Raw genomic sequence first — 57,671 nt, forward strand, 5'->3', positions numbered from 1 at the left:
TATGCTCGAGTGAGAAAAAATGGGCTCAGGTGAAGTTTCTACGCCAAGGCTGGATGGAGAATGATTTATCCAAATTGTTTTATGATATTTGTCCAAAGCATAACAGTTTTATTTTAAACTGACTATAATCAGTAGACAATAAAAAACGCCATCACAATCGTGACAGCGTTCTCTTTAATATAGATATCTACTTTTAAATTACAACGCCTTTAACTGCTCCATCTGCGCCGTCATCGCCGTCAACTGCCCTTCTAGCTCAGCCAGTTTTGCTTTCTCCGCATCGACGACTTCGGCTGGTGCTTTACTGACAAAGCCTTCATTACCTAGCTTACGGGCGATACCGTCGGCTTGCTTTTGTAGCTTTTCATGCGCTTTGCCGAGACGTGCCAGCTCAGCCGTTGGATCAATCAGACCTTTCATCGGTACAAGTACCCGTAGCTGACCGACCATACTTGATGACGATAGCGGTACTTCATCGCCTTCTTTGACGATCTCTAAGCTCTCGACTTTGGCCAGTGCTTTAAACTGGTTTTTGATACGTGATAGACGCGCTTCTTCATCGCTAGAGACGTTTTGTAGGAGCACTGGCAGACGTACGGCATTACCCAGCTTCATCTCACCACGGATGTTACGGACGCTCGCGATTAGCTCTTGTAGCCACGCCATATCCGCCTCCACTTGCTCACTGATCTGGCTATCATCGGTTTGTGGATAGCTCGCGACCACGATGCTGTCGGTGTTTTTACGACCCAGTAGCGGCGCGATGGTCTGCCAGATTTGCTCGGTCAGATACGGCATGATGGGATGGGTGAAGCGTAGCGCGGTCTCGAGTACGTGCAGGAGCACATAGCGGATTTGCGCTTTGCGCTCATCCGACACCGAGTCATCATTTAGGCTGGCTTTGGCAAGCTCAACATACCAGTCACAGTACTCGTTCCAGATAAACTCATAGATATCTTGACTGACCATATCGAGACGATACTGGGCGAAATGCTGATGGATGTCTTTGATGCTTGAGTTCAGACGACTCATGATCCATTTTTCTGGTAATTCCCATACATCAGGATTTGCGCTTTGGTCGATAGGCTTGGCACTGCCTTCGCTATCGACACAGTTCATCAGAACAAAACGGCTGGCGTTCCAGATTTTATTACAGAAGTTACGATAGCCCTCGACACGCTTGAGATCAAAGTTGATATCGCGACCGGTACTGGCTAATGACGTGAAGGTAAAGCGCAGCGCATCGGTGCCATAAGCGGGGATGCCTTCTGGGAACTCTTTACGGGTTTGCTTCTCAATCTTAGCCGCGTCTTTGGGATTCATCATATTGCTGGTGCGTTTTTCGACCAGCGCTTCTAGCTCAATACCATCGATCAAATCAATCGGATCTAAGACGTTGCCTTTTGATTTTGACATCTTTTGACCATTACTATCACGTACCAGACCATGCACATAGACGGTCTTAAACGGCACTTGCGGCGTGCCATCTTCGTTTTTCACAAAGTGCATGGTCATCATGATCATGCGGGCAACCCAAAAGAAGATAATATCAAAACCTGTCACGAGCACGCTGGTTGGGTGAAAGGTCTCTAGCACACGCGGATCAGCGTTCACATCTGCCCAGTCAAGCGTACTAAATGTCCAAAGACCAGAGCTAAACCACGTATCGAGTACGTCATCGTCTTGACGCAATGTCACGTCGTCGCTTAGGTTGTACTTAGTGCGTACTTCCGCTTCATCACGCGCCACATAGATCTCGCCAGTCGCGTCGTCATACCATGCAGGGATGCGATGACCCCACCATAGCTGACGGCTGATACACCAGTCTTGTAAGTCGGTCATCCATGCCATATACATGTTTTTGTACTGGGCCGGGACGAACTCAATGCTGCCGTCTTCTACCGCATCAATCGCAGGCTGGGCCAGTTTATTCACTGCCACATACCACTGATCGGTCAGCCATGGCTCAACGATGGTGCCGCCACGCTCTGCACGCGGCGCTTTTAGGGCATAGTCCTCGATGTCCTCTAGCCAGCCCTCCTCGCCTGCTTGCGCCACTAAAAATTTACGTGCCGTAAAACGCTCAAGCCCGGCATAGCTGTTACCTAAATGGTCGCTAGGGGTGGTCTCAAGCTTAGGCTCACGCGTTTGCAGATCGGGATAGACTTCCATCGCGGGTAAGATATTGGCGCGCTCATCGAGGATGTTAATCAACGGCAAGTTATGACGACGACCCAATTCATAATCGTTAAAATCATGCGCTGGGGTGATTTTAACGCAGCCTGTGCCAAAGTCTTTTTCGACATAGTCATCGGCAACGATAGGCACGACGCGACCTGTGATTGGCAACGTAATGGTTTTGCCAACCAAATGTGCATACCGCTCATCGCTAGGATTGACCGCCACTGCCGTATCACCAAGCAGTGTCTCAGGACGCGTGGTCGCGACTACCAGATAGTTTTTACCATCTTGGGTGGTCAAGTCTTTATCCGTGAAATGATAGCGGAAATGCCATAAGTTGCCTTTTTCATCGTGGTTTTCGACTTCTAGATCAGACAGCGCTGTTTGGAATTTTGGGTCCCAGTTCACGAGGCGCTTACCACGATAAATCAAACCATCATCGAACAGACGTACGAACACTTCTTTTACCGCATTGGACAGACCATCATCCATGGTAAAGCGCTCACGCGACCAATCAACTGAGCTGCCCAAACGACGAATTTGGCTCGTGATATTGCCGCCCGACTCTTCTTTCCACTCCCACACTTTATCGATGAAATCTTCGCGTGTCATATCACGGCGTTTTAACCCTTGCGCTTCAAGGCGACGCTCCACGACCATTTGCGTGGCAATACCCGCATGATCCGTACCCGGCTGCCAGAGGGTATTGTCACCATCCATACGGTGATAACGCGTGAGCGCATCCATGATGGCATTGTTGAACCCATGGCCCATATGCAGCGAGCCTGTGACGTTCGGTGGTGGCAGCGCGATAGAGAATGACTCGTCTTTATCAAAGCTTGGCTTAAAGTAACCGCTTTCTTCCCAGCCTTGATACATGCCGGCCTCGATCTCCGCAGGATTGTAAGCGTGCTCAAGTTGGCTTAAGGCAGCTTGAATGGAGTGGGTCAGGTTGGCCTTGGTATTAGGAGTGCTCATAGTAAAATTGTCTTTTGTTAATAATGAATGGGGTTAAACAAAAATTTGCATAATAGGCGAAATAATTAATACCGTGATTTTAACGCAGATAGCCAGATTTTGTTAGATGCTATGGCAATTTATCAGCGTGACCAAGCGGCATTAAACAATTAACAACCCCAATCGACTGAACACTCAACAAAATAAGTCGTCGCCATGCTATAAAATGTGAGTCACGCTATAGAATATAGTGGATGTCCTTCTACTAACAGCATTATCTGATAAACAGCGAGCTGACCGTGCCCCAAGATACCGAGCATAAAACCCACTCTCAGACTGACAGTGTCGACGACAAGCACGCCATTGACGATGCTAGCAATCATGAGTATAACGCTGACGTTATGCCACAAGATAAATCTGATTTCGATTATAGGGATAAAGAGGACAGGGATAAAAGCGATAGTGATGCTGGTGCTCTAGATGTTACCAACGTTCTAGAAGACACCGAAGCCACTGAGCATTTAGAAGATGAGGATTTCTCTGAGGAGATTAGCAAAGAAGACAAAGAAACCATCAAAAAGGTCGCCCACGATGACAATTTGAGTCAAGCAAAAAGCCATGCCAGTATATTGGTTGAGCAGGCAATGGACGCCAAAAAAACTTTTGGGCGCTCGCTGGGATCGCTATTTACCAGTGCCTTGACCGCAGGCTTAGAGATTGGCATCAGTTTTTTTATGATTTTATCCGCTTTTGCTCTACTCAGTGGCGTGCTGCCCAATCACTACGCGCTTGTGATTGCCTCGCTCCTTTATCCCATCGGTTTTATCATTGTGGTCATTGGTCAGTCGCTACTGTTTACCGAACAAACCTCTCTTTTGAGCCTACCTGTCCTCAACGGCATCGAACCCTTAAACAAGCTGCTACGTCTTTGGGGCATTGTTATCGCGGGTAACGTCGTTGGCGGTTGTTTATTTGCCGTTTTAATGATTGGTTTGGGCTTAAATATGCAGCTGTTTAGCGCGAGTGATATTGACGCTTATGCCGAGCACATTTTGGGGTTTCGATGGTGGGTCATATTTGGCAGTGCCATATTGGCCGGTTGGATGATGGGCGTCACCGCATGGCTTGTGACCTCAGCACGCGACACCCTAAGCCGCATTGTCTTAGTCACTGTTATCACTGGCAGTATCGGGTTTTTGGGTCTGCACCACAGTATCATTGGCAACATTGAGATATTTTCAGCTCTGTTATATGGCAACACGGTTAGCTTATGGCGCTATTTGCTATTTTTAGCAGTGATCTTGGTCGGTAATACGATAGGTGGCGTGGTGTTTGTCGCGGTACTCAAAAACCGCACCTTCTTATTTGACGTCGAAAAAGTAAAAGAACAAACCGCCAATGACAGAGCGGACGCCAGAACCCACGTACACGGCCGACGGCCTTAGGGTTTGATTGAGGTTATGACGTCCAAAGGCGCTGACCATAGAAGCACTTATCGCCCATAACAAGTTTAGACGTTATAAATTTATTATGGGCAATGTGGCGGGCCAAGATGACAGCTCGATCAATCGCGGTAATTACGCTAAGTGTGTGCCAACTTTATCTAAAGTCGACGTGCGGCCAAAACGCTACTCTCTACTTCAGACCTCTTTCGCTTATTATATTTAGCACTAAACACTCTGACTAAAATACCAGCCGTCAGGAACATGATTAACGTGTAAATAGCAGGCGTGACCGACATTGGATAACTGGACAATAGCGTCAACGCCATAAATATAGACAAGGTACTGTTTTGCAGACCCACTTCTAGCGTCACAGAAGTTCTTTGTGCCAGATTCAATCCGAACCACTTACTGGTGTAATAACCCAGCGCCATGGTTGAGACATTCAGTAACAAGGATACTGGCCCTACCTCGATAAAGGAGCCAACAATGATATCTCGTTGGACATAAACTAAAAACAAAACCAAAAACGCCAAAAATACCACACCAAACCTTGACACATACACTTGTGATTTTTCAGCGATCTTAGGAGCAAAGCGCTTGATAATCATGCCAATGCTGATCGGCACAATGGTCAATAATATCAAGGTAATCATGGTTTTTACGACTGGTAACTGAAATTCACTACCTGCCCCCATAAAATGAATCAAGGAGTAACTGAGCACCACAGGAATCGTAAAGACCGTAATGACACTAGCAATAGCCGTCATGGTAACCGACAGCGCAACATCGCCTTTGGCCAAATACGTGAACAAATTGGACGTTGTACCGCCTGGGCACAGGACAAGAAGCATCACCCCTACTGCATACTCTGGCGACAACGGCATAATATTGGCTAATAAAAAACCAATGATCGGTAACATGATTAGCTGATTGGTGAGACCTATACCAACCGCTTTGGGAAACTTTAGAACGCGTTTGAAGTCGTTCACAACAAGACTCAAGCCCATCCCCATCATGATAAAAAATAGAGAAATGGGAATGACGACTGAATTTACTAACGTGACTATCTCAAGACCTTCCATAACTACATCCATGTAGATAAGACCCGCTTTTGGGTCGGTTTATGACAATGCCGTGATGCGCTACCAGCCAATCCTGCTGATAGTTTGGATAAAAGCCATCGACGTCATTAGCGTTTTCGTACAACTCGTCTCTCATACCATCGAGTTTTTCATACTGTATTATTTTCAGACGAGACGTCTCTATACGTATCCTAAAAACACGAGTACAAGAAAAGTAAGTATATCGCTGTCAAAGTCTATTATTTGCTTTATTCAACTACTCATCAGTCAAATAAAGAAAGGATCTTTCACAATGGGTAACATAAGCGGGGATAGGCAGTTTAGATAGCCAGGGTTCTAGGTAGTAGATGAGGAGGGACCGTTGTCGTACTACTGGCTGTGTCGCTACTGATAACCGCCGTCCCATAAGCAATGGCTTCTACCATGCTGCCCAATTGATTGACATTGGTGACCTCAAGGCGTAAACCATAAATATGGTTATAACCTTTGGCTTTGGCATCAGTACGCATACGTACGATAGCCTCTCGGCGGGCACGATCTAGTAACGTCTCGTAGGTGGTCAGGTTTTTACCAAACAGACTGAGCACGCGCGCGACAATCATTTTAAAGTAATCTTGGCCGATGACCACGCTGCCCAGTACCAACTCGCCCTCACTATGAGCGGCAAGTGTGGGACGATAAAAACGCTCGCTTGACACCACAATATCACCAAGCGCTTGCTCTGCAACACGCAGCTGCGCTAAATGCTGACGCTCATGACGCGACCCAAAAAACCAACCAGCGGCGAACAATAAAATAAACGGCGCATAGTTGATGAGCATTTGAGTGAGGGAGTTATTCATGGCACGTCTCTTATCGTAAAAAGCATCAATGCTTTGAAGCTCGGTTCATTAACCAAAAGGATTGAAACGTGGCAAATCATCCGTCGGCACAGGTGCTGGATTTTGCATGGTGGGCTGTTGACCATCATTTGGCGGATTTTGATAGGATTGCTGTGACATAGGCACGGCTTTGACAGCGGTACCGTAGACAAACAACTCAGAGGCACCCTGAGCGATGCTAGATGTCGAAAAACGCAGACCAACGATGGCATCCGCACCCAACGCTTCGGCCTTAATAATCATACGGTCTATCGCCTCTTGGCGCGACTCTTCTAACAGCTCGGTATAAGCCGTCAACTCACCGCCGACGATGTTTTTTAGCCCAGCAAACAAGTCTTTGCCGACATGCTTTGAGCGCACGGTACTACCGTACACCACATCGAGGCGCTCGGTGATCTGATAGTTAGGCAAGTGCTCGAGGTTAGAGAGTTGCACAGTCATAGTACGACCTTATCGGTGACTTAATAGGATTATCATGAGCATCTAGCAGCATAGACAATAGTCAACCAAACGGCGACTAGAGGTCAGTGCTGCTGTAAAAGATACTAATCATTGGTATGGAACAATAAAAACAGCTCAGTTAAGTTGCCTTCGATACTATTGGCCATTTGCACCAATTTATCTTCATCGCGACGCATCTCAGCCAGCTCTGGATCTTCATCATCGATACCGCTCAACACAATCATAGGCAAGGTCAATACAGCCACATCTTCTGCGGTCTCTTCGTCCTCAAACCAGTCGCTTGCTTCATCGCCATACATCGCATCGACAAAGCCAATCGACCAAGCAACGATGTCTGACTCATCTGAAAAATCGACCGCCACTTCTTCGTTACCCGCGTCTTCACCAAACGGCAGCTCGATAGGCGTCTCGTTTTTTAGCTCCGCCATGATAGCGTCACGCCAGCGCTGGATACCGTCGATGACATTGTCTGGAATCTCACTGGTATGACCTTCAAATAAGGCATCCATCCAGTTTGGCAACGGGCGTCCGATCACTGTCGCGGTCAAAAAACCATGGGCCGCGACACTATCGAGCACAAACTGGCTCTCTTGATTGTCTAAATAGTCTAGTAGTTCATCGAAGCTTAGTTGATTACTCATGAGGTAGTGGTCCTTAATAGATGGATTGCGTCAGTCGCAATAAATGATTGGATGAATGCAGGATAGCGGAAAATCTGAGGATAAAGGTCGTTTGGATAAACACCCAAACCACCATTATAAAGTGAGAACATTGAATAGAGCGGGTTACTAGCAACTGTAAAAAGTGGCAAATAGGACACCATCAGCTTAGCGCAGCCAGATAAATATCCAGTAATAAAGCGCGTTAGTCGGCTTACATGACTTGGCTACCTTCACTGCCATCACAACTGAGTCTAACGCCTAAAGATCGTCTTCCCAGTCATCGCCATCTTCATCGAAGTTGTCTATATCATCTAGATCGTCTTTTAGCTCTTTGGCCAAACGCTTTTCTTCTAGCAAGTTGTCAATCAACCGACGCTTCTCTAGGCTACTTAAGCGTGTACGTACACTCGTTTCGGCCTCTTCCACCATCTTTGCATCATCATCGTCGACAAAATCATCATCAAAATCGTCGTCAATATCAGCGTCACTCATGAAAAACTCCTATCTTTTTTAGCAAGGGTATTAATAATACATCAATATATATATGCCTTATAAAGTCTCTGTTAAGCGTTGTCAATCCTTTTTATCACTATGGCCTATTTTGTATTCAGAGCCAACATAACGATACCAGTCCTACAGCAGACAATTGTGTATAAACCACTAAGCCCCAGTGTGGTTAAGTAGATGACTCGCCATCATTTTCTACCATTAATACGGCGTTACGGACATCCGCTAAACGCTGAATCATCGCATCATTACCACCATCAAATATGGCACATTCGCGCTCATAGACGGTTGTCGGACGCATGACGCTATGTACTTGTACATGGTGACTGATCTGCTTGGTACCTGCATTCGGTAGTAAGATCAGCATTTGCTCTTTTTTGCCGATACTGTGTAGCAGTTGCGTCATCGCCTCTGACTGCGCGTCATCACTGACCCCCGCTTTGGCAGGCAAGGCAAAACGTGACAGCTCAATATGCTTATCATGGATAATCTTGTTGAGCATTAAGTACAGTTTGCCAAGCATCACACCAGCGAGCGCAACTTTTGCATGGCTGTTGTCCGCTTTTAACAACACGCTTGCGCCATTATCTTCAAAACGTGGCTCATTCATCACGCTCACACCCAGCAATAGTGGCTGCTTGAGTAGCTCGGTCACCGCTTGATTCAACAGCTGTGTGCATAACGCCAGATAAGGCAAACGCTGAGCCGGTGCCAGACGCTCAAGCATATTGAACTCATCATGAAACACAATCTGCACTCTCACACTGTCAAACGAGCGGGTGGCAGACAGTCGAGAGGCGCTACTAGACTTATGAGCGCTACTATCTTTAGAGCTAGCATTAGCGCTGCTTATCTCATTTTGTCTGCTGGCTGACTGATGATCCGTGCGCTCTGCAGTTGCACTTTCAGTAGTGCTGGCGCTAGCGCCACCGGTATCACTCGCCCCGTTTTGATTTTGCTGGGTTTTTAAATATTGATTCACTTCACTGTGCACATCAAATTTGTGCATAGGGGTTGTCTCACTGTCTGTTGTGCTCTCAGTAGAACCGACCGTGTCTCTATCCGTTGAACGACGTTCAAAGTCACGATCATAGCTTCGCGGGTCAATCTGCATATACTGCTCGCGATGCAAGTCTTGAATGTCACGGCTTAGGGCATTGATCTGCTCTTTGGTTGGACGAGCAAGATAACCATAAATCAGCCAAAGTAATAAATGCAGTAGCATGGAACCGATGACAAACGGCCATTGCATGGCGATAATCTCGCCTTTGCTAATATCTTTTAGCGTCAACGACACACTGCCAATCACCGCATCGCCATTGGTGGCAATCTGTCGAATGGTATCCCCTTGCTGCATTGGCGCGTTGCCAACAGGTACCAAGACATCGTCGTTATTGTCTTTAATCAATATGCGTGTCACGTCTTGCTCACTAGTATAGCGATTGGCAATGACACTTAAGCTGACACGGTCTTTATTTTCTAAAGACAACCGTGCTTCATCAATCAGCTGGGCGACCATCTGCTCGCCTTTTAACGCACGACTTTTGCTCAGCTGCTGATCTGTGCTGATGACCAATAGCAGAGTCTGTAAACAAAAACTAACCAGAAGAATAATGGCAAACAACCCTTGCCGCGGCGCTAAATACGTCATGATATGTTAAACTTTTTTGGATAAAAGAAATTAAAAAACAAGGCTATCGCTCATTTTTTGGCTAAGTTAAAAAAATGGTACTGCGTACATCTTTACAAACCGTTACTCAAAGCAAGTGCTGTTGTCTAAGATGTTGTTACTTAACGTAAGCTGGCGCACTTTGGACTCGCTGTAACTGATAACACTATCAGAAATACAGTCACCTGTTACGCTCTACTATATCACCATAATAAACCTTATAGCGTGAGCAACTTTATAAATTTATCGTAATAATGGTATTCAATTTTAACGGTCTTTTAAGCCATAACAGCCGTTTTTGCACCACCATGATACTTTGTGTGTCATCTATAGGCGCTGCCCAGTAAAACTGGTATTATTCCTAATCTTATATGAGCATACAAGGGACAATTGAGCCATGCCAAACAATACATCTTATTCGTTACCAAAAGACAGCAAAGCATGGCAACAAGCCGTCGATTCTATTGCATCACTACTACCTGAAGGCACCAACTTACAAGATTTTGACGCGCTACAGTCTCTCCCTGTGTTTGCTCTCATTGTCGTACTACCTAACAAAATATCCACTCTTGATATCCATCAGTATGTACAGTCATGGGTCGATGAGCAGCCAAGCTGGCATTTGGTCACCGTCGCAGAAGATACCGATGCCAGTTTTGTCAATATCAGCGTTTCTGATACAGAGCCGATGGCAGGGAACGCGCAGCGTCTACCCTTTACCCAGTCGCAAGTATTCCGCTACTTGCTGGTTCCAGTGACTGATACGCTCATGCACCCCGGTAAAAAAACCGCTGCCGCGCACATCATTGATGACCAGCTGACGACGCGCTTGCGTCACGATTTAACTGAAGCGTATAAAAACGCTAATCATGCAAATAATACCGACCACCTAGATGTGGTTGATTGCCATATTTCGTCTGTCGGTCATATGCTCCGTACCCATAAGCTTGCCTGCTTTGATATGGATTCAACCTTAATTGAGCAAGAAGTCATCGTCGAGCTGGCCAAAACCGCAGGCATCGGTGAGGAGGTTGCCGCCATCACTGAAGCTGCCATGCGCGGTGAAATTGAGTTTGATGAGTCTTTTGCCAAACGGGTAGCGTTATTAAAAGGCATCTCAACCGAGGTGCTTGATGAGATATGTGGCCGCCTAACTCTATCCATGGGCGCTCGCACCACCATTAGCGCGCTAAAAGCCTTAGGCTATCATACGGTGCTCGTCTCAGGCGGATTTACCTATTTTGCTCGCTACATCGCTGAGCAGCTGGGCATTGACGAAGTTCATGCAAATGCCTTAGACATCGACGAAAATGAAGTCACAGGTCATGTCCAGCTGCCCATCGTCAATGGTGCCAAAAAAGCGGCTATCGTCGAACACACAGCTGAGCGTTTGGGTATCGCGATGTCACAAGTTGTCTGCGTTGGTGATGGTGCCAATGATTTACCGATGATGAGCATTGCCGATCTAGGCATCGCTTACCATGCGAAGCCCATCGTCCAAGCACGTGCCGATGCCGCGATCAACGTGACTGGGCTTGAAGGCACCCTTTACGCGCTTGGCTATCCAGCCTTAGCGCCGACACAGTAGTGACCACACTCTCAAAACAATACCAGAAGCTAGATTGATGTTTTTATCATTAATCTGGCTTTTATGCTTTTTTCATGCCATCAGCTTCATACAGCCATTTTTAGCGTCCCTGTTCTAGCGCGGCCATAAACGCGACATACCATTAACCCTCCACACTTATTAACCCTCCACACTTATTGTTAAATAATGAAGGATTGTCCATGACGGCACCACAATCACCACGGCCGAACGAGCCGTCAGCACCACCACTACTGGATAAGAATGCTCCTCCTAAACCCGCCGATACGCCTAAGCAATTAGTGGGGGTTTATATCAAAGGAATGTGCATGGGCGCAGCGGACATCGTGCCTGGTGTCTCTGGCGGTACCATTGCATTGATTGCTGGGATTTATGAGCGCTTGATTAATGCGCTTGGCAGCATTGGCCCAAATCTCTGGCAGACATTTCGTCAAGAAGCCGGTATCAAAGGGCTGCTTGCTGTTTGGCGAGCGGTCGATGCGACATTTTTACTGTTTTTGTTACTCGGTATTGCGAGCAGTTTTGCGACGTTAGCTGGCATTATTAAACACTTGCTGGACAATCAACCTCTGTATATCTGGTCGTTCTTTTTTGGGCTGGTCGTTGCCACGGTCTTTATCCTATTAAGTGAGATTAAACGCTGGAATGTAGGCCGGGTGGCATTGTTTGCCACTGGGCTTATCTTCGCTGTGGTCATCAGTAGTTTACCCTTACTCACCACCACACCCAGCTTGCCATATTTGTTTATAGCTGGGGCTATCGCGATTTGTGCCATGATATTGCCTGGTATATCAGGATCGTTTATTTTACTGTTGTTGGGTGCTTATGACGCGGTATTAGAAGCTGTGCATACCCTGAATTTTAGTATCATCTTTACTGTTATTGCGGGTATGGCCACTGGTCTGTTGTTGTTTACCCGTGCCCTTAAATGGTTGTTATCCCGCTACTATCAAGCCACGTTAGCGCTACTGACAGGCTTTATCGCAGGGTCTTTGGTCAAAGTGTGGCCGTGGAAAACGGATACCTTGGGCACGCTAAATAGCGAGGCGATAAACAACGTCATGCCTTGGCACTATCCTACTGGCGCCCATTGGCTAACCACGCTAGGGCTGATGCTACTGGGCGCATTTTTGGTGTCGCTGTTATCGTGGTGGGGCAACCGTCGCAACCCTGTTTAAGCGCTACCGTCAGTTCAGAATAAGCCTCTCTATAACTCTCTCTGTTTGCAAAACTAAGCGCCATCTTTGTGGTGCTTAGCCCAAAATCTACACGAGAAAAACTTCAAAACGCACTAAAAAATCAAACGTCAACGGTTGTCGCAAAGTCGCCTCTCCCCTCTTTAGCTTTGTTCCCCAAACTTTCATAATAGCCTCATTGGAATTCACCTTATGAATAGCGAGATGAATGATGTTACTCACTGTATTTTCTTTTATTGCCATAGACACATGGAGCAATGTTGAATTGCTTGGTTATAGCGTACTAGCGGGCTCGGTAGTGGCAATCGCTTTATCATCACAACGTTGGCTACTGTGGTATCTATTTGGTGGGATGGCGTATTGGCTAGGCGTGGAAGCCATCCAGAGCACCTTAGCAACTCGCCCTCTGCTGTCTGAGCTATCAGAGTGGCACCGCTATGTGGTCGCCATGGGTATTAGTTGGTTGCCTTTGACGGTTTGGGTACTATATCGGGCGCTACGTTATGAGGATGTGAGTCAATCAGTACAACAACAGCGCAAACTAGAAGCGGCGCGCTATATTGAGCACACCCCTGTTTATGATGACGACTATCAGCCACGCTTTTATTAAGCCTGCTCTAATAATATTAATGCCCACGAATGTTACAAGATACTTAACGCACTCTACGTAACTCCTAAAGAATTGAGCCTGACTCATCGTTTATAATCTACTTATATATTTGTGCCAAAAATTGTTATAAAGTACGCATTATTTTGCGTCTCATTCTTTAGGAGTTTCCTTATGTTTACTGTGCCTGTGTTAGATATCAAGTCCGACCCATTAGATGTGTTATTGGCTGTGATCGGCTACCGTTTGTCTATGCTTGCCGACAGCAATGACGAAGACGTTAAAGCGCTTTTTGCTGATCGCAAGGTCACCATCGAGCTTGCCAGCGACGAGTCTGATGTCGCGCGTTATTATCGCTTTGATAATGGCCAATTTAGCCAACACAGCGGTCATGCAGAAAAAGCCGACCTTACGATCAACTTTAAAGACTCTATGACTGGCGTCAAGCTTTTGACCAAAGGCGATCTGCCAGCCTTTATGACTGCGGTACAAGAGGGCAATTTGAGCATTGAAGGTGACTACAGTCTTATGATGTGGTTTAACAAGCTTGCGAAGCACATCGTGCCGACCATTCCAGAAGAGTACAAACCGTACATCCAAAAAGCCAAACCTTATGCTTATAAAGCTCAGCAGTTTGCCAACCACTGGATCGGAGTGGCGAAACACAAGTTGGGCAAGTAACTCTACTGTCATAACTTAGTGTTGCTATAACCTAGTATTTACCTGACTTATCATTCCTATAACTTACCAATGATGAGATCATGGCGTCGCAAGTGGTTACGGTTTATGGGCTTTATTGTGTTGATGCTAAATACTCTCTAGCAGGGTTCTGACTTTCTAAAAAGGTTGCGTTATACTATACCGCAACCTTTTTTATTGTCGCAAAAACGACCGTCGCTCCAAGTATTTAGATTAAATTGACACGATTAACTATTATTATAAAAGGATTTATACCATGGCAGGATTACTTAGCATTGCAGAACCGAATGCCAGTCGCCCCACTGACCCAATTGATAATCAAGATAGCATCAATAATGACTTGTTGGCCCGCCTTGCAACAGACGCTACTAAAAGCCTGCAAGCCACCAAACAGTATAACCGTGAAGACATCGCTGCGTTATTTGACTTACCTTTGATGGACTTATTGCTACAAGCGCAAACGGTTCATCGTCAGCACTTTGCTGCCAATGAAGTACAAATCAGCACCTTACTGTCCATCAAGACAGGCAACTGTCCTGAAGACTGTGGCTACTGCTCCCAGTCGGGTCATCACCGCGACACGACTAAGCTGCAAGCAGAAAAGCGCTTAGAAGTTGACAAAGTGATTGCCGCGGCCAAACGTGCCAAAGCCACTGGTTCATCGCGCTTTTGTATGGGCGCGGCTTGGAAGCATCCCAGCGCCAAAGACATGCCTTATGTGGTTGAGCTGATCAAAGAAGTCAAAGCATTAGGACTTGAGACCTGTATGACCCTTGGTATGCTCGATACCGCGCAAGCCACCCAATTGGCCGATGCAGGATTGGATTACTACAACCACAACCTAGACACATCACGCAGCTACTATGAGCAAGTGGTCAGCACCCGCAGCTACGATGAGCGTCTAGACACGCTCACCAACGTGCGCAACTCAGGCATCAATGTCTGTAGTGGCAATATCGTGGGCATGGGTGAGAGCCGTGACGACCGCATTGACTGGGTGCATGAGCTGCTCAAAATGCCAAAAGCGCCAGAGTCTATTCCGGTGAATTTGTTGGTGCCTATTGCAGGTACGCCGATTGGCGATCGAGTGATTGAAGAGGGTCAGCTATCGGTGCTTGAGTGGATACGTACCATCGCTGTGACGCGGATCTGCTGCCCAACCAGTTATGTACGTCTGTCTGCTGGACGCGAAAGCTTGTCTGATTCTGAGCAGGCTTTGGCCTTTATGGCTGGTGCCAACTCGTTCTTTTATGGCGATAAACTACTGACCACAGGCAATGCCAGCCAGTCAAGCGATAACAGACTGATGCGTGAGCTTGGCTTAACCGCACAATTTGCGGCTCCCAGACCACCGAAGCAAGTGCCTGTCATGGATGCGATGAGTGGTCATCAATCACAAGTTGTGTTGGCAGAGTAGTTTTTTAACGCTACCATTATTGGATCATCTGCGCTAAGCTTGCCAGCACGATTTACCGCCCCAATCTACTTGGGCATATAGAAGAGGACTGTCATGCCAGACTATTTTAACTGGATTAAAGCGGCGCACATTATCTCGATGGTCTGCTGGTTTGCCGCGATATTTTATTTGCCGCGTCTGTTTGTTTATCATGCGATGAGCGACGATAGCGTCAGTCATGAGCGCTTTATCATTATGGAGCGCAAGTTGTATCGCGGTATTATGACACCATCGATGATAGCGACATGGGTCTTTGGTCTGTGGATGCTGATTATTGGCTGGGAGGTTTATAAAACTCAGGGCTGGTTGCACGTTAAGCTGCTATTAGTGATACTGCTGTCTGGCTATCACGGTGCCTGCGGCTTTTATCGTAAAAAGCTGATGGATAACCCGCATTATAAAACCCATAAATTTTGGCGTTGGTTTAATGAAGTGCCAGTCTTTGCCTTAGTCATTATTGTAATTTTGGTCGTGGTAAAACCGTTTTAACTCTACTGTACACACAAAAAAGCGTCCATCACTCATACACGTGGTAGACGCTTTTTTTATGCATTCACTGTCCCTAGTAGACTACGCGAGTTGACGAGCGAATTGACGAGCGAATTGACGAGTAAATCAATAGTAGCAATACAGCTCTAAACACTAGGACGCATGATCTGATAGACATTGCTCAGATCATAAACACGATAACGCGCTGGTTCGCGGCGGTTTTCACCAGCGTAGCTGAGTATGAGTGCTTGCTTAGCACGCTCATCGACCCAGCCCACGAACAGTCCACTATGCTCCACACCATTGTAGCCATGGTTGATATAGTAAAGCCAATCACCGACTTCAATCTCGCCGCTACTGGCATAAGGGCCTTGTCCGTAAGTGCCTTTATGAACGGTATCACGGCTTACCCCTGCCCGATTGAACACGGCATTCAGATAATCCCAGCAGCCGCCTCGAATAATGGTACGCTCATTGAGCGCCATTTTACGGGCCGTACTGACGACCTCGCGTGCAGCCATGCTACTTTGCGTCTCAGCATTACTTAGCAGCGGTAAGTACTCGCTATCGACGTTGTCATAACTCCCCGATAAAAACGCTGGTAGTACCGAAGGCGTTTGCCGCTGTACCACAGGATAACGATAAGCAGTGTTTGACGTGGCCTGATTACCATCGTTATTCATACTAGAATAATGGTTACTATGAGAATAACTGCCGCTGTCTCTTTGCTGAATGTCTACAGAGTTTTGAGGTGAGCGAGCACGTTGAATGGTAGAGTGCGTACTAACCCTAACAGAGGGCACCGCTGAATAAGACGGTGTATAGCGAGCACTGATATTTTGCTGAGCGGACTTTTGGGCAATGAGTGCACTCATGCTATCTGCATGGGCCTGTCCTACTATGCCACAGGTGAGTAACAATAAACTGCACGACGCTGTAATACGCAGCATGGGCAAACGCGACATGACTAACTCCTTGTCAATAAGAGACAAATGACAACAAAAACAAACGTAGCAATGGGGGTTTTTCAATCCTACTTATAAACCATTTAGACACGGATCTGCAAGCCCTATTCACCTCAAACAGCCGATAATAGGTATAAAAACACCGACCAATGGTTAAAGCAAAGCAGAAATTTAGGCGGGATAAAAATAAAATCAAACAGACAGCGTTACATTATCATGAGATAAAATAAGCGTTTATAAAAGGACATCAATGAACAAGCCAACCGCTAAGAGCGGCTCTCATCATTGCTCATTTTGATGTTTACATGGCGTTTTGTCAGCGCTTGTCCTTCTAGGATGGCTTTAGTAGCGGTTGCTTCTTGGAGACTCTCAAAGCCACTAATAGAGTATTTGCGGACATCATGACGATCGACGATCTGTAATTCATCACCGATGAGCACGACTTTGTCCTCATCAGCTATATGAATGTGCTCACGCTTACCTTGATCGTCATGCACCAGCTCACCTGCACGCACCCACAACGTACCACTACTAATCATACCGCTCATGGCTTTTTTGTGCTTTTGGCGCTGCTTGTTGAAAACAAAACTACCAATGATCAGAAGCGCGAGCGCACCAATCGCCAAACGCTCAGACAATAAGCTCATGGCCAAAGCCACCGCAACTGCCCCTACGAGTAACGCAAACCCAAACCAAAACATGCCGTTGTCCGCCGTTTGCGGCTGACCCTCTAAGGTGATTTTGGCGCCATCATCAGTCAGCTTAAGCATGCATTACTACCTATTGCAGGATGTTCGGGTAATTGTCTATTAAAAAACTGCCTATCAAGCGCTAACAGGCAGTTATTGAAACCAATCATCAAGACAGTGGGTTGAAGATAAAAACTAAGTTACCAGCCAAGCGCGGTTTGCTGCATTTTAATCAATTCTGCAATACCTTTTTCGGCCATCGCCAGCATGTCGTCTGCTTGCGCACGGGTAAATGGCTTTTCTTCTGCTGTACCTTGCAGCTCAATGAACTCACCTTTTTGTGTCATAACGACGTTCAAATCGGTATCACAGCTGGCATCTTCTTCGTAGTTCAGATCCAGATACGCTTCTCCATCTTTCATACCGACAGAAACGGCCGCAACCAAACCAATCAATGGATCGGCTTTTAGTTTTTTGGTTTTCTGAATGCTTTCTAATGCATCAATCAGCGCAATCGCCGCTCCAGTCACACTAGCGGTACGAGTACCCCCATCAGCTTGTAGCACATCACAATCAAGATAAATGGTGTTTTCACCCAGCTTACTCAAGTCAATCATAGCGCGTAAGCTACGGCCAATTAAGCGCTGAATTTCTTGCGTACGACCTGACTGCTTACCGCGTGCCGCTTCACGCTGATTTCGGGTGTTGGTCGCACGTGGCAGCATGCCATATTCAGCAGTGATCCAGCCTTTACCTTTGCCTTTTAGCCAGCGCGGTACACCAGATTCGACACTAGCCGTACACAGTACTTTGGTATCGCCAAAGCTCACTAATACTGACCCCTCGGCATGCTTAGTATAATGGCGCTCAAAGCTGATCGAGCGAAGTTGGTCAAGCTCACGATTGTCAATACGCATAAAAATTCCTAGTACGATGTTTTAAAAGCAGTGTCATAAAAATAAGAGGTCTATTGCTACTCGGCTGAGCAATGTGTGTTTGGCAAAACACCAGACTTAAATATTGAGATATCCTAACGTGACAGCGGCGCAATAGCAAGATTCGCTTAAGCTATGACGCCACTGCACTTAGGCCAAAAGCTGTCTTGATCAACAACAATCGCCGTAAAAACTACTCTAACCCTTCCATCTTACGCAACTCTTTACGCAAGATTTTACCAACGTTTGATTTTGGTAATTCGTCCACAAACTGGATATGGCGTGGACGCTTGTAACCCGTCAATTGCTTTTTGCCAAAATCGAGCAACTCTTGCTCTGTCACTTCGCCTTTTTTGACCACAAACAGTTTTGGCTCTTCACCGCGGTCATCATTTGGCACACCAATGGCGCCGCATTCCGTGATTGCTGGATGCTCGCTCATGGCTTCTTCGATCTCATTGGGATAGACATTGAAACCTGACACCAAAATCATGTCTTTTTTACGATCAACAATTTTAATGAAGCCTTTTTCATCCATGATACCGATGTCACCCGTTTTTAGGTAACCATTAGCCGTGAAGGTGTCGGCCGTTTCTTCTGGACGATTTTGATATCCCATCATGACCTGTGGACCTTTGACGCATATCTCGCCACGATCACCGAGCGCGACTTCGTTTTCGTCATCATCGATCAAGATCATATCCGTGCTCGAAGCAGGAATACCAATCTTATTGGTAAACTCTGCAATGGTCATGGGGTTAAAAGCGGCCACAGGAGACGTCTCCGACAGACCATACCCTTCTACAATAGGTAGTCCCGTAATTTTGTGCCACTCTTTAGCCACGCTTGGTAATACGGACATACCACCGCCAATCGAGGCTTTTAGGTTAGAGAAATCTAAGTCTGCAAAGCTTTCTTTATGTACCAAACCATTAAACAAAGTATTCACGGCAGGGATAAAAGAGGGTTTGTATTTACCCATCTCTTTAATCAAACCGTCAAGATCGCGTGGGTTTGGGATAAGCAAACCGGCATAACCTTGATACATGCCATACATGCCGCACACCATAAAGGAGAACACGTGATATAGCGGTAACGCTGTCAAGATAACGTCGCTGGCATCGACATCCTCTTCAAACGCACTGTTCATTAAGGCGCTAATCTGTAGCATATTGGCGACTAGATTGCCATGCGACAACATCGCGCCTTTAGCCACACCAGTCGTACCGCCCGTATATTGCAATAAAGCCACATCGCTTAGATTCATATCAGGGCGCTTGTACTTGCTGGCTGATACCGCACTTAACGCCTGCTTGAAACTCACGCTATTTGGCAAGCTATAAGCAGGTATCATTTTTTTGATATGGCGAGCGACTAGGTTAACCACTGTCCCTTTGACCATCCCTAGCATGTCGCCTATCTTACAAACGACAACATGCTGCACCTGCCCTTTGTCTTCCGCTTCTTGATAGGTCTTCGCAAAATTTTCGACGATAAACAAGGCTTTAGCCCCACTATCATGCAGCTGATGCGACAGCTCTCGGCTGGTATATAGAGGGTTGACGTTGACCAATACCATACCTGCGCGGATGATGCCCAAAGCCACCACGGGGTATTGCAAGATATTGGGCATCATCACGCCAACTTTATCGCCTTTGACCAATCCCAATGACTGTAAATAGCTGGCAATCTGGCGGCTATACAAGTCGAGTTGCTTAAAGCTAATCGTCGCACCCATACAGATATAAGCCGTTTTTTGTCCATAACGGCTAAAGTTACGCTCAAACACATCAAGTAAAGAGGTATTGTCGTCCGGCATATCGATAGTAGCGTCAATGCCATAGCGCTCATACGCACTTAGCCACGGTCTATCGCTAGGTATCGTTGGCATGGTAGGAAAGGCATTGTCTTGATAAACGTTGCTTTCATGAACATTGTTAGTCGCATTGCCTTTATTGCTAGTCGCAGTTTTACCGTTTGCTGTCTCTTTATTGATACTGTCGGTCATAATTTTCCCTAAAGGTTACCGTTAAGAACGTAGAATAATCTAATGAAAACACCATTATTTTTTGTGAATGGTCAATGACAGCATAAGCTTGTGAATAAGAAACGTGGTAACACGATAAGGTTTGTTATTCATAAGCTTTGTCAATCAAAGCACCATATTAAGTCCATGATAAAGCTCGAAATGACTCAGCTGCACTGAATCAAGCGTTGCCTTTATCATCATCGTTTTACCAAACATATAGAGCAAAATTGCCGTCTTTTTATAGACAAATAAAAAAATACGTCGGTGAGCACTATAGCAGTTTTGCTAAAAATTCTCTATCTATACTGGTAGTACCGCCACGTCAAAAAAAACCGTACAGACGAAAAAATGACAAGGTAGCCTATCAGCGACCTTATCATTTTTGGTTATTACGGCATTGGTTATCATGACGTTTTATGAGTACCTACTACTTAGCAGGACTCATCATCAAACATCTACATATGAGGGTTAGTGAATCAGCCGTGGTTTTTTTCTTCAAGCGCTCGCAAATCTTTACGTAGTATCTTACCAACATTAGATTTTGGCAGCTCATCAATGAATTCAACATGACGAGGACGTTTATAGCCAGTTAGGTTTTCTTTACCATAAGCGATAACCTCTTCAGCTGTTAAGCTCTCGTCACTACGGACGACGTAAATTTTCGGTACTTCGCCACTCTTTTCATCATCGACACCGATGACACCACATTCCAAAATCTTTGGATGGTCTGACATGGCGTCTTCTACTTCGTTCGGATATACGTTAAAGCCCGATACCAATATCATGTCTTTTTTACGATCAACAATTTTGAAATAACCGTCTTCATCCATCACGCCAATGTCGCCTGTACGGAAATAACCATCAGAGGTCATGACTTCGGCAGTGGCGTCATCACGCTTCCAATAGCCTTTCATTACCTGCGGGCCACGGACACAAATCTCACCGCGCTCCCCAAGATCCACTTCATTGCCTTCTTCGTCCAAAATAGCCATATCAGTGGCAGGCATTGGCAGGCCAATGTTTCCTGAAAACTCGCCCGTACCGTGTGGGTTCGCTGACGCAACTGGCGAAGTCTCTGACAGTCCATACCCCTGAACGATGACATTCCCCGTGACTTTTTCCCATTTAGTCGCCGTGTCTTTGAGTACCGCCATACCGCCGCCCATCGACATCTCAAGCTTGCTATGATCCAGCCCTTGGAACTCCTCATTATTAGCAAGTGCAGTAAATAACGTGTTTACCGCTGGGAAAAACGCTGGTGGATAATCTTTGTAGGCTTTAATCAAGCTTGGTAAATCACGCGGGTTTGGCACCAGCAGACCGATACAACCACGGTATAAGCCATACATACCGCAGACGGTAAACGAGAAAATATGATAGAGTGGCAAGGCCGTCATAATGACGGGTTGCTCATTTTGTTTCTCAAACTTATCAAAAGCATTGCCCAGATAAGTGTCACACTGGATTAAGTTTGCCACTAAGTTGCCATGCGTGAGCATCGCGCCTTTGGCCACACCTGTCGTACCACCCGTATATTGAAGAACAGCCACATCATCCAGCCCAATGTTATTGGGACGCTTGTAGTTTTCAGCAGAGAAGCGGTTTAGGGCTTTTTTAAATTTAACGCTGCCTTTGATATGGTAATCAGGCACCATCTTTTTGACATGTCGAACCACGGCATTGACGATGAAGCCTTTGATTGGGCTCATTAGATCGCCCATTGACGTCACTATCACATGATCGACCAAATCTTTACCGATATCTTCATAAGTTTTGGCAAAGTTTTCAAGCAGAATCAGGGCTTTGCTATCAGAGTCTTCTAACTGATGCGCAAGCTCCTTGGTGGTATAAAGAGGATTGACGTTGACCAACGTCATGCCAGCACGTAACACACCCAATACAGCAACAGGCAGCTGTAAAATATTGGGCATCATCACCGCCACTTTGTCGCCCTTTTGGAGTCCAAGTGACTGTAGATAGGCCGCAACTTGTTTACTATAACGATCTAATTCTTCGTACGAGAGCTTAACATCCATACAGGCAAAGGCGGTCTTGCCTGCATGATTGATGAAGTTTTGTTCTAGTATATCGATCAATGACGTGTCAGCAGGCGGCATCTCAATATCGTACTGAATACCAAGCTTTTCGTAAGTTTTGACCCAGACCTTATCATTGCGACGAGTGAGGTTACCGTGATTTTCCATAATCTTTTTTCTCCTAGTAAATAGTACGCTATCGTCAACCCATGCAAATCACAGTGTGATAAAAATACGAAGAATCAGTGGTTGGCCTCTCCCCATAGCGATAAGCCAAATCGTGATGTAATCGTATGATGACGAGCAAACAATATAGCGGTAAATAGCCCTTTGTTAATTAACATACACACTTTATACAGACTACTCAATACAAAAGATTGCTACTTGAGTGCGCAAACTGGCTTGACGGTCAATAAAATAATAAATATCAATAACTTAACCATAATTATAGGTAAAATAACCAGTGGTTTTTTGCGAACATTTATCTATAAACACTCATTCATTTAGCTTGATATACAATTACTGCGCTTGCTCGCCGCTGATCAAGGCATTCACCACTCACTACATACTCAGATTATCAGTAGACAGAATGACAAAAGACCATTCAATGAACCATTGCTGAACTGACGTTGTAAAAGTACCAACCAATCCTCTCTAGGCACGTCACGCGCTGTCGTCTATTCTGACTTATACCTTTTTAATTCTGCCAATATCCTTTACGATAGCACTATTCTATTTGCTCGATTGAACCAATTATTGACACCTATTAAAACTCATAAGTGAATCCTATTTTATGTCCGATGTTATTGATCCTACAATTGCCCCAATCATCCCTAATGAACCGATGGATACCCGCTCAGTGGCAGAGTTCACCGAGCAAGCCTATCTCAATTATGCCATGTACGTCATCATGGATCGGGCCTTGCCCAATATCGCTGACGGGCTAAAACCAGTACAGCGCCGTATCGTTTATGCCATGAGCGAGCTGGGACTAAAATCCTCAGCCAAGGCAAAAAAGTCGGCGCGCACGGTCGGTGATGTGCTGGGTAAATATCACCCCCACGGTGACAGTGCTTGTTATGAGGCGATGGTACTCATGGCACAGCCGTTTAGCTATCGCTATCCGCTCATCACCGGTCAAGGCAACTGGGGTAGTCCTGACGACCCAAAATCCTTTGCCGCCATGCGCTATACCGAAGCCAAAATGTCCGCTTATGCCAATACCTTGCTCGCTGAACTCGGACAAGGGACGGTTGATTGGCAAGATAATTTCGATGGCACCATGCAGGAGCCAACCACCCTACCTGCACGCCTGCCCAATATATTATTAAATGGGACCACGGGCATTGCAGTTGGTATGGCAACCGATATTCCGCCGCATAACTTAAATGAAGTGGTACGCGCGGCCATTCGTTTGCTCAAAACCCCTGAGCTGTCCGTTAAGCAATTAACTCAGTCGATACCAGCGCCTGATTTACCAACGCCTGCCGAGATCATCACCAGTAAAAAAGACTTGCAGGCCATGTATGAAAGCGGTCGTGGCAGCTATAAGATGCGCGCCACGTTTCATGTCGATAGCAAAGAAAAAAACCTCGTCATCATTGATGCGCTGCCCTACCAAGTCTCGGGCAACAAGATTCAAGAGCAAATTGCCAAGCTCATGACCGACAAAAAACTGCCGTGGATTACCGATATTCACGACGAATCAGACCACGAAAACGCCTGCCGTATCGTGCTTGAGCTGAGATCAGCGCGCGTCGATGTCGATCGTGTCATGAGCCATTTGTTTGCCAGCACTGACCTTGAGAGTAATTACCGCGTCAATATGAATATGATTGGCCTAAACGGTAAACCGCAAGTCAAAAACCTCAAAGAAATCTTAGAAGAATGGCTCATCTGTCGCCGCTCTGTGGTCACGCGCCGTTTGCAGTATCGTCTTGATAAAATCGATAAGCGTTTGCATGTTCTTGCAGGTTTGCTGATTGCTTATCTCAATATCGATGAAGTGATTCGCATTATTCGTGAAGATGACGATCCAAAGTTGTCGTTGATGCAAGACTATGATCTTACCGACATTCAAGCCAATGCGATTTTGGACATTCGTCTGCGTCAGCTGGCAAAGTTAGAAGAGATTGAGCTGAGACGTGAGCAAGATGAGCTGGCTGCCGAACGTGCCGTTATTCAGGAGTATTTGGACAATCCAGAGAGCCTTAACAATCTGATGATTGATGAGCTGACGGCCGACATGAAAGAACACGGCAACGAGCGCGTATCGCCATTGGCAGAACGCGCGGAAGCACAAGCGCTCAAAGAGTCCGACCTGGTACCGAGTGAGCCTGTGACCGCCATCCTATCAAAAGCCGGCTGGATTCGTGCGGCCAAAGGGCATGACGTCGATGCACCTGGCATGAGCTATCGCTCAGGCGATGCTTACCAAGCACATGTGCGCGGTAAATCCAATGAGAAAATCTACGTGCTCGACAGTACCGGGCGCAGTTATAGTATTGATGCACATAACCTCGCCTCTGCCCGTGGTCAAGGTGATCCGCTGACCAGTGTGTTAAAGCCGCCAGCAGGCGCCAGTTTTGAGCAGTTGTTAACCGGTAATGATGATCAACGCATCATCCTCACCAGCTCAGCAGGTTATGGCTTTATCAATACGCTGGGCAATTTAGACAGCAATCAAAAAGCGGGGAAAAAAATCATCAATTTAGCCGCTGACAGCCGCTTACTGCCCGTGGCGCGTATCGATGCGCCAGTGGATATAACTGCCAATAATAGTGACAATACTGACAGTGAAAACAGCAACGCACGCGTGGCACCTGACCAGATCGCTGTCGTGACCAATGCGGGCTACTTATTGATATTTGCTCTTGATGATTTGCCTGAACAAGCGCGCGGTAAAGGCAACAAACTGATTAAGCTAAAAGATGGCGAAGAGGTACTGGCTATCACGCCACTGAGTCAGCAGGACAGCTTAGTGGTTACCGCAGGCAAACGCCATGTGACGCTAAAACCAAACGACTTGGCCAACTATACGGGCACCCGTGGTAATCGTGGCGGCCAATTGCCAAGAGGCTTTCAGAATGTGACCTCGGTTGAGGTTGGGTAGTGAAAGTACGACCGTAATTGATAACACAAAAAGTAATTTTCAAAAACCTCCCATAGTAGCTAGCTCTACCGTGGGAGGTTTTATCATTGCGCTGATAACGCGTTCTTTTGCATTAAACTAAGTGCTATCCAACGTTTACAAACACTCTTTGCCTCAAAAGTTTTCTTCTTTGTTTAGCACGTTACCTGTTCACAGCTCTATTGACTATTTCTCTGATACTTGGCTATTTCTCTGATATATAGTACAAATTTGGCTCGCCCCACCCCCTAATTCAATCCCAAAATAGGGATCACCAAGTCCTCTTCATCGGTCAGATGTTGCGAGAGTAGAACACTCACGTCAACTAAGGTCTGATGCAATTGTCCACCTAGCGCCTTATCTTCCGCCTCACTTGTCGCAAGCTGACTGTTTAGTCCTTGCAACTCATTAAGTAGCGAATCTAAATGCACATGGTCACGATCTAACACCTCAAACCCCGACTTTAACTGCGGATACATACGAATGAACTGTGGGAAGTACCCCTTATCCTCAATGCTATGGTGCTGATGCAACTTAAAAATATACTGATGAATCCGCGGTGAGAGTTGTGCGCGGTACTCTGAGCACTCAATGTCACCCGAATGATAGGCGTCACTGATGTGGGTAAGAATACGCTGACGCTTACGAATATCGGCGTGAATATTTAACCATCCCGATGTTTTATAAACATAATCCGCGCTGTACCACTGATTAGGCGGCAGCTTCTCATACAAAAACAGCCAATCTGCCTCAAGCCGGCTGTCAGGGTGCCGCGGCGTTGGCCCAGACACTTCCCCATCCGCTCTGTCTTGATGATTTGATTTTTGAGTAGAAGCCGTCATGGTTTGTCCTTATAGGTTGTGTTACTGATTCAATGTCTTGGATGGGCGCTTGGGTGATGGTCAATCAAGTGCCTCTAACCACACTCTCAGCATAGAAAATAACGTAATATATTCATTAGAAAAGCTAAAAATAATTGGCTACACATGTAGGATATATATAGTTAAAAAACAGAATATCAACCAAAATATCAACCATGTGTTTAGTTACGTATTAAGATTCTACTCATAGCCAGCGGTAACACCTTACTGACCAGCACGTTACACAACCTAGTCAAAAAACCCATTATTTTTCGCTGATGAGCCTGTAGGATAAAACGAATAATAACAACCGACAAAGCCGCTTAACCATTATCGAGTAGGCCTTGATAACCCTTGATGTAGTCGATTTGATTTAAAAATAATACAATAGACTGCAACGTCGCAGTAAGCAAAGAACAGGTATACCAGTCGCACGCTTTTTTTGCCTCATTCTGGTATTTTTAACTGACGGTAATAGGATCTAAAACATAAAGGACAATCATGTTTATTGTTGATAAAGCGGCTACAGCCGGTATGAAACACAAACTGCCCATACCCAAAATCATCTTTTTTGACATCGATGATACCCTGAGCCGGGGCGGTATGATCGCCGAGCATAACAAAGCGACTCTTGAGCAGCTAGCCAAGACGGATATCAAGCTGGTGATTTCGACTGGACGCTCTAAAGCCATCATACCTGATGATATTTTAGCGCTACTTGATGTGGGTGTCTTAGACGCTATTATTTGTATGAATGGGCAATACAGCTTCGATAAAAACGGACGCATCAGCCACTACCCTTTGTCTGCTGAACAGACGGAAAAAATTGTCCATCTTTGCCAACAGAGCGCGTTGATTCATAAGTTTGACTCCGCCACTCATATAGCATGGTCAGACGAAAACGAGCGCTTACGCGATTACAATGCTAGAACGCCAAACTCTATCGTCGATCCGGTCTATTATCAATCAACCCCTGTGTATCAGTGTTCTGTATTTTTTAACAATCAAATTGATAAAATGCAAGACGTGAACTTTGACCACTACGGTTTAAAGCTGGTGCATTGGCATCATATCGGCGCAGATATATTGCCTGTGGATGCCTCCAAAGCACGAGGCATCAAAGACGTGTGTGAGTACTACGCGGTAGATGTCAACGAGTGTATGGCGTTTGGCGATGGTATGAATGATCTAGAGATGTTTGATTTGGTCGGCTATGCGGTGGCGATGGGGGATGCTCAGCCTGATTTGATAGCACGAGCAGATTTTGTCACTGGAACGATTGAAGAGCGCGGGATACAAGCGGTGCTTGAGCAATTTCATGTCACACCCTGACAACTTGGGTCGGGTGAGTTTGCAAATAAGGACGCATAAACTACTCTCTCAGCCCCTACCTTTAGCGGCGCTTTGCTAGCAGACCATAAACCCAGCTACCAACTTTATAAAACCCTACGATGATAAGGATAAGTACCAACGCTGCCAGTGTATGAGCCAACCAAACTGGTACGTGGCTCAACCAACCAATCGTAAACGCCAACCCTAAATAGGTCTCAACAGGCCAATTGACGATAGACGCATGTGAGCCTGCGTTGAACAGTATCATAAAAGCGACTATGCCGATCACCGCGGTAATAAATCCAGCACGTTTGTGGTTGTTCATCTTTTCTCTCTTCTATATTCAGTGACGTGTTTTGTGCATGAGGGTGGTTATCATTGATTCGTTAACTCATAGCGCGTTTAGACGTAAATACTAAGGCATCGTCAAACCACCATCGACAGCGATGGACTGTCCCGTGATAGCCGCGCTTAGATCAGAGGCCATTAGCAGAACTGAATTGGCAAAGTCATCCACTGAGGTTGCTTGACGCAGCGGGGTGGTCGTCGCAATGTAGTCGAAAACCGCTTCGGTCGTTAAACGGCTGGCATCCGTCGTTTTTAACAGGCCACCTGCCAGCAAGTTGACCCGAATACCATACTGCCCAAGCTCAGCCGCTAGGTTACGAGTCAAGCCAATCAAGGCAGATTTGGCCGTCGTATAGTCATAATAAGTGACCACAGGGTTGTAGACCAGATTGGTTGAAATGTTGAGGATCTTGCCTGTCTTTTGCGCTTTCATCTGGGGCAGGACTGCCTGCACGGCATTGACCGCACCCTTTACGATGCCATCTATTTGTTGGGTAAAATGCGACCACTGAACGGTTTCAATACTGGTATAGTCCGCACTAGGATTAAATTGGTAGCTTGGCAACGCATTATTGACCAGTATATCAATACGACCATAGCGCGCCGTCACCTCATTTGCCATACCTTGCATCTGCTCAAGCTCTGTCACATCGGCTTGATAAGCAAATGCCTGCCCACCTGCCGCGACGATATCTGCAACTACTGTGTCAGCCGCTTCTTGACTATTGAGATAATTGACGCACACACTTGCGCCCGCTCCTGCCATCTTCTGAGCGATTTGTGCGCCAAGTCCACGACTGGCACCAGTGACAATAACCACTTTATTCAGCAAAAAAGCCGGTATCACCGCGTTGGTCTGAGTCATGATGGGTCATCCATTATTATGTTATGGTTAGTAAAGAGCATAGCGCCACCTAAATCTGCACTTATCATAGCATGATTGTCTGCTGTCATTGCCGCGTCCTAGGCTCGCTATAAATAGGGCCGTATGTACCTGTGGGATTGGTCATTCAATCATTGGAACCAAAGCGCTGAGCAACGGATCAAGGCGGCTTAACGACTGTTAGGCACGCCCCTTTAAATTTTTGACCACAATGACCATAATAGTGTGACCATTTTATCAAACGTTTATTACCTGTCAGTCTTTACTGATGGTTATCGATTTGCATCACCTCATCTAGGAGAGATATTTTGACCCATTTATCATCGTCCCACCTACCCGCACGCACGGCGGCCTCTGTCGGTCGTCTGATGCCAAAAGCCCTGTTGGCAATGACGGTTGGCTTGGCACTTGCTAGCTGTAGCAACTCTGACAACGCTGCGGCTGATGGTAGTGCCGCCACGAGCGATGTGACGCTTAATTTATATAACTGGTCAGAATACATGCCACAAGAGATTCTGGATGGTTTTGAAGAAGAGACTGGCATTAATGTGAATTACACCACTTTTGATTCTAATGAAGCCATGTACGCTAAGCTCAAGCTGCTCGATGAGTCTAGTCAGTATGACCTTGCGATCCCATCGACTTATTATGTCGAAAAGATGGCCAAAGAAGGGCTGCTACAAGAATTGGATAAATCGAAACTGAGTAACTTTAAAAATCTGGATACGTCATTTACCAACACCAAAGTTGACCCAGAAAATAAATACTCTATCCCTTATATGTGGGGCAGCACAGGACTGGCCATTAATGGCGATACTGTGGATCCTGCGACGGTCAACAGCTGGAATGACCTATGGGATCCTAAGTATAAAGGTCAGGTAATGCTCACCAATGATGTGCGCGAAGTGTTTGGTATGGCACTACTGACACTTGGCTATTCAGGCAATAGTAGCGATCCTGACGAGATCAAAGCGGCTTACGAGAAGCTCACCACTTTGATGCCAAATGTGAAAACCTTTAACTCCGATGCGACACGTATGCCTTATATTGAAGGCGAAACTGCACTGGGTATGACGTGGAATGGCGAAGCGGTCATGGCCAATGATGAAGGTTTGACCAGCTTGGTGTATAAATACCCATCTGAGGGCGCGATACTATGGATGGATAACTTTGTCATTCCAAAAAATGCAAAACAGGTCGATGCGGCGCACAAATTTATCGACTACTTACTACGTCCTGAAAATGCCAAAATCGTCAGTGAAGAGATTGGTTATGCCTCACCAAACATGGCAGCACGTGAGCTGATGGACGAAGATGTGCGTAATAATGCCACTATTTATCCTAGTAAAGACGTGCTAGCCAACGCTGAGTTCCAAGAAGATGTGGGCGATGAAGCACTACAAGTGTACCAGCAGTATTGGGATAAGCTAAAAACGGGGCGCTAGTGACTTCTTTAATGACTACTTTTTAGCGATAACTATGCCGCTAACAACGAAAAACGCTGACGTTAAAGGGTCAGCGTTTTTTTATTTAAGTTCCACTATAATCAGTTGAAAATAAAATCGATACGTTAATATCATCGTGCTAATGAGATACATTTTTCTTGCTTGCTGTTCGCAGGCGTGACAGAGGCTACAAAAAATTTATCCCATTCACTCTGTATCGGTTTTAAATAGAATCGACTGTATATTATAAATGTAAGTCAGTCTCGCCGCCTTGCTGTTTTATCCGGCGCTGCTCACGACGCTGATAGCTCAGGCCAGACGCTGCATACCAGTGCGGTTTGGTGGTTTGCAGTAAGTCACTCAACTGCTGTAATTGGGTTTGCAAGGTTTGCGTCAACCAAAAATATCCCTGCCACTCAAACGCCAAGTGCTGTACGCTTGGATACTCTGAGACGGCAATACGAGTAATGGGGCGAAACATCTCATCGCTTGGACTACGCAGTACTGCTGCCATATGCTGCATGGCTTGGGTCAGCTCATGCTGATAATGTATCAATAAAGTGTGATTTTCATCATCGATGTCGATATTGGCCAAGCGCGGCGCTGCACTCAATAGCAAGTCAATCGTTCCGATAATATTCCGGTGAGTACGCTGGATTGTCTCCAATGTCTCTTTTTTAATCCCTGACTCACTGGCTGTCGCAGCGATATGTGGACGCACGGCCAGCAAGCGTTTATTGATCTGTTGTAGCGCTGTGACTAACGTCTTGTTAACCGGTACTCCATCGACTGAAAACGCCACTGGGTTCGGCGGTTGAGCCAAATCTTGCGTCATCCCGTCCGCCGTGTCAATGTGGTTGCCCACGCTAGCATAGAGACTACTACAGGCATCGAGGTTACTACTCAATAAAAAACGCCACATCAGGGTCGACTTTAATGGCAAGACCAGTGTCACTGCCACGGCGACCCCCGTCCCAAGTAAAATATTTAGAGCGCGGTAAATCCCATCTTGTCCAATACTACTATGGCCCAAATCTGAGACAATCATCAACATCGTGATCCCAGTCAGCAGCCCCGTGTATCCCAGTTGCCTGACCGCCAGATAGCCAATGATGCCACTGATCAGTCCAATGAGCGCATAATCTACCCACAACCATGCACCCACGTTTTGACTGAACCACAACACACCAAGAGCGGCACCAATGCCCAACAAGGTGCCCATTACCCGCTCTTTAGCCTTGGTATAGATCGCGCCTTGGTATTGTAATAGTCCCAAAATAATAAAAACCGTAATGGTCGTCCACTCCCCATGGGGAAGGTTTGTGACCTTATTGACTAACAAGGCAAGTATCACAGCCACACCCAACCGTGTCGCATGCAAGATATCCGCGTGTTGATAACGAACATAAGGCTCAACAAACGGTGCGGTAAATCGTTGCCACATAGTTAATTTCACGTCGGGCTACTCTTTTTAGTTGATGGTCGGATAAGGGGTAGGAATGAGGCGCTAAGTATTCACATGCTAGCAGTAGCGCCTTCATTTACAAAGCAATTGTCAAAAAAAACGCCTTTTGCCTATTAAAAGACAAAAGACGTTCGAGCTCAAAGCCTACTTATGAATAATAAAACTATGAATAATGAAACGCAGAGAGGTTTGATGGCACTTCTAAAGTGTACTGCTAAATTATACTTCTAAGAAGTCCAATATCCCTTCAGCCGCTTGCCGACCTTCCCAAATCGCTGTCACGACCAGATCCGACCCGCGTACCATGTCACCGCCTGCAAAAATCTTCGGGTTTTTGGTCTGAAACTTATAAGGCTGATCTTCAAGTGCCAGTACAAGACCATTGAGACTCATTTCGACCTGCTGACCCTCAAACCAATCCGCCGGACTTGGTCTAAAACCAAAGGCCATAATCACCGCATCACAAGGGATAATTTCTTCTGAATTTGGAATGGGCTCAGGGCGTTGACGACCTCGGTTATCGGGCGTGCCCAATTGAGTCGTCACGACTTTTACGCCTTTGACTTTACCGTTTAAGCCAATGATTTCAGTTGGTTGACGGTTGAATAAAAACTCAACCCCTTCCTCACGAGCATTGACCACTTCACGGCGCGAGCCTGGCATGTTCTCTTCGTCGCGGCGATAGGCACAGACCACTTGCTCAGCACCTTGACGAATACTGGTACGGTTACAGTCCATCGCTGTATCACCGCCGCCTAGTACCACCACTCTTTTGCCTTTGAAGTCGATATACTCTTCGGGATTCTTTTCCCAATCATTACAACGATTGACATTGGCAATCAGATAATCTAGCGCATCATAAACGCCTTCGAGCTCTTCACCAGCAAACCCACCGCGCATATAAGTGTACGTGCCCATACCCATAAACACCGCATCATAATCGCTGAGCAGCTCATCAATACTAATATCTGTACCAATCTCTGTTTCCAGACGAAACTCAATACCCATGCCTTCAAAGATGACACGGCGATTGCGCATCACGTCTTTTTCCATTTTAAATTCTGGAATACCAAAGGTAAGTAAGCCCCCAATTTCAGGACGCTTATCAAAAACGACTGGTTTGACACCATTTCTGACTAAGATATCTGCACAGCCTAGGCCTGCGGGTCCTGCACCGATGATAGCGACTTTTTTATCCGTCCAAACCACATCAGACATATCCGGACGCCAGCCGAGAGCAAAGGCAGTATCATTGATGTATTTTTCTACATTGCCAATGGTGACGGCCCCAAAGCCATCATTTAACGTACAAGCCCCTTCACATAAGCGATCTTGTGGACAGACGCGTCCGCAAACCTCAGGCAAGGTATTGGTACGGTGACACAATTCAGCCGCTTGAAATATCTGCCCTTCGGTGGCCAGTTTTAACCAATTAGGAATGTAGTTATGTACGGGACACTTCCATTCACAGTAAGGATTACCGCATTCAAGACAACGGTGCGACTGCTGCGCCACTGCTTCACTCTCAAACGGTGTGTAAATTTCGACAAATTCCGTTGAGCGCGTTGCGATGTCTTTTTTGATCGGCTCAAGCCGTGGTACATCTAAAAACTGAAAACTATTTTCTATGCGTTTTGCCATGGTGCTATCTCTTTTATATAAGGCTCTTTTACAGTGGGCGGTGACAGCCAGCGATGCTCAATGAACACAAGGCATGTCGGCTGTTGCTGTCACTTACCTGCTTAAAACCTGTGAGTTACAACGTATCTAAAAACCTATTATTGGGTAACCTACTCAAAGCTGCTATCAATCAACGATGACCAATCAGCTATTGTGGGTCTGCCATAGTAGTTTTAAGAAGGCTTGCAATGTTCGCAGCTTTTGGTTTCACCAAATAAACCTTACGAACGTAGTGTTCAAAGTCAGCCAGTATCGTCTGGCCCCACGCACTACCGGTTTTATCTATGTGAGTTTCGATCACACGTTGCAAATAGATGCGATGTTCTTCTGTTTGCTCGCTTGAAATACGATTCAGATCGATCAGTTCATGATTACAGCGATCAAAGAAGTCGCCTTCCATATCGAGTACATAAGCGAAACCACCGGTCATACCTGCCCCAAAGTTGAGACCTGTACGTCCAAGAATCGTGACGATACCGCCCGTCATATACTCACAGCAGTGGTCGCCTGTGCCTTCGATGACCGCGTGCGCCCCCGAGTTACGAACCCCAAAGCGCTCGCCTGCCGTACCAGCGGCATACAACTTGCCACCAGTGGCGCCATATAGACAAGTGTTACCGATAATGGCCGTGTTTTGTGCGGTAAAGCTTGAGTTTTTCGGTGGATAAATGACGATCTCCCCGCCTGCCATGCCTTTACCGACATAGTCATTGGCATCGCCTTCAAGCTCAATGTTCAAGCCGCCCGCATTCCAGACGCCTAAGCTTTGTCCTGCGGTGCCTGTCAGACGCAACTTAATTGGCATATCGCTCATACCCAGATTACCCCATAGCTGCGCGATTTCGCCAGAAATACGAGCGCCGATAGAGCGATCACAGTTACCCACATCATAGCTGTACTCACCGCCTGTGCCTTGGCGGATATTCAATAGCATATCGCTAATCATCTGCTCGGCGAGCAAGCCTTTGTCAAATGGCTCATTGCGCTCTACCTGACATGTTTGCGCTTTACCAGCACTGGCCGGATGACTAAACAGCAATGGGGTTAGATCAAGGTGGCGCTGCTTGTCAGTCGTCCCTTCTAATACGTCGAGCAAATCAGTACGTCCGACTAGCTCCTCCATACTACGTACGCCCAGTACTGCAAGCCACTCGCGTGTTTCGGTCGCCACAAACTTAAAGAAGTTAATCAACATCTCAGCTTCACCAATAAAGTGCTCATCGCGCAATCTGGCTTTCTGAGTGGCAACGCCTGTTGGACAATTATTCAAATGGCAAATACGTAGGTATTTACAACCAACCGCAATCATCGGTGTGGTACCAAAGCCGAAGCTTTCTGCCCCAAGGATAGCGGCTTTTACGACATCAAGACCCGTTTTTAGGCCACCATCGGTCTGCACTCGTACTTTATCACGTAGTCCATTAACACGTAGCGACTGGTGAGTCTCAGCAAGCCCCAACTCCCACGGTGAGCCTGCGTGATGAATAGAAGATAGCGGCGACGCTGCTGTACCACCATCATAACCTGAGATGGTGATTAGGTCAGCGTAGGCTTTTGCCACGCCCGTGGCGATTGTTCCAACCCCTGGACGAGAGACCAGCTTGACCGACACCAAGGCATCTGGATTGACTTGTTTTAAATCAAAAATCAGCTGCGCCAAATCCTCGATAGAATAAATATCATGATGCGGTGGTGGAGAAATCAGCGTCACCCCCGGTACAGAGTATCGCAAGCGAGCAATCAAGGCATTGACTTTACCACCCGGTAGCTGGCCACCTTCACCCGGTTTAGCACCTTGCGCCACTTTAATCTGCATCACTTCTGCTGAGCGCAGATACGCAGGAGTCACGCCAAAACGGCCTGAGGCTACCTGTTTGATTTTTGAGTTGCGCAGCGTGCCATAACGCACCGGATCTTCCCCGCCCTCACCAGAGTTTGAGCGTCCGCCAATGGTGTTCATAGCCATAGCAATGGCTTCATGGGCCTCAGGAGATAGGGCACCAAGCGACATGCCAGCAGAGTCAAAACGGGTCAAAATTTTGGAGATATCTTCGACCTCATTGACATCGATACTGTTGTCCGTCTTTAACTGCAATAAGTCGCGCAAGGTAGCAACTGGACGGCTATTGACCAGATCTGCATAATGACGATAATTGACGTAATCGCCCGTTCGTACCGCCGTATGTAAGCTGTTGATTACGTCTGGATTAAAGGCATGATACTCTTTGTTAAAGACAAACTTGAGCAACCCACCTTGATCAAGTGGTGCGCGGCGTTTAAAGGCATTAGCAGCCAGTTGTGCTTGATCCGCTGCCAAATCTGCAAAGGTTGCGCCTTTAATACGACTTTGCACGCCTTTAAAGCACAAGCTGACGACTTCTTCTGAGAGGCCAACGGCTTCAAACAACTGGGCACCGCGATAAGAAACCACGGTAGAGATGCCCATTTTTGATAAGATTTTTAGCAGGCCTTTATCCAAGCCTTTACGGAAATTTACCCGTGCTTGAATCGGATCACCAAGCAGCTCGCCCGTTGCGACCAAGTCATCGATGACATCGTAGGCTAAGTATGGATAAACGCAGGTCGCACCAAAGCCAATCAATACGGCTACTTGATGCGAATCACGAGCAAGACCTGTCTCAATGATGAGATTGGCATCGGTACGAATACCTTGGGCAATGAGGTAATGATGTACGGCACCCGTCACCATAATAGCGTTGGCCGGCACTTTATCTACATCAATGGCCTTATCAGACAACACAATCAGTGTATTGCCCGCTCGAATGCTACTCGCCACTTGCTCACAGATGGCAGTAATGGCATCAGACAATTCTAGCGTACGATCATAGTTCAAGTCGATACGATCCATCTTGAACGCAGGATCCTCTAAAGTCTCAAGCTGCTGCATCTTGCTGGCTGATAACACCGGTGACGATAGAATAATACGATGGGCATCTCTTGCAGACGGCGCAAACACATTGGTTTCAGCACCTAAGCACGTCTGTAGCGACATCACAATAGATTCACGCAGTGGGTCAATCGGTGGATTGGTCACCTGTGCAAACTGCTGGCGGAAAAAGTCACCAACATGACGAATTTGCTGCGATAGTACTGCCATCGGCGTGTCATCCCCCATCGATCCGACTGGCTCTTGACCATTTTCGGCATTGGGACGAATGATTTCAGTGCGCTCTTCATTGGTGATGTGATACATTTTTTGCAAGGCTTTTAGCTTGTCACCGCGGCAAGACTGTGCCGCCAATGTTTCTTCTAAACGCTCATCATCACGAACACGAGTGGCTTCTTCACGTAACCATTTACGATACGGATGGGCTTCTTTAAGTAAGGTTGCAATTGCCTTAGTATCTAAGATTTGACCGGTCAACGTATCAATGACCAGCATCTGACCAGGACCAACGCGGCCTTTTGCCAATACGTCTGTCGGCGAGTAATCCCAAACGCCAACCTCAGAGGCGACCGTGATATACCCATTTTTGGTGGTCACCCACCGCGACGGACGCAGACCATTTCGGTCGAGCATACAAACGGCATAGCGCCCATCTTGAATCACCAAACCTGCTGGGCCGTCCCACGCTTCCATATGCTGCGAGTAAAACTCATAAAACGCGCGCAAGTCCATGTCCATGCTATCGACATTCTGCCAAGCGGGTGGCACTAGAATCGACATCGCATGGAACAAATTCATACCGCCTGACATCAGCACTTCAAGCATGTTATCCAAGCTTGATGAGTCAGAACCCGTGCGATTTACCAAAGGCGTCAACTCATTCAAATTGGGCAATTTTTCTGATTTTAGTTTTGGCGTACGTGCTTCCGACCAGTTGCGGTTACCTGTGATGGTATTCAACTCGCCATTGTGGGCAAGATAACGGAATGGTTGTGCCAACGGCCAGCGTGGCAAGGTATTGGTTGAGAAGCGTTGATGGAACACCACGATATGCGACGCCAAACGCTCATCTTGTAGATCTAAAAAGAACGCTGGCAAGTCTGATGGCATCACCAAACCTTTATAAATAATCGTCTGGCAACTCAATGAGCAAACATAAAACAGCTCATCATCGACCAAACGTTGCTCCGCTTTTTTACGGGCGACAAACAATTTACGGTTAAAATCGTCCGCTGCCAGCTCATTGTCATTGGGGGCATTGACAAACACTTGCTTAAAATCTGGTAGTGTCTCACGACCAATCTCACCAACAATACTTAAATCAAGCGGCACATCGCGCCAACCTGCAACCTCTAGTCCTTGTGCCTCGATCTCCTCGCTTAGTACTTGCTGGCTATGCTTGGCCTTAGCCTCGTCTAAATTGACGAACACCATACCCACTGCAAAATTCTCGGTAAGTGTGAACTGCTGCTCAGCTGCGATTTTTTTAAAAAACTCAGTAGGCGTTGCCAGTAATAAACCACAACCGTCACCAGTTCTACCGTCAGCCGCAACACCGCCGCGGTGAGTCATACAACTGAGGCTATGAATAGCAGTTTTTACCAAATCATGGCTGGCCTCACCCTCAATGTGAGCAATCAAACCAAAACCGCAATTATCAGAAAAGTCATCTGGCGTGGCCAGGTGGGTTTGCGAGGAAATCATTGACATAGCTGGTCCTTTTAAGTAAACGGGTAACTTAGGTAACCAATGCGGCACATAAGCTGACACCCGTAGGCAGAACGGGCTGGTAATTAATATTCGTATATCCGAATTAATAAATGGTGTGACGCTCATAGCCATCATGCTTTGAGAGTAAGGTAAAATCCTTGACCCTCCTAGTCAGTAGATGATGTCTTAACAGGTAATTAGTGTATTAACAGATAGTAAGTAGTAGCCCGTGGCAATGGGGCGAAACACGTCCCTATATGCCAGTTACTTAATCATCAATAACGTAACGTCGTTATTATGAGTGTCGCTTGTCATTGTGTTATGCCTAGCGTTTCAAGCTGATTGGCTGGGCATCGAACAACAGTACATTTGATTAATTTTGAATATCTGACGCTCTGTATTCAAGCGCTTTATTAACCCTAAAAAGAGTGACAATAAGAGAGGTTGCGCCACTTGCAGTAGCTTCGCTATGCATGACAAGCAGCTGCGCTTGAGACAACAAATTTTAGTAACATATCTTATGAATAAGAGCGTCTTACTAAATGATTGTTAGATAAATAGTTTTTTACGATAACTATACAGAACGTCGCCCACAGTTATATTAGTTAATGATGGGCAAAAAATCTAGTCTTTTCTCTCGATTCATCGACCATATTTTGTAAGAGAACTTATTACTATTGGTTATAGGATGACTCAAAATCGTAGTTACTCTCTAACGTAAAGTAATAATTGCAAGGCTTGGTTACCCTAACTCAGGTAGCTGTGTTATCCCTGCACACTTATTATAGCGTTGATCACCCATTAATAAACTCGCATAAAAAAACCCACCAACTGTTTTTGTTAGTGGGTTTTATCTTTTATCATCATCGCGACGTTGTCACTGCTGTGAACTACTAGCTAGCCACTAGTTACTTTTATCTTCTATCAGGGTTTTTATGCTATCGCTACTCGTCTTAGGAGAGCTATTCGCTTTAGAGGCGTTGGTGTTATCACTTTTGCTGACAGAATTTGTATTATTCGTATTACTTGGCGGCTTAGGCGTTGGCACTACTGGGGGTTTTTTCGTGCTGTTACTATCAGTCGCGGATGCCGCTGGTTTTTTGGTGTCCTGCGCAGGTTTTTTCACACTGTCTTTGTCTTTAGACGTCTTATCAGCTGGCGCTTGTCCTTCATAACCGACGATACGCTCTTCACTCACGAATAAAGTAGCAGAAGTATCAGCTGACTGGCGAATACTTTCCTCATTATTGTCATTTTCGGCGTCTTGGCTACTACGATTTTCATTGTTGCTTGCTGCTTGGTTACTATCACCGCTGCTAGCATTTTGCGTTTGCTGACGCACGGGGACTTCGCGTTTAGCTGGGTTCAAATTCACGGAACGTGTGCGTTTTGTGCTTAAGTCTTTTACTGGATCAGGGCGTTCATAGTTATCGATAATACTGACATAGCGATTGACCTCTTCTGGTAACACCCGCACGTTATCAGGCAACTTAAAGTCTATGAGTTTTGCGGCGCCGACAGCCTCTTGTGGACTGCTCATGATCCCATAAGTCAGCATATAACGTACTTGATTTGCATCATCGAGATATCGGAAGTAAGCAAATTTATCACGGTCCTCGCGGCCTTCTAGGTAACTGACAATCACCTCGTTTTCAGTGACATTCATCACCTGCACCGTCCATTTGCCTTTATTGGCCAGCAAATAACGCTTGTCTTTAAACTCATCAGGATAGTTGCGCAAGTCACGAACCGTCGCATCAAAACTGATGGGCTGCACATCGGTATCAAGCTCATGTAGCGACTCAATTTTTAAGGGCTGTTCAAGCTCATTACTTAATGTCTCCGGTGCTGATATCGGGGCATTTTCGATCTTGGCACCCAGCGCTGGCGTTTGACTAAGCATCCAGACTAGCGCCGTCACTACCCCCAACAGCAAGGTCATTATCAGCCAAATCAGTGCTTGCCGGCGATATGATTGGCGAGCGGTACGAGTCGTCGATCTTGAGGCTGCCATGGAAATGTCCTTGGTGAGAATATGTTCAACCGCACACGTCAATGCGTGTTTGAGTAAAATGACGGCTAACCAGTATAATAGGTATGTTTATAGTCAGTGAGCAATGAGGAGCCATGAAATGTTGAGGCGTTATGCTCTCGGTGGTGACAATACGTCAGTTAGTAGTTTGGCATCAAAATCATTGGTCAATACGGCCTTACCTAGTGATTTTAACAAAATAAGGCGGATTTGTCCGTGTTTCACTTTTTTATCATGACCCATCAAATCTAAAGCAGTTTGCACCTCGATAGACGGCGGTGTGATAGGCAAATTGGCCAAGGTTAACACACGTTTAACTCGGGCAACTTCCTCGGCCGTTAACCAGCCCATTTTTTGCGACAGTTCGGCGGCTTGTACCATCCCAGCAGCGACTGCTTCACCATGCAGCCAGTTACCGTAGCCTTGGTGCGTCTCAATCACATGCCCAAAAGTATGCCCAAAGTTTAACAACGCCCGCACGCCTGACTCTCTCTCGTCCTGTGCGACGATATCGGCCTTATACTGACAGCAGCGCTTTACTGCATCGCCAAGTATGGCCAAATCCAATGCCATCATCGCAGGCAAATTGTTTTCAAGCCACGTCAAAAATGCTTCGTCCATGATAAGCGCGTATTTAATAACTTCAGCAAGTCCTGCCGACAGCTCACGCGCGGGCAGTGTTTTGAGCGTGCTCATGTCCGCAAGCACCATTTGCGGCTGCCAAAAAGCGCCAATCATGTTTTTGCCTTGCGCATGATTGATGCCCGTCTTGCCACCAACGCTCGAATCCACTTGCGACAGTAGCGTGGTTGGAATCTGGATAAAACTCACCCCCCGCATAAAACTGGCCGCCGCAAAACCTGTCATGTCCCCAACCACGCCGCCACCCAACGCAATCAGTGTGACATCACGATTGAAATGCGCCGCCATCAAGGCATCGTAGATTTGGTTGATACTGGTCTGGTTCTTATATTGCTCACCATCAGGGAGGACGCAAACCTTGACGGTAAATTGCTCTGCCAGCTCTTCTGTTAAAGCATTTAAGTATAAAGCCGCAACGGTGTCATTGGTGACAATCAACACTTGGCGACCGCTGATATAGGGTGCGACTTGCTTTGCCATGCTGTTATTTTCTGTCGCCGTTTTTTCAGTAATGACAATTGGATAGTCATGACTTTGCGTATGAACGGTTAATCCATCATGAAACAGTGGCTTGGCCATGAGCACTCCCTAAGCATTTTAATGAGATAAAAGTAGCTGACTGTAATTAATAACTCGGTTTATCTTTGCCTCTTATCACTCTTTTTTAGAGCCTACTGCGCTAGAGATATTAAAGGACGCTAGCTGCTGTAAGAGTTGGTTGACCATATGCCGCGGGTACGTGTGCCCAGTTGGCATTATGATATGCGCAACTTGACGATATAATGGATCGCGTGTGCTATACAGGTCTTGCAGTATTTGTCTGGGATTAGGCTGCTGTAACAATGGTCGTGATTTGTCTTTGGCCGTACGAGCCATTTGCACATCGACTGGTGCATTCAAATAAACCACAATGCCGCGTTGATTTAAAAACGCGCGGTTTTCAGCACTCATCACGGCGCCGCCACCGGTGGCTAAGACAATGTGGGGTTTCTGAGTGAGCTCATCAATGGCTCGCGTCTCACGCTCCCGAAACCCAGCCTCACCTTCTTTAGCGAATATCCAAGCAATATCGGCACCTGTTTGTGACTCAATATACCAATCGCTGTCTACGAAGGTGCGTCCTAACTGCTTGGCAAGCAATTTGCCGATCGTCGTCTTCCCTGCTCCCATCGGTCCTACTAAAAACACCGACGGTAATTCCTCCACCATAACACTCACTCAGCTAAATTAGGTATGATACAACGTCATTGATATTCTGGCTAGTAATGCGCTGTGATTATTGTTCGCAAACTTTAAAAATTTATACATAAAAAAAGCAAGCGTTTCGGCTTGCTTTTTTGGACAAAAAACAATCAAAGACGGCTTAATCCAAGCGACTGATACCATCGTTGATTAATTTTGGTGTGACAAATATCAACAGCTCTTCTTTATTGTTACTGCGCACATCACGACGGAACGCACGACCAATATACGGCAAATCTCCTAAAAAAGGCACCTTATCGACGCCGTTATTGGTACGGTTTTTAAAGACACCGCCCAGTACAACCGTTTGACCGTCTTCAACAATAACGTTGGTTGAAATAGAGTCCTCAGCGATGGCGACCTGATTGTTAATAATAGTTGGTGTGCCGTTTGTAATGACCAGTTGCAAACCAATCTTACCATCAGGCGTGATGTTTGGTGTGGCTTCTAGGCTGAGTGCCGCCTCTTTAAAACTGGTCGTCGTGGCGCCACTGGCGGATGCCTCTTGGTAAGGAATCTGGGTACCAGAAGACACTTTCGCTGTTTGCTTATCTGCGGTCAAAATCTTTGGCGTAGAGATCACTTCACCGCGGTTGTCGGCTTGCAATGCTGACAGCTCAAGATCGAGCATCACATCAGACATACTGAGCAAACCAAAAGCGATACTACCCGCTGGGTTGGCCACCCCTAAATCCACGTTTAGATTGTCAGGACGGGTAATATCATAAGAAGGGTAAGAAACCGTTTGGCCATTGACCGTTGTCGTTTCTATGTCAAAGTCTTTTAGATCCGCCAATGTTTGATTACTACCACCAACCAATAGATTACGATTATTGGCCGCACCATTTGACAAGATACCCCAACGCACCCCAATCTCTTTACTAAAACTATCAGTGGCACTAACAATACGTGCTTCAATCATTACCTGACGGACTGGAATGTCGATTTTACTGATTAATTTGTGGATATTCTCAATACTTTTAGCCACATCTTTAATGATTAACGTATTGGTGCGCTCATCGACCGTGACCGTTCCACGATTGGATAACAGCGTATTATTGTCGTCAACGCGATTGGCAATACCACTATTACCACCGCTAGACGCGCCACTACCTTGAGAAATAAGAGTCAGTACATCTTGGGCTTTTGCATAACTTAAGCGAATGTACTCAGTGCGTAGGGGGGCAAAAGACTCAACTGCTTGCTGTGCCTCAAGCTCACGTGCTTCTTGTTCAGCAAGCTCAGTCGCGGGCGCCACCAAGATGACATTCCCATTTTCACGTTTCCCTAGGTTTTTACTTTTCAAAATAATGTCAAGTGCTTGATCCCATGGGACATTGATCAGGCGCAAAGTGATATTACCAGACACCGAATCACTAGCAACAATATTCATCTCGGTAAACTGCGCTAAGATATCTAAAACGCTACGAATCTCAACGTCTTGGAACTCCATAGACAGTCGCTCACCGCTATACACTTTTTCTTCAAGCGTCGGCTCGCGTAGCAGTTCAGGCTTATTGATACTGATGTTTAACTGATTGCCCGATTGGTAAGCTTGATACTCGTAATCATCGACCATATTGATAGTGATGACACCGTTTTGGCCTTGGTTCTTGGTATCAATACTACTAACAAGACCACTATTAATGTTTAATCGACGTAGTAAATTTCTTGGAACCGTACTGCCTATCAAACGTACAACCAGCTTATTACCTTGACGTTGTACATCCACAGGAATGGCTTCGTTGGCAAGGGCGATACTGACATTGCCACCACCATTATTCCCGGCCGCAAAATTGACCGCGCTTAGACCGTCATAACTGTACTGCTTACTCACTTGTGACGCGGCAAGCTGCGGATTGAGTAGAGGATTGACTCTAACCACCATCGTATCGGCTGGTACGGTCTTTTTTTCTACTGCCCGACTGGTGGTGCGGACGGCAGCCACAGGCGCCACACTGGTCTCAACGATTGGTGTGACAACAGCTGTGGTCGTCAGGTCATCACTGTCGTTGAGCACGTCTTGAATAGGGTCACTGGTCACGACTGGACGATTGGGATCCGTAATGGTCAGCAACAAATCATTGCCCTCAATCGCTGTCGTATAATTGCCTGACTGCTTGAGGCCAATGATAAGACGCGTGGTACTGTCACTACTTAACGTCGTAACATCATTGACCACGCCAACATTATACTCATTGAAACGACTGGCCAACCCGTTTTGCACTTGTTCGAAATCTAGCACCAAACGGCTAGGATCATCCAGCTGATAAGCCGCCGGTAATACTGGTAAGCCTGCAAAGCCCAAACGCAGTTGCGTCACCGCAGGCGCTGTTTGTACCACAGTGACGTTGTTAATACGCTGTACAGCATGGGCACTGTTACTCACTGCTACCATGCTGATTGCCAATGCTGAAATGGCAAAAGCAGAGGACACGCGGTTGCTCATCATCATTACCTTGTTATTGCGTACTGTCATTACTTATTCCTCAAAAAATCTGCCGACTTAGCTTATGGGGGATACCAGCGACTGGGGTTTTTCAATGAACCCTGCGCGGCTGTCTGGCACAATTTCAATCAAATTAATCTGGGTCGGCGTGATTTCAACAATACGGCCGTCATTTAATCCAAGATAATCACCTACTTTAACACTAGCAACCGAGCCATCAGGACGTTGTATCAGCGCATAGCGCTGTCCCTCGGGGGATACCACCACACCACGAAAAACCAGTTGCGATAGCTCATACTGCTCAAGCGGTTCTTTTACCCTAGTAATATCAGGGCGCACACCGTCAATTGAGGTGGTCGGGCCTTCTACATTGACCAAACTTGGTGGCAAAAATGGACTACGCTGCGCACTAGCACTGTAAACGAAGTCTTCTACCAGCTCCGCCTTGGGCGGCGGCTCAATAGGCTGTGCAGGCTGATTGCGTATGTCAGTCATTGCTTGCTCTGCCATGGCAATACGGTCAGTACAACCCGTCATTGATAACACAGTAACGCTTAACACCAGTAGGATGGGCAATTTTTGGCTACTCATTAGTTGCCTCCTGCATTATCAGTCGCAGCGCCAGTTTCATCCTCAGGCGCCGCTTCTTTTGAGCGATACGTTTTGGTTTGTAGCACCAGATTAAGCTCTGGTAAGACGTCCAGTGTTGGCTGCGGATTACTCACCTCAAAGTCGTGCATGGTAATAATTCGTGGCAGGGCCGCAAGACCACTGATAAAGCTGCCAAATTGATGATATTCACCTAAAGCTGCAATGCGAATAGGCTGCTCAATAAAGAACTCGTTCTCAATCTCAGGTTCGACGGAAATGTCTTGAAAACGGATGTTACTGCCCACCCCTGTCATATTGATCCCTTCTACCAACTCTGACACACGGGTATCTTTTGGTAGCTGATCGAGTAAGGTGTTGAATTCCGTCTCCATTTGGATAACTTGTGCTTGATACGCTTTTAAGTGGCGCGCGCGTGACTCTTTTTCACGGTAGCTCTCAAGCAAGGTCTGCTGCTGACTTTCGGCAGCGCTGATCTCATCAATCTTGCTGCTAATCGGTAGCGCCCACGCTAGTGCCGCTATAAAGACAATGATAAGCCCAATAACGGTTATTTTTACTGGGAGTGGCCAGCTGCCATAGTTTTCGGAATCTAAAGACTCAAAACTGCGCCGAAACTCATTTAGATCAAACTGCTTCTTTGGTGTCACCGCCGTTTTTCTGGTTTTGATCAGGCTTTTTTTGCGGCTAAGCTTCATAGCTCACCTCCCAGCTCAGCATCAGCAGATGTGGCTGTCTCTGACTGCACTTTCGTCGTTACCACAAACTGTACATAACTGTCTTCAGGATAAACAGGGCGCGGCGCCTCGCCAGCAGTAACCGTATTATTAAGCGCTGGTGCTGTTTCATACGCACTGATATTTTGTTGAATGTTACTCACCGCAGAGTTGCCCATCCACTTACTGTTATCAAGATTGCGAATCAAGCTTGAGACTACATTTGGGTTGTCTGCCAGACCCGTCAAAGTGAGCGTATCGCCTTCACGTTTGAGGTTATTGAGGTACAATGCTGGGGGAATGGCTTTAGCAAGATCATCCCACAGACGTACTGGTACAGGGCGTCGACCCTGCAAGTCTTGGATCACCTGCATACGTGAGATAATGTCTTCACGGCGCTGCTCCAGACTATCAATCTCAGTGAGCGCTGTGTCTAAACGAGCATTTTCTTGTTCGATCAATGCGTTGGCATCGAGCTGCTCATCAAGCTCATTGTTAAAGTAGCTCCACGAAGCAAAGGCGACCAACAGAGTGAGCAAAGTCACCGCGACCACTAATGTTATAAATTCTTTGTTGCGACGTTCGCGCTCTTCTTGTCGCCAAGGTAAAAGGTTAATACGAGCCATTAGTCAAAGCTCCTTAACGCAAGACCGCACGCCGCCATCAAGCTTGGTGCCTCAATAGCCAGTTGTTCATTGTCGATATCTGGCGCAATGGTCATATTGACAAACGGATTGGCGATACTGACCGTCACACCAAGTTTTTGTTGTGCCATGCCTGCCAGACCAGCGATAGAGCTACTGCCACCAGCCAGTACCACATGATCGATACTACTGTACTGGCTTGAGGAGAAATAAAACTGTAGTGAACGAGTGATTTGTTGAATGGTATTTTCGATAAATGGGGTTAGTACATCAATATAGTAATCATCAGGTAAGGTGCGCTCACGCTTACTGATATCTGCCTCTTCAGCCGTGAGCCCATAACGGTTTTGAATCGCCTCTGTCAATTGTACGCCACCAAATAATTGCTCGCGACTATAGATAAACTCGCCATTCTTAGCAACATACAAAGTCGTTTGATTATGGCCGATATCTACCAAGGCCACCAATTCTGGATTATTTGGTAAGTTATCAACCATCAGTCCAAACGCACGCTCAATCGCATGGGATTCAATATCCATCACTTTGGTTTGCATACCACCGAAGGTTAAAGCATCGACACGTTGATCGACATTTTCTGAGCGCGAGGCCGCAAGTAATACTTGTACCATCTCATCACTTAACAAAGACGGACCTAACACCTCAAAATCCAAATTCACGTCTTCTAAAGGATAAGGCACGTATTGATCGGCATCCAAACGTATTTGGGCTTCACGCTCAACATCGCTTAACGCCGCGTCCATATCAATAATCTTAGTAATTACTGCGGATCCTGACACTGCCGTGGCGGCCTGACTACCCGTCGCCTGACAGCGCCTAGCCAAAGTCGCAATCACATTGCCAACCGCTTCAGTGTCTACTAAAAGCTTATCGACGACCACTCCTTCCGGAAGTCCTTCTATACCATAAGATTTTAAGTGAAACATGCCCTGTTGGCGCTGTATATCAACCAACTTTACTGAGGTGGCACAAATATCCACGCCAATCAAATGTTGACTTTTGGAAGTAAATAGCCTCACAAGCTCTATACCTTATATTAAGTGTACACTTTGATAGTTATTTGTAATAATTGAACACAATACTTTACTTAATAGATAGATTCAAGCGTTTAAATTGGCTGTTAAGGCTAACTTACACATTTATTATGACCTCTTATTTTGTTCAAGGTATAATGCCTTACCTGTTGCAAATTTTAATTGATAAGCCTTACTATGACCAAAAAAATTGCTACCGCACGTCTCATTCATTTTTTAGTGGGGCTTTTTATCGCCTGCTTAGCGTTAGCAGTGGTTTTAGCGCTTGCTGTGCCTATCGGTTTTTACGGTATGGCAATGTATTTATCCCCTACTTTGCCTAGCACACAAGAAATTAAGACAGCAAATTTTGAGATGCCATTACAGGTTTATAGTAGTGACGATAAATTAATCGGTCAATATGGCAATCGCTTATCGCTTCCCGTTACCTTTGATGAGATTCCTGAAGATCTCACCCATGCTTTTTTAGCGGCAGAAGACGCCTCTTTTTTTCAGCACAGTGGTATTAGTATTAAGGGACTTGGCCGTGCGGTTACCGAAGTGGTGACTGATGATGATAGCCAGACAGGTGGCTCTACCATCACCATGCAGGTGGCCAAAAATTACTTTTTGAGTCCAGAACGCACCCTAAATCGTAAGCTGACTGAACTGTTCTTGGCTCGTAAGATCGAAGATGAACTCAGTAAAAATGAGATCTTGACGCTTTATGTCAACAAAATCTACTTGGGTGAAGGCGCATATGGTGTCCGCGCTGCTGCCAAAAAATACTACAGTAAATCACTAGAAAATTTGACTATTGCTGAGATGGCCATGTTGGCCGGTCTGCCAAAAGCGCCATCTAAATACAACCCTGTGGCCAATCCTAGCCGCGCGCTGACTCGTCGCAACTGGATCATTGGACGCATGCACGAGCTAGGCTATATCACCAAAGCCCAATATGACGAAGCCGTTAATTCACCAGTAGGCATCAACCTTTATCAAGAGAAGCTTGACGTTAATATGCCATATTTGGCAGAAATGACTCGCGCTACCTTGGTCGAACGCTACGGTGAGCAAGTGATGCACAGTGGTTGGCGCGTACGTCTTACCGTGGATAGCAAAGCACAAACAGCAGCAGAAGCGGCTATCCTAACAGGCTTGGTCGCTTACGAGCATCGTCACGGCTGGCGCGGGGCAGAAGCAAATGATGAACCTTTAGAGAGTTTCCGCCGTTACAGCAATATGTATCCTGCCAAAGTCACTCAGGTTAACGCCCAAAGCTTTGACGCAACCTTGCAATCAGGTAAAAATATAACCGTTAACTGGCCTGGGATGAGCTGGGCAGCCAAATACATTTCTGCTGATCGTATCGGCTACCCTCCTACGAACGCCAGTCAAATTGTCAATCAAAACGATATCATTCGGGTGATACCTACCGCTAATGGCAGTTGGCAGCTGAGTCAAATACCAAACATACAAGGCAGTCTGGTGTCCTTAGATCCAGAAACTGGGGCGGTAAATGCCTTGGTCGGTGGATTTGACTTTAACCATAGTAAGTTTAACCGCGCTTTACAAGGCTGGCGGCAACCTGGCTCAACCATTAAACCCCTCGTGTATACAGCGGCGTTAGAAAAAGGCTATCGTCCAGACAGTATTGTCTCGGATCGCCCAATCCAAGTAGGAGACTGGAAACCTAAAAACTCTGACGAGCGTTTTTTAGGCGACATCACGCTACGTCGCGGGCTGTATTTGTCTCGCAATCTGGTTTCTATTCGCCTTCTACAAGCCATCGGTATCTCTGATGTGCGCAGCCTGTTGGATGAGTTCGGTCTTGATAAAGAGAAGTTGCCGACGACGTTGTCATTAGCACTAGGGGCGGGGCAGGCAACGCCATTACAAATGGCAACGGCCTACTCCACCTTCGCCAATGGTGGTCATCGCATACAACCTTACTTTATTGAACAAATTTATAACTATAAGAATGAGCTGTTATTTCAAGCCAACCCGCGCCAAGCGTGCGCTTTATGTTTTAACGAACAGCTCGAAACCCTCAATAAAACGTTAATCGAAGAACATGGTCAGTCCAATGAAGGCGAAAACAGTACCACTAATGAGGCAGTAACTGCTGAAAGCCAAGCATTAAAGAGCAATGAAGAAAACGCACAAAACACCCAAATCAATGTAGACGTGACTGATGCTAGTCCACAATCAGATCGCTTACAAGCGCCTGCTGTGCAGTATACAGTGGCCAAACAAGCCCCTAGAATCTTAAAGCCTAGAGTAGCGTTTGAGATGGCCGATATCTTACGCGATGTGGTGCAACGCGGTACAGCCGTACGAGCAAAAGCTCTGGGTCGTGATGATATCGGCGGCAAAACCGGCACAACCAACGAAGCTAAAGACGCATGGTTTGCAGGATTTCATCCTACCAATGTTACCGTGGTATGGATGGGGTTCGATCAACCAGCTACGATGGGCCGCCGTGAGTATGGTGGTGTGGCAGCCCTACCTGTCTGGATGGACTTTATGAAAGCTCAGCTCAAAGACACACCGAATCAGTGGGTATCTATCAATAACCGCTCAAAGTCTCAAAAGCAGCAGCAAAAAGTGATAGAAATGACTGATGATGGTGTGGCGAGTGAAGATGAGTCTACTGACACCAGCACCTCGCTACAGCCCGTCAAAACCCAAACTCAGCAGCGTAAACCAGCAGCTCCTGAAGCAACTGAGGAGACAGATAACTTACAGGCAGCAAAATCGAATGACAGCCGTAATAATGATAGTGCCCCGCAAAATCCACTCTCAGTGACACCCGTTGATGAGATGCCACCAATACCAGAGTAAATCGTACCGTTAAGCACGGTGGCAACTCACACTAAAAAAGCGTGTTTAGTGATTACTAAACACGCCTTTTTTTTAACCCTTAAAAATTCTATCCCTCCTAAAACTCAACCATACCAGCACGTAACTGCTCGATAAGCTCTAAAAGCTGCTGGCGCCATTCGCGTATGGTCGCCTCATCTGGTAACCACTGGTTTGACAAAGTCACAACGTTGACAATCAGATCCGCTGATCCCGCCGTATCATCACTTGGCTTTTCATCAACGACAGTATCGGGCGGTACCGCATATAAACAGCGCTGATAAGCACGCTCTATATTAGCCAAAAAACCTTGTTGTTGTAACTGCTGCAAGCGCTGAATTTCCGGGGACACCTGTGTCCGCTCGCTTAAGGCTTGCTCGATATCTATTAAGGTGGGCGCTGTCATGTTCAAACTATAAAAATGACCAAGCTCTTGTATGAATGCTAAAAAAGCGCCATGCAGATGAAAAATAGCGGTCTCACAGTGCGCTTGATACAGTTGCTTGTCATTGGTACTGCCTGCCGCTTGGCAGGACAGACGACAGAAATACAGTTTTTGATTGGTTCGATCTGCTTGATATTTGGCAACACGGGTTTTACCTGCCATTTGCTATTTATCCTTGTATTGACAATAAACACTGACCAGTTGGTACAGTCATAACTTACACGTGATGCTTTAAGTGTACTATTAACTGGACCGATTTTCTTAGAAATTATAACAGCCGAACTACAACGTGACCACGTCATCTCTACTCAGCCTACCAAATGTAGAGTTAGGATCACTTTTTTGACGGTTTAAATGTTTAAAAGCGCAAAAAAGCCAGCTTGCAAGCTGGCTTTTTTATCACATTAAGAAAGTATCAAGAACAGTTAATACGATTAATTGTCTTGATTTAACTCTTGAGCAAAGGCTTCATCAAAGCTAGCAAAATCTTTGCTATCCGTGCTTGCGCCCATATCAAAGGCGGCATTCAGATCTTTATCTTGTAGTTTCTGATCCGCTTTTTCTTTACGTGTCTTGTGATAAGCAAGACCAGTACCGGCAGGAATCAAGCGACCAACGACCACGTTTTCTTTCAGGCCACGTAACTCATCCACTTTACCAGTCACGGCAGCAGCAGTTAGGACACGGGTTGTCTCCTGGAACGAAGCCGCTGAGATAAAGCTTTCAGTGGCCAAGCTGGCTTTGGTGATACCTAACAATTGACGCTCATACTGTACTGGGAATTTATCTTCCGCTTCTAGCTTCGCATTCAATGCTTTGATATCCGCATACTCTACCTGATCGCCTTTGAAGTGGCTTGAATCGCCGCCATCGGTGATTTCAACTTTACGCAACATCTGACGAATAATAACTTCGATGTGCTTGTCGTTGATTTTTACACCTTGCAGACGATAAACGTCCTGTACTTCGTTAACGATATAATCAGCAAGCGCAGTCTGACCTTTTAGACGTAGGATATCGTGCGGGTTTTGTGGACCATCAGCGATAATCTCACCACGTGCTACTGTCTCGTTTTCAAAGACGTTGATTTGACGCCATTTCGGGATCAGCTCTTCATGAACCTCACCATCTTCATTGGTAATAATGAAGCGGTTTTTACCTTTAGTCTCTTTACCGAAGCTCACCACACCCGTCATCTCTGCCATGATGGCATGATCTTTTGGACGACGTGCTTCGAACAAGTCAGCCACACGTGGCAGACCACCGGTAATATCTTTGGTACCAGAAGATGCTTGTGGTACACGGCCCAAGATCGAACCTGCTGCAACTTTTTCACCATCGCTGACGCGAATGATGGTCTCAGCTGGTAAGAAGTAAACCACTTCTTTGCCTTCGTCAGTGTTCAAGATAATCGCAGGACGTAAGTCTTTTGCTGAGCTTGAACGGTCACGAGTCGCTAGAATCTCAAATGAGCTCATACCAGTTGCATCGTCGACTTTGACCGTCGCCGTTGAACCATCAATGATATCACTGAAGCGTGCTGTACCAGCAAATTCTGTAATAATAGGATGCGTGTGCGGATCCCATTTAGCGATGGTTTGACCGCCTTCGACCTGCTCTTCATCTTTCACAAGTACGCTTGAACCATACGGTACTTTATAGCGCTCACGCTCACGACCAAGCTCATCGGTCAAGGCGATTTCCGCTGAACGCGATACGATGACCAAGTGACCGTCTGTGTGCTGAACTGTTTTCATGTTTTCAAAATGCGCTTGACCAGCATTACGTACAGAGATGCTGTTGTCCACAGACGCTGAGCTTGCTGCCCCGCCCACGTGGAAAGTACGCATGGTTAACTGAGTACCAGGCTCACCGATAGACTGAGCGGCCATAACACCGACTGACTCGCCGATATTCACTTTATGACCACGGGCAAGGTCACGACCATAGCACTGTGAACATACGCCATGCTCAACATCACAAGTAATGACTGAGCGTACCCAGATATCATCGATCGCATTATTATCAAGCACGTTTACCCAATGCTCATCGATCAAGGTACCCGCTGGGATCAAGACTTTTGAGTCATCATCGTTATAAGTCACATCACGAGCAGTCACACGACCAAGTACTAGCTCACCGAGTTTCTCGATGATTTCACCACCTTGGATATGCGGCTTCATGAGCAAGCCTTCTTCTGTGCCACAGTCATCACTGGTAATAACCAAATCTTGTGCCACATCAACCAAACGACGAGTCAGGTAACCTGAGTTAGCCGTTTTCAGTGCCGTATCTGCTAGACCTTTACGCGCACCGTGAGTTGAGATGAAGTACTGTAGTACGGTCAAACCTTCACGGAAGTTAGCCTTAATGGGTGTCTCAATGATTGAGCCATCTGGTTTCGCCATTAGACCACGCATACCTGCGAGCTGACGAATCTGTGCCGCACTACCACGAGCACCAGAGTCTGACATGATGAAGATTGAGTTGAATGATTTCTGCTCGTCTTCTTCACCTTGGGCGTTGATGACTTTATCGGTCGCCAAGTTGTCCATCATCGCTTTCGCGACTTTGTCATTGGTACGTGACCAGATATCAACCACTTTGTTATAACGCTCACCAGCGGTCACAAAACCTTGCTCGAATTGATCTTCAATCTCGCGCACTTCGCCTTCTGCCACTTCAATGATTTGCTTTTTCAGTGGTGGAATGACCATATCATCGATACCGATAGACACACCAGATAGCGTCGCTTGAGCAAAACCAAGATACATCAATTGGTCAGCAAACATGACACTTTCTTTTACGCCGACTTTACGGTAGCAAGAGTTGATCAGACGAGAGATGTTTTTCTTCGTCATCTCTTGGTTACACTCATCAAACGCCATACCTTTAGGCATGATGTTCCAGATAAGTAGACGACCAGCAACCGTTTCTTTCATGCTGATTTCTTTGGTTTCGTTACCATCTTCATCGACATGCGTTTCGGTCGCACGCACTTTAATTTTAGCGTTTACATGTAAATCGTTTGAGCCAATCGCACGCAATGCTTCATTGACGGTAGCAAAAACCATGCCTTCGCCTTTAGCATTGATCGATGAACGGCTGATGTAATACAAGCCCAATACCACATCCTGTGATGGTACGATGATCGGATCACCGTTCGCAGGTGATAAGATGTTGTTGGTAGACATCATCAAGGCACGTGACTCAAGCTGTGCTTCTAGCGTCAATGGCACGTGAACGGCCATTTGGTCACCATCAAAGTCAGCGTTGAACGCGGTACAAACAAGCGGATGCAGCTGGATCGCTTTACCTTCGATCAATACTGGCTCAAATGCCTGTAGACCCAAACGGTGAAGTGTTGGCGCACGGTTAAGTAGTACTGGATGCTCACGGATAACCATGGCCAGCATGTCCCAAACTTGTGGCTCTTCACGCTCTACCATCTTTTTGGCAGCTTTAATCGTGGTCGCAAGGCCATGAGACAATAGCTTGTTATAAGTAAATGGCTTGAATAATTCTAGTGCCATTTTCTTCGGTAGACCACACTGATGCAAACGTAGTGTTGGACCAACAACGATGACCGAACGACCAGAATAGTCAACACGCTTACCAAGTAAGTTCTGACGGAAACGACCTTGCTTACCTTTGATCATATCAGCCAAAGATTTTAATGGACGCTTGTTACTGCCGGTAATTGCACGACCGCGGCGACCATTATCAAGCAACGCATCCACTGACTCTTGCAACATACGTTTTTCGTTACGTACGATGATGTCAGGCGCGCTCAGCTCAAGCAGACGCTTTAGACGGTTGTTACGGTTGATTACGCGGCGATAAAGATCGTTTAGATCTGATGTCGCAAAACGGCCACCTTCTAGTGGTACTAGCGGACGCAAATCTGGTGGTAGTACTGGTAAGATATTCATTACCATCCACTCAGGCTTGTTATTAGAATCGCGGAACGCTTCTAATAATTTAAGACGCTTAGACATCTTTTTAAGCTTAGTCTCAGAACCTGTTTGCGGAATCGCTTCACGCAGCTCATCAATTTCGATATCCATGTCGATATCTTTTAATAAGTCTTGAACCGCTTCAGCACCCATCTTAGCCGTGAATTCGTCACCAAATTCTTCTAGGGCTTTGTAATAATCTTCATCATCCAGCAACTGGTACTTCTCTAAAGAAGTCAGGCCAGGCTCAGTGACGATGTAGCTTTCAAAATACAGTACGCGCTCAATATCACGCAGCGTCATGTCTAGCAATAGACCGATGCGGCTTGGTAATGATTTTAAAAACCAAATATGTGCCACAGGACTGGCTAGGTCAATGTGACCCATACGGTCACGGCGAACTTTAGCAGTGGTGACTTCAACACCACATTTTTCACAGATAACGCCTTGGAACTTACGGCGCTTGTACTTACCACATAGACATTCAAAATCTTTTACTGGGCCAAAAATCTTGGCACAAAACAGACCATCACGTTCAGGCTTAAACGTGCGATAGTTAATGGTTTCAGGCTTTTTTACTTCGCCATGTGACCATGATTTGATCACGTCAGGTGAGGCTAAAGTAATTTGAATGCTATCAAACTCTTGATTACCGTTGCCGGCAGGGCTTTGCATGATATCGAGTAAATCTTTCAAGTTGCTTCTCCGTTATCTTTATAATCATCTGACTGCAATCTATTGACGCAGATAAGATGAATGAAGGCAATGAATAGGGTTGAGACAAATCACTAAAAGCAGCAGCAATAAAGCAGGCTGCCTTTAGTGGACAACTAAGTTAAACAACGGGGTTAGTTGCTTTGTTTTAACTCAATATTAATACCCAGTGATTTGATTTCTTTGGTCAATACGTTAAACGATTCAGGCATACCTGGATCCATGTACTGCTCACCATCAACAATGTTTTTGTACATACGGGTACGGCCTTCAACGTCATCTGACTTCACAGTCAACATCTCTTGCAACGTATAGGTCGCACCATAAGCTTCTAGTGCCCACACTTCCATCTCACCAAAGCGCTGACCACCAAACTGAGCTTTACCGCCAAGTGGCTGCTGCGTGACTAGTGAGTAAGAACCCGTTGAACGCGCATGCATTTTGTCATCAACCAAATGGTTCAATTTGAGCATGTACATGTAGCCAACCGTCACTTTACGGTCAAATTTCTGACCAGTACGACCATCATATAAGGTTTGCTGACCATCGCGATCCATACCAGCAAGCTCTAGCAAGTCTTTGACTTGGCTTTCTCTTGCGCCGTCAAATACTGCCGTACCCATCGGTACACCGCCACGTAGGTTGTCTGCTAGCGCCATGATGTCATCATCACTCAAGCTATCAAGATCAACTTGCTCACCGCCGACTTGGTTATAGATTTTGTCCAAGAAGTCACGTAGCTCTTTGATCGCTGCTTGAGATTTGAGCATACCGTCAATCTTCTCGCCCAAGCCTTTTGCTGCCATTCCCAAATGCGTCTCTAGAACCTGACCGATGTTCATACGAGATGGTACACCAAGTGGGTTCAATACGATGTCAACGGTATTACCATTTTCATCATAAGGCATGTCTTCAACTGGCATGATGCGCGATACCACACCTTTGTTACCATGACGACCAGCCATTTTATCACCCGGCTGAATACGACGCTTAACCGCTAGATACACTTTAACGATTTTTTGTACGCCATGTTGTAAGTCATCACCAGCGGTCAATTTGCGTTTTTTCTCAGCAAATTTCACATCGATGTCTTTTTGCTTATCAACCAAGTAATCAGCGATTTGCGTGAGACGCTCAGAGATTTCCTCTTCTACTGGTTGAATATCCAATAACGTCTCAAGGCTCATGTCTTTCATATCAGCCAATGCCATCACCGTACCAGCTTTTAGACCCGCACCGCCACTGACTTTTTGACCATCTAACAGCGTACCAATACGACCACGAGCCGCCTCTTCAAAGATGCGTAGCTCTTCTTTTAAATCTTTACGGTAGCTGTCAAGTTGCGACTTCTCAATCGCTCTTGCACGCGCGTCTTTTTCGACGCCGTCACGGGTGAAGACCTGTACATCAATAACCGTACCTTTACTAGAAGTCGGTACACGTAGTGACGTGTCTTTCACATCAGCCGCTTTTTCACCAAAGATAGCCCGTAGCAATTTCTCTTCTGGCGTTAATTGCGTCTCGCCTTTTGGCGTGACTTTACCCACTAGGATATCACCAGCGTCAACTTCAGCACCGATATAGACGATACCTGCTTCATCAAGGCTTGATAACGCGGCTTCACCAACGTTTGGAATGTCAGCCGTGATCTCTTCTGTACCCAGTTTGGTATCACGAGCCACACACGTCAATTCTTGGATATGAATGGTAGTAAAACGATCTTCTTTCACCACTTTTTCAGACAGCAAGATTGAATCTTCGAAGTTGTAACCATTCCACGGCATAAATGCGATGCGAATATTCTGACCAAGTGCTAGCTCACCAAGATCCGTTGATGGACCATCAGCTAAGATATCACCTAAGGCAATCTCGTCGCCTTGGTTAACAATGATACGTTGGTTGATACAGGTGTTTTGGTTAGAGCGTGTGTATTTAATCAAGTTATAGATATCAATACCCGCTTCACCAGCAGTCATCTCGTCTTCGTTGACACGAACGACAATACGTGACGCATC

At 46.2% G+C, this 57,671-nt stretch carries 40 protein-coding genes (1 of these 40 running past the window's edge); 11 read left to right on the forward strand and 29 right to left on the reverse strand.

Going from position 1 to position 57,671, the window contains the following annotated elements; all coding sequences use genetic code 11:
- Positions 1-198: 198 nt before the first annotated feature.
- Positions 199-3,159 (reverse strand): valine--tRNA ligase, encoded by a 2,961-nt coding sequence (locus DVY93_RS06300; RefSeq protein ID WP_230709808.1) that lies wholly within the window; start codon positions 3,157-3,159, stop codon positions 199-201.
- A gap of 278 nt (positions 3,160-3,437) precedes the next feature.
- Here DVY93_RS06300 and DVY93_RS06305 point away from each other — a divergent pair, with 278 nt between their 5' ends.
- A complete protein-coding gene (locus tag DVY93_RS06305) occupies positions 3,438-4,583 on the forward strand; it encodes a formate/nitrite transporter family protein (RefSeq protein ID WP_230709810.1) in 1,146 nt (381 codons plus the stop codon).
- A gap of 158 nt (positions 4,584-4,741) precedes the next feature.
- Here DVY93_RS06305 and DVY93_RS06310 read toward each other — a convergent pair whose 3' ends face one another.
- The 6 genes from DVY93_RS06310 to DVY93_RS06335 all read right to left on the reverse strand — a co-directional run bounded on the left by DVY93_RS06310 (position 4,742) and on the right by DVY93_RS06335 (position 9,828).
- A complete protein-coding gene (locus tag DVY93_RS06310; RefSeq protein ID WP_230709812.1) occupies positions 4,742-5,677 on the reverse strand; it encodes a bile acid:sodium symporter family protein in 936 nt (311 codons plus the stop codon).
- A gap of 308 nt (positions 5,678-5,985) precedes the next feature.
- Complete coding sequence (locus DVY93_RS06315) at positions 5,986-6,507, reverse strand: YbjQ family protein (RefSeq protein ID WP_230709814.1); 522 nt, start codon at positions 6,505-6,507, stop codon at positions 5,986-5,988.
- A gap of 48 nt (positions 6,508-6,555) precedes the next feature.
- A complete protein-coding gene (locus DVY93_RS06320; protein ID WP_193006733.1) occupies positions 6,556-6,987 on the reverse strand; it encodes a YbjQ family protein in 432 nt (143 codons plus the stop codon).
- Between the two features lie 104 nt (positions 6,988-7,091).
- Positions 7,092-7,649, reverse strand: a complete 558-nt coding sequence (locus tag DVY93_RS06325) for a UPF0149 family protein (RefSeq protein ID WP_198333811.1) — start codon at positions 7,647-7,649, stop codon at positions 7,092-7,094.
- A gap of 279 nt (positions 7,650-7,928) precedes the next feature.
- The gene (locus tag DVY93_RS06330) at positions 7,929-8,162 is read right to left on the reverse strand and encodes a PA3496 family putative envelope integrity protein (protein ID WP_230709816.1); all 234 of its coding nucleotides are present in this window, start codon (positions 8,160-8,162) and stop codon (positions 7,929-7,931) included.
- Between the two features lie 184 nt (positions 8,163-8,346).
- The gene (locus DVY93_RS06335; RefSeq protein ID WP_193006731.1) at positions 8,347-9,828 is read right to left on the reverse strand and encodes a hypothetical protein; all 1,482 of its coding nucleotides are present in this window, start codon (positions 9,826-9,828) and stop codon (positions 8,347-8,349) included.
- A gap of 415 nt (positions 9,829-10,243) precedes the next feature.
- On the opposite strand from DVY93_RS06335, the gene serB reads away from it, so the two are divergent.
- The 6 genes from serB (at position 10,244) to hemJ (ending at position 15,899) form a co-directional block, all read left to right on the forward strand.
- Entirely contained in the window at positions 10,244-11,434 is a 1,191-nt protein-coding gene (gene serB / locus DVY93_RS06340; RefSeq protein ID WP_193006730.1) for a phosphoserine phosphatase SerB, read from the forward strand.
- A 200-nt stretch (positions 11,435-11,634) separates the two neighbouring features.
- On the forward strand, positions 11,635-12,630 hold the full coding sequence (locus DVY93_RS06345) for a DUF368 domain-containing protein (protein WP_230709818.1): 996 nt from the start codon (positions 11,635-11,637) through the stop codon (positions 12,628-12,630).
- 226 nt (positions 12,631-12,856) lie between these two features.
- Positions 12,857-13,258, forward strand: coding sequence for an AciT family ciprofloxacin tolerance protein (gene aciT, locus DVY93_RS06350; RefSeq protein WP_230709820.1), 402 nt, complete (start codon positions 12,857-12,859; stop codon positions 13,256-13,258).
- A 171-nt stretch (positions 13,259-13,429) separates the two neighbouring features.
- Positions 13,430-13,936, forward strand: a complete 507-nt coding sequence (locus tag DVY93_RS06355; RefSeq protein WP_230709822.1) for an SCP2 sterol-binding domain-containing protein — start codon at positions 13,430-13,432, stop codon at positions 13,934-13,936.
- 274 nt (positions 13,937-14,210) lie between these two features.
- Positions 14,211-15,371: a biotin synthase BioB gene (bioB, locus tag DVY93_RS06360; protein ID WP_230709824.1), complete on the forward strand. Its 1,161-nt coding sequence runs from the start codon at positions 14,211-14,213 to the stop codon at positions 15,369-15,371.
- A gap of 93 nt (positions 15,372-15,464) precedes the next feature.
- Positions 15,465-15,899 carry a protoporphyrinogen oxidase HemJ gene (gene hemJ, locus DVY93_RS06365; RefSeq protein ID WP_198333806.1) on the forward strand — a complete coding sequence of 145 codons (435 nt, stop codon included), beginning with the start codon at positions 15,465-15,467 and terminating at the stop codon, positions 15,897-15,899.
- Positions 15,900-16,045: 146 nt separating this feature from the next.
- Here the strand turns inward: hemJ and DVY93_RS06370 are convergent, their stop codons facing one another.
- From DVY93_RS06370 to DVY93_RS06390, 5 genes are all read right to left on the reverse strand, one after another.
- Positions 16,046-16,864, reverse strand: coding sequence for a hypothetical protein (locus DVY93_RS06370; RefSeq protein ID WP_230709827.1), 819 nt, complete (start codon positions 16,862-16,864; stop codon positions 16,046-16,048).
- Positions 16,865-17,130: 266 nt separating this feature from the next.
- Positions 17,131-17,634 carry a hypothetical protein gene (locus DVY93_RS06375; protein WP_230709829.1) on the reverse strand — a complete coding sequence of 168 codons (504 nt, stop codon included), beginning with the start codon at positions 17,632-17,634 and terminating at the stop codon, positions 17,131-17,133.
- A 119-nt stretch (positions 17,635-17,753) separates the two neighbouring features.
- Entirely contained in the window at positions 17,754-18,470 is a 717-nt protein-coding gene (gene rph / locus DVY93_RS06380) for a ribonuclease PH (protein WP_193006723.1), read from the reverse strand.
- Positions 18,471-18,681: 211 nt separating this feature from the next.
- Positions 18,682-20,379 (reverse strand): AMP-binding protein, encoded by a 1,698-nt coding sequence (locus DVY93_RS06385; protein ID WP_404672246.1) that lies wholly within the window; start codon positions 20,377-20,379, stop codon positions 18,682-18,684.
- A gap of 614 nt (positions 20,380-20,993) precedes the next feature.
- Positions 20,994-22,721 (reverse strand): AMP-binding protein, encoded by a 1,728-nt coding sequence (locus DVY93_RS06390; protein ID WP_230709831.1) that lies wholly within the window; start codon positions 22,719-22,721, stop codon positions 20,994-20,996.
- Between the two features lie 625 nt (positions 22,722-23,346).
- On the opposite strand from DVY93_RS06390, the gene parC reads away from it, so the two are divergent.
- Positions 23,347-25,665, forward strand: coding sequence for a DNA topoisomerase IV subunit A (gene parC, locus DVY93_RS06395; protein ID WP_230709832.1), 2,319 nt, complete (start codon positions 23,347-23,349; stop codon positions 25,663-25,665).
- A gap of 266 nt (positions 25,666-25,931) precedes the next feature.
- Here the strand turns inward: parC and DVY93_RS06400 are convergent, their stop codons facing one another.
- Complete coding sequence (locus DVY93_RS06400) at positions 25,932-26,525, reverse strand: hemerythrin domain-containing protein (protein WP_230709833.1); 594 nt, start codon at positions 26,523-26,525, stop codon at positions 25,932-25,934.
- Between the two features lie 519 nt (positions 26,526-27,044).
- Between DVY93_RS06400 and DVY93_RS06405 the strand changes: the two genes are divergently transcribed.
- Complete coding sequence (locus tag DVY93_RS06405) at positions 27,045-27,875, forward strand: Cof-type HAD-IIB family hydrolase (RefSeq protein WP_226949561.1); 831 nt, start codon at positions 27,045-27,047, stop codon at positions 27,873-27,875.
- Between the two features lie 61 nt (positions 27,876-27,936).
- On the opposite strand, the gene DVY93_RS06410 is transcribed toward DVY93_RS06405, so the two are convergent.
- Both DVY93_RS06410 and DVY93_RS06415 read right to left on the reverse strand, forming a co-directional pair.
- Positions 27,937-28,200 (reverse strand): hypothetical protein, encoded by a 264-nt coding sequence (locus DVY93_RS06410; RefSeq protein WP_230709834.1) that lies wholly within the window; start codon positions 28,198-28,200, stop codon positions 27,937-27,939.
- A 90-nt stretch (positions 28,201-28,290) separates the two neighbouring features.
- Complete coding sequence (locus tag DVY93_RS06415; RefSeq protein ID WP_230709835.1) at positions 28,291-29,088, reverse strand: 3-oxoacyl-ACP reductase; 798 nt, start codon at positions 29,086-29,088, stop codon at positions 28,291-28,293.
- A 326-nt stretch (positions 29,089-29,414) separates the two neighbouring features.
- Here DVY93_RS06415 and DVY93_RS06420 point away from each other — a divergent pair, with 326 nt between their 5' ends.
- Positions 29,415-30,551 carry an ABC transporter substrate-binding protein gene (locus DVY93_RS06420; RefSeq protein ID WP_230709836.1) on the forward strand — a complete coding sequence of 379 codons (1,137 nt, stop codon included), beginning with the start codon at positions 29,415-29,417 and terminating at the stop codon, positions 30,549-30,551.
- 244 nt (positions 30,552-30,795) lie between these two features.
- On the opposite strand, the gene DVY93_RS06425 is transcribed toward DVY93_RS06420, so the two are convergent.
- The 11 genes from DVY93_RS06425 to DVY93_RS06475 all read right to left on the reverse strand — a co-directional run bounded on the left by DVY93_RS06425 (position 30,796) and on the right by DVY93_RS06475 (position 47,685).
- Complete coding sequence (locus tag DVY93_RS06425) at positions 30,796-31,995, reverse strand: FUSC family protein (protein ID WP_198334024.1); 1,200 nt, start codon at positions 31,993-31,995, stop codon at positions 30,796-30,798.
- Between the two features lie 240 nt (positions 31,996-32,235).
- A complete protein-coding gene (locus tag DVY93_RS06430) occupies positions 32,236-33,657 on the reverse strand; it encodes an FAD-dependent oxidoreductase (RefSeq protein WP_193006715.1) in 1,422 nt (473 codons plus the stop codon).
- A 187-nt stretch (positions 33,658-33,844) separates the two neighbouring features.
- Complete coding sequence (gltB, locus tag DVY93_RS06435; protein ID WP_230709838.1) at positions 33,845-38,314, reverse strand: glutamate synthase large subunit; 4,470 nt, start codon at positions 38,312-38,314, stop codon at positions 33,845-33,847.
- Positions 38,315-39,218: 904 nt separating this feature from the next.
- Positions 39,219-40,328, reverse strand: a complete 1,110-nt coding sequence (locus DVY93_RS06440; RefSeq protein ID WP_230709840.1) for a hypothetical protein — start codon at positions 40,326-40,328, stop codon at positions 39,219-39,221.
- A gap of 129 nt (positions 40,329-40,457) precedes the next feature.
- Positions 40,458-41,567 (reverse strand): 3-dehydroquinate synthase, encoded by a 1,110-nt coding sequence (gene aroB, locus DVY93_RS06445; protein WP_230709842.1) that lies wholly within the window; start codon positions 41,565-41,567, stop codon positions 40,458-40,460.
- 75 nt (positions 41,568-41,642) lie between these two features.
- Complete coding sequence (gene aroK, locus DVY93_RS06450) at positions 41,643-42,197, reverse strand: shikimate kinase AroK (protein WP_193006711.1); 555 nt, start codon at positions 42,195-42,197, stop codon at positions 41,643-41,645.
- A 154-nt stretch (positions 42,198-42,351) separates the two neighbouring features.
- Positions 42,352-44,709, reverse strand: a complete 2,358-nt coding sequence (locus DVY93_RS06455) for a type IV pilus secretin PilQ (protein ID WP_230709843.1) — start codon at positions 44,707-44,709, stop codon at positions 42,352-42,354.
- 27 nt (positions 44,710-44,736) lie between these two features.
- Positions 44,737-45,270 (reverse strand): pilus assembly protein PilP, encoded by a 534-nt coding sequence (locus DVY93_RS06460; protein ID WP_193006709.1) that lies wholly within the window; start codon positions 45,268-45,270, stop codon positions 44,737-44,739.
- Positions 45,270-45,986 carry a type 4a pilus biogenesis protein PilO gene (locus DVY93_RS06465; protein ID WP_193006708.1) on the reverse strand — a complete coding sequence of 239 codons (717 nt, stop codon included), beginning with the start codon at positions 45,984-45,986 and terminating at the stop codon, positions 45,270-45,272. Before DVY93_RS06465 ends, DVY93_RS06460 begins: the two co-directional genes overlap by 1 nt.
- Complete coding sequence (locus tag DVY93_RS06470) at positions 45,983-46,630, reverse strand: PilN domain-containing protein (RefSeq protein WP_230709845.1); 648 nt, start codon at positions 46,628-46,630, stop codon at positions 45,983-45,985. The genes DVY93_RS06465 and DVY93_RS06470 overlap by 4 nt, the downstream gene beginning before the upstream one ends.
- Complete coding sequence (locus DVY93_RS06475) at positions 46,630-47,685, reverse strand: pilus assembly protein PilM (protein ID WP_230709847.1); 1,056 nt, start codon at positions 47,683-47,685, stop codon at positions 46,630-46,632. Before DVY93_RS06475 ends, DVY93_RS06470 begins: the two co-directional genes overlap by 1 nt.
- A 192-nt stretch (positions 47,686-47,877) precedes the next feature.
- Between DVY93_RS06475 and DVY93_RS06480 the strand changes: the two genes are divergently transcribed.
- A complete protein-coding gene (locus DVY93_RS06480; RefSeq protein ID WP_230709849.1) occupies positions 47,878-50,523 on the forward strand; it encodes a penicillin-binding protein 1A in 2,646 nt (881 codons plus the stop codon).
- Positions 50,524-50,620: 97 nt separating this feature from the next.
- Here the strand turns inward: DVY93_RS06480 and DVY93_RS06485 are convergent, their stop codons facing one another.
- The 3 genes from DVY93_RS06485 to rpoB form a co-directional block, all read right to left on the reverse strand.
- Entirely contained in the window at positions 50,621-51,148 is a 528-nt protein-coding gene (locus DVY93_RS06485) for a DUF6586 family protein (protein WP_230709851.1), read from the reverse strand.
- A 272-nt stretch (positions 51,149-51,420) separates the two neighbouring features.
- Complete coding sequence (gene rpoC, locus DVY93_RS06490; RefSeq protein WP_193006703.1) at positions 51,421-55,638, reverse strand: DNA-directed RNA polymerase subunit beta'; 4,218 nt, start codon at positions 55,636-55,638, stop codon at positions 51,421-51,423.
- A 152-nt stretch (positions 55,639-55,790) separates the two neighbouring features.
- A protein-coding gene (gene rpoB, locus DVY93_RS06495; RefSeq protein ID WP_193006702.1) for a DNA-directed RNA polymerase subunit beta crosses the window boundary here: on the reverse strand, positions 55,791-57,671 show its 3' portion. 2,238 nt of this gene lie beyond the right edge of the window; the window shows 1,881 of its 4,119 coding nt (coding positions 2,239-4,119); the start codon falls outside the window, past its right edge; the stop codon is at positions 55,791-55,793.

This window comes from Psychrobacter sp. CCUG 69069 (genome assembly GCF_021023115.1).
Classification (GTDB): domain Bacteria; phylum Pseudomonadota; class Gammaproteobacteria; order Pseudomonadales; family Moraxellaceae; genus Psychrobacter; species Psychrobacter namhaensis.

Bases quoted from the DNA above. Each gene is read 5' to 3' on its own strand.
- DVY93_RS06425 (WP_198334024.1), bottom strand. From the start codon at position 31,995: ATGTGGCAACGATTTACCGCACCGTTTGTTGAGCCTTATGTTCGTTAT.
- DVY93_RS06480 (WP_230709849.1), top strand. From the start codon at position 47,878: ATGACCAAAAAAATTGCTACCGCACGTCTCATTCATTTTTTAGTGGGG.
- DVY93_RS06460 (WP_193006709.1), bottom strand. From the start codon at position 45,270: ATGAGTAGCCAAAAATTGCCCATCCTACTGGTGTTAAGCGTTACTGTG.
- DVY93_RS06390 (WP_230709831.1), bottom strand. From the start codon at position 22,721: ATGGAAAATCACGGTAACCTCACTCGTCGCAATGATAAGGTCTGGGTC.
- DVY93_RS06485 (WP_230709851.1), bottom strand. From the start codon at position 51,148: ATGGCAGGTAAAACCCGTGTTGCCAAATATCAAGCAGATCGAACCAAT.
- DVY93_RS06400 (WP_230709833.1), bottom strand. From the start codon at position 26,525: ATGACGGCTTCTACTCAAAAATCAAATCATCAAGACAGAGCGGATGGG.
- DVY93_RS06405 (WP_226949561.1), top strand. From the start codon at position 27,045: ATGTTTATTGTTGATAAAGCGGCTACAGCCGGTATGAAACACAAACTG.
- DVY93_RS06315 (WP_230709814.1), bottom strand. From the start codon at position 6,507: ATGAATAACTCCCTCACTCAAATGCTCATCAACTATGCGCCGTTTATT.
- serB (WP_193006730.1), top strand. From the start codon at position 10,244: ATGCCAAACAATACATCTTATTCGTTACCAAAAGACAGCAAAGCATGG.
- DVY93_RS06470 (WP_230709845.1), bottom strand. From the start codon at position 46,630: ATGGCTCGTATTAACCTTTTACCTTGGCGACAAGAAGAGCGCGAACGT.
- aroK (WP_193006711.1), bottom strand. From the start codon at position 42,197: ATGGTGGAGGAATTACCGTCGGTGTTTTTAGTAGGACCGATGGGAGCA.
- DVY93_RS06330 (WP_230709816.1), bottom strand. From the start codon at position 8,162: ATGAGTGACGCTGATATTGACGACGATTTTGATGATGATTTTGTCGAC.
- DVY93_RS06345 (WP_230709818.1), top strand. From the start codon at position 11,635: ATGACGGCACCACAATCACCACGGCCGAACGAGCCGTCAGCACCACCA.
- DVY93_RS06375 (WP_230709829.1), bottom strand. From the start codon at position 17,634: ATGCTTAAGCTGACTGATGATGGCGCCAAAATCACCTTAGAGGGTCAG.
- DVY93_RS06440 (WP_230709840.1), bottom strand. From the start codon at position 40,328: ATGGCAGCCTCAAGATCGACGACTCGTACCGCTCGCCAATCATATCGC.
- DVY93_RS06355 (WP_230709822.1), top strand. From the start codon at position 13,430: ATGTTTACTGTGCCTGTGTTAGATATCAAGTCCGACCCATTAGATGTG.
- bioB (WP_230709824.1), top strand. From the start codon at position 14,211: ATGGCAGGATTACTTAGCATTGCAGAACCGAATGCCAGTCGCCCCACT.
- DVY93_RS06320 (WP_193006733.1), bottom strand. From the start codon at position 6,987: ATGACTGTGCAACTCTCTAACCTCGAGCACTTGCCTAACTATCAGATC.
- parC (WP_230709832.1), top strand. From the start codon at position 23,347: ATGTCCGATGTTATTGATCCTACAATTGCCCCAATCATCCCTAATGAA.
- aroB (WP_230709842.1), bottom strand. From the start codon at position 41,567: ATGGCCAAGCCACTGTTTCATGATGGATTAACCGTTCATACGCAAAGT.
- DVY93_RS06325 (WP_198333811.1), bottom strand. From the start codon at position 7,649: ATGAGTAATCAACTAAGCTTCGATGAACTACTAGACTATTTAGACAAT.
- hemJ (WP_198333806.1), top strand. From the start codon at position 15,465: ATGCCAGACTATTTTAACTGGATTAAAGCGGCGCACATTATCTCGATG.
- gltB (WP_230709838.1), bottom strand. From the start codon at position 38,314: ATGTCAATGATTTCCTCGCAAACCCACCTGGCCACGCCAGATGACTTT.
- DVY93_RS06410 (WP_230709834.1), bottom strand. From the start codon at position 28,200: ATGAACAACCACAAACGTGCTGGATTTATTACCGCGGTGATCGGCATA.
- DVY93_RS06465 (WP_193006708.1), bottom strand. From the start codon at position 45,986: ATGAAGCTTAGCCGCAAAAAAAGCCTGATCAAAACCAGAAAAACGGCG.
- rph (WP_193006723.1), bottom strand. From the start codon at position 18,470: ATGCGTATTGACAATCGTGAGCTTGACCAACTTCGCTCGATCAGCTTT.
- DVY93_RS06310 (WP_230709812.1), bottom strand. From the start codon at position 5,677: ATGGATGTAGTTATGGAAGGTCTTGAGATAGTCACGTTAGTAAATTCA.
- DVY93_RS06300 (WP_230709808.1), bottom strand. From the start codon at position 3,159: ATGAGCACTCCTAATACCAAGGCCAACCTGACCCACTCCATTCAAGCT.
- DVY93_RS06385 (WP_404672246.1), bottom strand. From the start codon at position 20,379: ATGCCAACGATACCTAGCGATAGACCGTGGCTAAGTGCGTATGAGCGC.
- DVY93_RS06430 (WP_193006715.1), bottom strand. From the start codon at position 33,657: ATGGCAAAACGCATAGAAAATAGTTTTCAGTTTTTAGATGTACCACGG.
- DVY93_RS06370 (WP_230709827.1), bottom strand. From the start codon at position 16,864: ATGTCGCGTTTGCCCATGCTGCGTATTACAGCGTCGTGCAGTTTATTG.
- DVY93_RS06455 (WP_230709843.1), bottom strand. From the start codon at position 44,709: ATGACAGTACGCAATAACAAGGTAATGATGATGAGCAACCGCGTGTCC.
- aciT (WP_230709820.1), top strand. From the start codon at position 12,857: ATGATGTTACTCACTGTATTTTCTTTTATTGCCATAGACACATGGAGC.
- DVY93_RS06415 (WP_230709835.1), bottom strand. From the start codon at position 29,088: ATGACTCAGACCAACGCGGTGATACCGGCTTTTTTGCTGAATAAAGTG.
- DVY93_RS06335 (WP_193006731.1), bottom strand. From the start codon at position 9,828: ATGACGTATTTAGCGCCGCGGCAAGGGTTGTTTGCCATTATTCTTCTG.